We start from the raw sequence: 55,561 nt of genomic DNA, 5'->3' as shown, positions 1-55,561 counted from the left end.
AAAGATAAATACCTCGGCGCTTCACTTTTTGTCCTTCCGGATTATCTTCTTCTTCAACCACTTCAAATGTAATCCCATCAAATGAATGTTCATTATGAGTTAAATCTTGCTCTGGTTTAGGCGCATTTGTCATTATTTTCTATTCCAAACATGTGCATTGATTTAAGTTAACTGTTACTCACCTACCAACCAGCGAACAGCAGCATGACCACCAGTTTCTTGCATGCGTAGATGCGGGAATAACCACTGTAGTGCTTGGTCTGCTTGTTCAGAGAACTGCCAAGGTGGGTTAATCACTAATAAACCACAACCATTTAGACCTACAGGAGTGTCATCTGGCCATACACAAATTTCACAAACTAACTGACGGCGAATACCCGTTTTAAACATTTTCTTTTCAAAACGTTCAATCATCGCTCGGTCTTTAATTGGATACCAAACTGCAAAAACGCCTGTTGGCCATTTTTTATAAGCTTGCTGTAAAAGTTCAACTAATTGCGGAAAGTCTTTACGTTCTAATTCGTAAGGTGGGTCGATCATAACTAGACCGCGCTTTTCTTTTGGCGGAATTACGCCAAGCAAGCCTTCATATGCATCGCGCTCATGTAAACCTGCACGTTTATCGCGAATATTATGACGTAATTGCTGAAATACATCGCGCTGCATTTCAAATATTGTCGCTTTGTCGATTTCACGCATGCCTTGCAGGGCAAACCAAGGAGAACCAGGATAACTACCCTTTCCTTCCTCAGAACGTAATTGTTCGACCAATTTCAAATATTGCTGGATTGCTTCAGGTGCCTGACGCTTTTCCATGTCAGATAGTTGAACTAGACGATGAATGCCTGTGAGAAACTCTCCAGACTTTTGTGCAGGTGCCAGAGATAAATCATATTTGCCTGCCCCTCCATGCGTATCGATATAACGATAAGGTTTATCTTTAGCATTTAAACGGTTGAGCAGCTGTAGCAAAAGCACATGCTTCATAACATCTGCAAAGTTGCCCGCATGGAAATGGTGACGGTAATTCATGTTGACTTTAATTCCTCAATTCAACAAATAGTTTAACATGAAAAAAATATTCTTTCGTAAGGTTGTGATCATCTAAAATAGAGCTGCTTGATATTTTTACGATCTACCTGAGGTTATATGCACTCTCACTCGCTTCTTGATTCATGGAATTTGGATCAAATTTTAGATGATTTAAATACACATGGCTTTGCCATTATAAATCAGGCCTATCCCGATCAATATCGCGCTCAGGTCGCCAATGAGTGCAGCCATCACATGGATGAATTTAGAGAAGCGGGTATTCAAAACGGTGTAGTTAGTAATATTCGTAGTGACCATATTCTTTGGATTAACGATCAGCTTCCTATTGCTCAGCAACATATTGAAACTTTACGTTTATTTTCACAAAGTTTAAATCAAGCATTCTATTTAGGAATTAAAGAAGTTGAAGCTCATTTTGCCCGTTATAATTTAGGTGAATTCTATGCTTTACACCGAGACAATCCTCAACAAAAAAATGATCGTATGATGTCAACTGTCTATTACTTACATCCAGAATGGCAAGAAGATTGGGGTGGACAATTACGACTACAAGATAAAAATGATAAATGGCATATTGTTAATCCTGAACCCAATCGCCTGGTAATATTTCAAAGTGATTTATTACATGAAGTATTAACCTCAAAACAACAAAGACTCTCTATTACAGCTTGGCTTCGTAGTGGAAATTCCATTTGGGTCTAAAGGTTACTCTTTAAATTTGGTAAATAAACCCGATATAAAAGCTATTGATTAGAAAAGGTGATGGCGTATGTCTATTGAAAGTAAAACAATTGTGAACCGAATTGGTGAAACAGACCAACTTTATTTGACTGAAAATACGCCTGAGCTTGCTTTGGAGCGTGCTGAGTTACGCATGCAACTTGTAGTATTAAGTCGTGTTCGCCAAGAACAACTTCATTTTCTACAAGAAGCTATTGTCTTACTTGAACAAGCTCGTATGGAATATGAAGAAATGCCATTGAGCTTATATCTTAATTTGTCTTTACACTTAGCCAAAGCCTATATGCTTTATTTTGAACTCAATAAAGAAAAACGTTTTGCGTTAATTACTCAACAAATTTTGAAGCCCTTAGCGCATCATGAACATGCTGATATCTATTTCTTCTTGGCATATGCGTCAGCAGCACGACAAGAGTCAGCATTAACACGACATTGGTTAACTAAATATTTATCAACGTCTACGTGTGATCTTGAATTGCTTCATGGCCAACCTGTATTTGACCTTGTACGTCATGAGCCATGGTATAAAGACCAATTAAAAGTAAAGACACATTAAACCCTTAATGTAATAAAGCCTGTTTTACGTATTACTTGTAAAACAGACTTTATTTTTGAAATTATTTTTTCACACTGTCTTCATGCAGTTGTTCATTCAGTTCATCAATAACCACAATCCACTCATCATCTTTTTCCCAATGACTTTTTAAAAAATCACTTTGCCCCTTTGACCAAAAAGAAGCTTCATGTAATTTTTGTTCGGCTGGCAATTGATGTGTCTTAATAAAATTTTCAATACTTGCTTCATCCGAGTCCAAACCCAGTTGATCAAATAAAAGCTCTAATGTAGGTTGCTGCTCAAACATTGTTATTCTCCTATAACTTCTTTTAAATCATCTATTAACTACTCTAACAATAAAACGTTTTTACTTGCATGATAGTGTCTATATTTTCTTGTTGCTTTTTGTGTTTGCTTTTTCAGGATTCAATAAAAAGCACTCTAAAAGAGTGCTTTTTTTAACTCATCAAATTGATGAATTATTTTACCATGTCAGCAATTGCTGCACGTTCTTCTTCAAGCTCGTTTAGAGTGAAGTTGATACGCTCACGGCTGAATTCATCGATTTCTAAACCTTGAACGATTTTGTATTCACCGTTTTCAGTTGTAACAGGGAAACCGAACATAACGCCTTCAGGAATACCATAAGAACCATCAGATGGAATACCCATAGTTACCCATTTGCCGTTTGTACCAAGCGCCCAGTCACGCATATGGTCAATTGCAGCGTTAGCAGCAGAAGCAGCAGAAGATAAGCCACGCGCTTCGATGATCGCAGCACCACGTTTACCAACAGTTGGAAGGAATACGTCTTTGTTCCAAGCTGGATCGTTGATTTTGTCTTTTAAGCTTTCGCCATTTGCAGTTGCAAAACGATAGTCAGCATACATTGTTGGAGAGTGGTTGCCCCAAACTGTTAAGTTTTCGATATCAGCAACTGCAACGCCAGCTTTTTGAGCAACTTGAGTCAACGCACGGTTGTGGTCAAGACGCAACATCGCTGTGAAGTTTTTCGCTGGAAGATCTGGAGCAGATTTCATTGCGATGTAAGCGTTAGTGTTTGCAGGGTTACCTACAACTAATACTTTAACGTTACGGCTAGCAACTTCGTTTAATGCTTGACCTTGACCGATGAAAATTTCACCGTTAACTTTTAACAAGTCAGCACGTTCCATACCAGGACCACGTGGACGAGAACCTACCAATAATGCGTAGTCAGCATCTTTAAATGCAACTTTCGGATCATCAGTCCCGATCATGCCAGCCAATAAAGGGAAAGCACAGTCATCAAGTTCCATCATTACGCCTTTAAGCGCTTGTTGTGCTTTTTCAACTGGAACTTCAAGCAATTGTAAAATAACAGGTTGATCTTTACCTAACATTTCACCGCTTGCGATACGGAATAATAAGCTGTAACCAATTTGACCTGCAGCGCCAGTCACGGCAACACGAACGGGTTGCTTCATGTAATTGTCTCCAATGAGTGTCCTTAATCGGGCTAAATAGGAATTCCATCTAACCAAATCATCATAAACGGCAAAGATTGTACTCTAAAGATTTGGCAGATGCATGTAAAAGCGACTCATTTTCACCAAAAGTCTGATAGAAAATACAAATTAACCTTTATAAATAGATTCAATGTATGGCGAGCATTTTCTTACGAAATGTTTACTACCTTTAGTAACTACCTTTAATCATGATTTCACCAGGGCAATTCGATACCACATGATTTGCACATTGTTTATATTGGCCTTTTACCGTGTAACAAACTTTCACTTCTGTTAAGACCACATCTGAACGCGATAACTGGCAACTAAAACGGATACCATTTTGAGGTAAGCTTGGATTAAGACGAGTAAACTGCTGTCTTAATGCTGATTGCTGCATTTCAACATTTGTTGAACTTGTAAGACTAGCCGGGATTTTTAAACGTTCAGCAAAATTAATAACTGTACGGAAATATTGGCTTGCATTCATAGGAACGCACCCCCCTACACTTTTCCATAGCTGCACACGAGCATTATTATCAGGCATAACCCGAGCTACGACTTTAGCTTGTAATGGAGAGAGGGCTGCTGAACTTTCTGTTGAACAATCAGTTTTTGTGGTTTCCGGCATAAGGCCTGTAATTGTCAGTGAATAGCCTTCAAGACATTTACGTTGTTTTTGTTTAGAGGGATCTAATGCGCATGCAGCTGGTGTCATTTGCACATGCATAACATACCCCTGTAAATTAACAGATTCGGCATGTAACACGGAACTCATCAATCCTACCCCTGCACAGACTAACCACCATGCAAGTTGCAAAATTGAACGAAGTTCCAAATATCTATATTTCATTTAATTAAAACTTGAATATGCCAATTAAAAGAAGATCCATCATCAACCACCTTAAAGTTAAGGCGACGTACGCATTGGAATGACTTTCATACGTTGTGATAACGACTGAGCCCCTTGACCCAATATCACACCGTAATGTGTTGCATTCGTCATAACATGCTTGACGTAGTCTCTAGTTTCTAACAATGGAATTGTCTCAGTATATTGGTCAGCCGAAATTGATTGATAGTCCGGTTGCCAACGTCTAGCCCGATTAGGTCCCGCATTATAACCTGCAGTTGCCAAAACAGGGTTATTGCTTAATTGCCCCTGAATCATCGACAAATAAAATGTTCCATATCGAATATTGGTATTCATTTCATTTAATGCAGCAGGATTATAAGTTTCACCCATTTGTCGTGCAATCAACTTCGCTGTATCAGGCATAATTTGCATAAGACCACCCGCCCCAACATGAGAACGCGCAGAGGTGACAAACCGGCTTTCTTGACGCATTAAACCATAAACCCATGCTGGATCAATTCCTGCATTGTAACTATGACTTACGACATTAGTCTTATGCGGGGTCACATAACGATACGTATCATTATGCTTATTAGTTGTACGATCTGCTGCATAGATTGCACGGTCATACCATCCCATATCATGGGCACGCTTTGCCGCAGCTAAAAGTAAACCATCATCGTGCTGAAGATAAGCTTGACGAACTGCCCAATTCCACTCACGGTTAGTGTAAGTTGGATTTGCATTAATACGTCTCAAAGTAAAAGCACGATTAAAGTGAATATTCTGATCTAAACGTCTTAAATCACTTGCCGTTGGCTGATCATCATAAGGTTGGTGGTTATAACGTTCACCTAAGCGATCTTTTGCTAAAAGGTTATGATAGTCATCACCCGCCTGAGCTAATTTTCTATAAATTTGTTGTGCTGTTGCTTTAGAAGCACTATCGCCACGCTGCTCTGTCGCACGAGCAAGCCAATATTGCCAGCGGTCTTCTTGTTTTTGGGTCACGGTCATACTATCAATCGCACGGATTAAGCTTTCCCACGCGCCAAAACGAATCGCCTGACGTGCATAAATTTCAGCTTCTTCTGGACTTAATGGATAACCATAACTTGCATCAAAATATTGAAGAACTTCACGATTAAAATTATTTTTCATTACCGTGGTGCCACCAATATAGGCTACCGTACGATATAAATATTTTTGTACATTTTGTGGCGTACCTTGGGCAACACGCTGTACATTTGAAAAAGCATTACTCAAGTCATTATTAGCTAAACGCCCTAAAGCAAAAATTAAATAAGCATAATCTGCATCATTTGTCTTAGGCGCACTCCATAAATAGTTAAGTGGGTTGGCCTGAATTTGGTTAAGCTGAGCCAAAGAAAGATTCAAGCCCAAAGTCTGTGCTGTCGCGAGCGCCTGTCCCGACAAACCTGCACGCAATTGTACCCATAGACGCTGTTGTTTATCTTGTGCGCTCATTAAAGGACTAGATAACATCATGCGCCCTAAACCTAAGCAAGATTCTGGTTGTGATTCAGTTGCTAACCAAACATCCTTATATTCAGCAAAAACTAATGCATCACCGCTTTTCGCCCGCACTTGTGCTAAAGCACAATTTTCAGCTTGGTCAGGATTGGTAACATAAGATAAGACAGGTTGTGCAGATGCAAAGTCAGCTTGTTTAACTTTTTCTTCAACATAATCGGCTGCTAATTTTTCAGCCATTGCTGATTGTGGATAACGTTGAGCAAAGCTTACGATAGAGGCAGTAGGTTGAAAGCCAAGGTTGGTATTGAGTTTCCAATACTCTGGATAATATCCCAATACATCATTTTGCATTGCAAGCTGATATTGGTCTAATAACGCAGTATTACCGCTATTTGCAGCATTTAGTGCGTCATTAAACTGCTCTTCAGCAGCATAGGTAAATGAACAACCAAGTAAACACATAACTCCTAACCAGCTACGATGCATATATTTATTTTTCATTACACGACTATGTATTGATGAGCTCTTTCTACTTGGTCTCATATATGTGCTAAACCCTGACTATTCACCTTCAACGCATAGTTTAATTATTCTTCGTGCTTTCTTTTGTTGTGTTATGTAACTCTATGATTCAACATCATTAAAATTCACCTAATTTAGTTCACAAAAACCTTGTTATGTTCTGAAAGTTTACTGTTATCGGTTCAGCTCAAATACTGTTATAATAGATAGTTTGACCCATTTTGGGCCAATTTATTCTTTTTAGATCGATCTGTTAGGAGCCTGCATGACGGTTCAAACCTTCATTCCCAATGGTGCCAAAGCTGCCTCAGAAAACACTGTTACCCAGCCAACGCACACCACTGATGTTTCAATAAAAAAACTTTATATTGAAACTCAAGGGTGTCAGATGAATGAGTATGACAGTCACCGTATGGCAGACCTTTTAGGGGATTCTCACGGCTACGTTTTGACGACCAACCCTAATGAAGCAGACATTCTGCTCATGAATACGTGTTCTATTCGTGAAAAAGCGCAGGAAAAAGTATTTAGTGAATTAGGCCGCTGGCGTAAACTAAAAGACAAAAATCCTGATCTGGTAATTGGTGTCGGCGGATGTGTTGCCTCTCAAGAAGGTGACAATATTCAAAAACGTGCGCCTTATGTAGACATGATTTTTGGTCCACAAACATTACACCGTTTACCGCAAATGCTTGATCAACATAATGCTCAAGTAGAAAAACCTAAAAAAGATAAAATCAAACTGGTTGATATTTCTTTCCCAGATATTGAAAAATTCGACTTTTTACCCGAACCACGTGTAGAAGGCTTTAAAGCATTCGTTTCTATTATGGAAGGCTGCTCTAAATACTGTTCTTTCTGTGTAGTTCCCTACACACGCGGTGAAGAAGTTTCTCGTCCATTAGATGATGTACTTGCAGAAATTGCAGGTCTTGCGGAAAAAGGTGTGCGTGAAATTTCACTTCTGGGCCAGAATGTAAATGGTTACCGCGGTGAAACATTCGAAGGTGGCATCTGTACCTTCCCTGAATTGTTACGACTCGTTGCAGAAATTCCGGGTATTGGACGTTTACGTTATACGACTTCGCACCCACTTGAGTTCTCTGACGAGCTAATTCAGTGTTATGAAGATTTACCTCAAATGGTGTCGCATTTACACTTGCCTGTTCAAAGTGGATCTAATGATGTTTTACAGGCAATGAAACGAAATCATACGATCGATGTTTATATCGACAAGATTGCCAAATTAAGAAAAATACGCCCTGATATGCACTTATCGAGTGACTTTATTATTGGCTTCCCTGGTGAAACTGATGAAAACTTCGCCGAAACACTTCAATTTATCAAAGACTTAGATTTTGATCACTCATATAGCTTTGTTTATTCAAAACGTCCGGGTACACCTGCATCAGACTTGCCTGATACTACGCCTGAGCACGTTAAGAAAGAGCGTTTAGCTCAAGTTCAAAAAGTGATTAAACAATCTAGCATTGAAAAAACTGATGCAATGCTTGGTAAAATTGAACGTGTTCTTATTGAAAAAGTTTCGGACCAAGACCCTAATATTTTACTAGGCACAGCCGATAATACACGTCTAGTCACTTTTGTCGGTGATGCTTCTTGGGTAGGTCGTTTTGCAGAGATCGAGATTACTGAAATTAAAACTTTAAATTTAGTTTACGGTGAGCTCTTGAATCTTGAGCCTGACGTGGCGTAATGTAGAGGTATTCTAAAGTCTACTGAAAGGTTTTCTCTTGACTGCAGCGATTCGACGTACCGTAACATTTCCTGAAATTTCAATGGAACGTTTAAAGAGCATCTTGGGTGCCTATAATGGGCACCTTAAGCAAATTGAACAGCGTTTAGATGTCAAAATTACTCATCGTGGAGATGTTTTTCATATCGATGGTGAGATAGATGCTGTTGGGAGAGCCGAAGCATTATTGCAACGACTCTATGAAGAGTCTGAGGTATCCCAGCAAATCAGTGCCGATCTGTTGCATCTGTTAATTCAATCTTCTCAAACCGAACGTAATTTCGAGTTAGTTGGAGAAGAAATGGATGAACATGATGCACCAATGGATGTCTATTTCCAGACTAGAAAAGGGCGTATTAACCCACGTGGTGCCAATCAAAAACGTTATGTACAGCGTATTTTGCAAAGCGATATTTCTTTTGGTGTTGGCCCTGCTGGTACAGGTAAAACCTATTTAGCAGTTGCTGCCGCAGTAGATATGCTCGAACGTAACGAAATTCAGCGAATTTTACTTGTACGTCCTGCTGTAGAAGCTGGAGAAAAGCTGGGTTTCTTACCGGGTGATTTAACTCAGAAAATCGACCCATACTTACGCCCTCTTTACGATGCTCTTTACGAAATGCTCGGCTTTGAAAAAGTTGCCAAGTTAATCGAGCGTCAAGTGATTGAAGTTGCACCTCTTGCATATATGCGTGGTCGTACACTTAACCATTCATTTGTAATTTTGGATGAAGCTCAAAACACAACGCCTGAACAAATGAAAATGTTCTTGACCCGTTTAGGTTTTGGTTCTCGTGCAGTGATTACAGGTGATATTACCCAAGTAGATTTACCTCGAGGCCAACAATCTGGTTTAGCTCACGCATTACGTGTACTTGAGAATATTAAAGAAATTCATATTACCCGTTTCCACTCCCGTGACGTTGTACGTCATCAACTTGTTCAAAAAATTGTTGAAGCGTATGAAGGTTGGGATGGTGAACAACAGCGTCTTAATGCTGAAGCACGTGCTGAACGTAAAGCACGTCAAGAAGCATTAGTTGCTGAAAACGATACAGCAGCAGACTTGCAACATCAGGATGCTTAAGGATTCATTTTGAAAATCAGTTTAAGTTTACAACAAGACTTTCAATCACCTGAGTTAGAGCTCAAAAGAGCTCAACTCAAAAAAATTATTGAGACAACTTTACGCCACGTTGGTTATAAAGAAGATTGCGAAATTGGGGTGGCTTGCGTTGATCTGGACGAGAGCCAGCAACTCAATTTGCAGTACCGAGAGAAAGACAAACCGACTAATGTCTTATCTTTTCCAAGTGATATTCCAGAAGAAGTTTTACCAATGCTCGACGCATTACCGTTGGGTGATTTAGTAATTTGTATTCCAGTGGTATTACAAGAGGCTTTGGAACAAAAGAAAACTGCACAAAATCATTTTGCACATCTTTTAGTACATGGTGTTCTGCATTTACTTGGCTATGACCATGAAACCAGTGATGAAGATGCAGAAGAAATGGAAGGGATTGAAGTGCAAATTCTAGAAAAGCTGAATATCGATAATCCTTACCAAGAACAAATCTAATCATTCTTAATTAGATAAAAAACTAGTCTGTCTTCAGATGGTTTTTTGTCTAATTAATTATAATTAATGTGGATAAGCTAAAACTTATCCACATTTTTTAATTAGTGGATCTCAAATTCCGCTTCAGCTGGATCAAAACGCCAAGTACGTACAATACGTAACTCCGAAATATCTTTCATGTTGGCATCAAAATGTCCAAATGGTGCACCGCGACGTACTGAAGACTTAGCAGCTTCATCTAGTATTGAATGCCCTGAGCTTTCAAGCAAACGGATTGCACGAATTCCACCTTGAGCATTCAAAATCACCATTAAACGGACCTCACCTCTTAGTTGTTGCTGTTTGGCTTCTTCTGGGTAATAGCGGTTACCGTAAAGCTCCACTTTTTCACGGAACTTATCTAAATAAGCAGCCGAGGCATCTTTCTTCGCTTGAATTCCGTCTACTGTCTTTATTTTTTGCTGGCGGCTGAAATCTTGCCTGCGTTGTAAATATTGTGCTTCAAGGCTGGCAACCATCGCAGCTTTTGCTTGAAATTGACTTTGTAATTGTTCTAATTCTTTCTTCCTTTGACTTGTATCAGCTTGTTTTTGCCAACTCAAAACCGTCATTAAAACTTTTTCTTCAAATTTCAGTTCTCTTTGTTGCTGAACCTTTTGTAAAGTTTCTAACTCTGAGCTTCCAGTTGAAGCATCATTAAGCATGGGATTTGGAGTATCACTAGAAATCCGGTGAGCCTCACGAAATACACCTGAACCCTGCTGGTCTGCTTGAGCCAAAAAATCTGCCTGATTAACTGGCTCATTGCCTGGTCGAATTGAAATTGCAATTTCTTTAGTAGATTGCTCTGACGGGCTAGGCATGGCAAAGTGGATGAGCAACACAAAAACATGCAGTAAGATTGCCAATATTGTTGCAGCTATAAAGACTCGGTCTTGCCACCAACAATGAAAAGGCTCTATGGATCGACTTCTGTTGTTCAGCATAATCTTAAAAGCATATAAATGCCTTTTCCCCACGGTTTAATACCGAATAAAATGTAAACTAATATTCAAATCTGGATAAAAGTGTGATTCACTTCAAAGAGAGGGTTTTATCCATTTTCATTTTGTCAAAATGTATCAATTAAATTTGTTACACTGCAATATCAAAACCCGTTTTTTATCATAATAAAGATTGTGTGGGCTCTTTAGTAAATTATCTTCTGGAAGTTCTTTTATGCAAACGCTATTTTCCTCATTAGTCAGACGCCTTCAAAAAGTCTATAAAAAAGCAGAAGCATTCATTGAGGAAGAAAGAGATTTTACGTTATCGCAAACCTTTCTGAATGCAACTTTGCAACGTTATGTCACCAATAATGTTGAATTTTTAGATGACCTACATGCTGATCTTTATCATGACTGGTTAAGATTATATGCAACTATGCATGTAAAAGGTTTAGAAACAACATTATCAGTTGATTTAAAACTAATTCAGATGGAATTTAATAAAGAACAACAGCTTTTAGTTTTTGAACAAATTAGTAATACACAAATTATTGAAGCAAAATATAAAAACTTTTGGCAAAAAATCGCCGTGAAAGCCGCAGTTTTTTACTACCATAAGATTTTGAAGAAAGACCCTTTAGGGATGATTCTTGAACGTTTTAATGTAGCAGAAGAACGTGATGAACTTATATTTCTTGATCTCAACCGTTGGTTTGGTAAAAAAGCCAGTATTATCGAAACATTAGGTAAAGTGCATGTAAATTATGCACGGGTGCGTGAAGCTGAATTAGTCGTATTTGGAAATGTGAATTTAGCAGCACTACTATACCGTGATCAGGATGATGATTTTGAAGATGAATTAGAAGACTCTGAAATAACACCAATTCAGCAAAAAGAAGCTTAAATGGATATAAATGAAAATTAACTCGCTGCCAAAAAAAACACAAATAGATTACACATTTAGCATAAATCCTGATTTTTTCTCCATGATCAACAGGCATAATATGTTTAAGTTACAGATGCATCAGCACTAACTTTTTAGTCTGTACAAGGATACTTACTTATGGCAACAAAATTTCTGAAATCGTTTGGCATCGCAACAGGTATTTCAACAACTTTGCTTTTTGCAGGCTTCTCAAGTCATGCTCTTGCCATGAGCCCATTTCAGGCAAATTATCAGTTTACTTATAATAATAAAGGTATGGGTACAGCTACACGTGCTTTAAGCCAGCAAGGTAATAATTGGACTTATAATTTCACTGCAAAAGCAGGTGGCATTGCTTCTGCAAGTGAAACAAGTAAATTTAGTTTTGCTAATGGTAAAATTGGGTCTCAAAGTTTTAGCCGTACCAGCAAAATTTTGATCCACAACAACACCATGAGTATTAACTTTAATCCGAATAGTAAAACTATTTCGACTAAGAAAGACGATAAGGCCCGTTCATTTGCTTGGCAAGCAGGTGTTCTTGATGAGTTAAATGCAGAGTTACAACTGCGTGAAGATTTAAAAAATGGCTCACTTAAAACTTCTTACCCACTTGCAGATGCAAAAGAAGTTGAAAATCGTCGATTTGTAAAACAAGGCAACGAGAAAGTTAAAACCTCTTATGGAACATTCGATACCATTAAAGTCGTTTTACAACATAAAAAACCTGAACGTAGCACAATCTTTTGGTTAGCACCGAAATTAGATTATTTACCAGTTAAAGTAAGTCATATTGATGGTAAAACTTCTTATGGATTGTTATTAACAAGTTATTCAGGTAAGACGAATTAAAGCTTGCATTTTTTTGGATGCTTTTTAAAATACGCATTTGCTTTAAAAAGCATCCGTCTAGAGGATTCTCCCGTGCACGCACTAGAACAGAAAATCTTAACAGAAGGTATCGTTCTATCTGATCAAGTCTTGAAAGTCGACGCTTTCTTAAACCACCAAATTGATCCTGTATTAATGCAGCAGATTGGTAAAGAATTTGCCGCTCGCTTTAAAGATGCAGGGATTACCAAGATTATTACCATTGAAGCATCAGGTATTGCACCTGCAATCATGGCAGGTTTGGAACTTGGTGTACCTGTAATTTTCGCTCGAAAATATCAGTCATTAACATTAAAAGATGATCTATATCGCTCTAAGGTATTCAGTTTTACTAAACAAACTGAAAGTACAATTGCGATTTCAAACAAACACCTTCATTCAACTGATAAAGCATTAGTTATTGATGACTTCTTGGCGAATGGTCAAGCAGCATTAGGACTGATTGATTTAATTCACCAAGCAAATGCAGAAGTTGTTGGCGTCGGCATTGTGATTGAAAAATCATTCCAGCCAGGTCGTGATTTATTGCTTGAAAAAGGCTACCGCGTTGAATCATTAGCACGTGTTCACTCTCTTACAGATGGTAAAGTTACTTTTGTAAAAGAATAAAATGTATATCTAAAAAAGAGCGGATATCCGCTCTTTTTTATTTGTTCAAAATTAAACTAAAAGCTTTTTGGCTACCTCTCCTAAACGTTTGCCCTGAGCTTCACATAAAATCTTTTCATCCTGACTTAAGTTCTGGTCATGGCGGGGACCACTTACATGGCTAGCTCCATATGGCGTTCCACCTGTTTTCGTGTTAGATAATGCCGGAATTGCATTTGGTAATCCCATAATCATCATCCCATGATGAAATAACGGCGGTAGCATAGTAAGTAAAGTACTCTCCTGCCCACCATGCATTGAACCAGAAGAAGTAAAAACGCAAGCAGGTTTATTATGCAATGCCCCATTGAGCCAAAGACTCGTCGTTTGATCCCAAAAATATTTCATTTCACTTGCCATATTGCCGAAGCGAGTTGGGGAACCTAACGCTAAACCTGCACAATTTGCTAGATCATCTAACGTACAATAGATATCACCTTCTGCCGGAATACTTGGTTCAGCTATCGTGATGACTGGAGCAATATTTGGCACAGTCCGAATTTTTACTGACATACCTGCAGACTCAACACCATTTGCAATTAAATGTGCCATTTCTTTAGTAGAACCATATTTGCTGTAATAGAGTACAAGAATGTAAGGTTGCATCGGTTTCATAAATTTTGTTAAAAAGAACACTATACGGTATTTTTTATTTTTTTGGCGAAGCCAATCTTATGAAATTCTAGAAGCGATTGATCGTGTAGTACTGAAGGCAAGCTTCATAACTGACTCAAACCTATCAGATAAAAAGAGTAATCTTTTTGATTTCGCTTATACCTGATAAGAGGAATATGACTTCCTTCACAAGATTATTGCTACAATTTTTTCTATAGCACATAGTAAACTTACAAAATGACTTTCATTCTTTAAGTTATTATTTTGCTTTAATCTACTATTTAAGTTCTTAAGCTAATACTTTGCTAAGCTATCAATCGCCCAACATGATGACTAAAAAAATCGGGATAGACGACGTATGTTACAACGTTTTTTAGAGAAACTTCCTTTTTATAAGAAAACCTGGTTTCAGTTCGTTTTATATGTATTTAAGCGTTTTGAAGCTGATCGGTGCCGTGAACAAGCTGGCTCTCTCACCTATACAACACTATTTGCAGTTGTACCGATGCTAACGGTTTTTTTAGTAATTATTTCTTCAATTAAAGCGTTAGAACCTGCGAGACAACAGCTTCAACATTTAATTTATAGTAACTTTTTACCGAAGAGCACAATCGCATTTGATAAAGCATTAAATGCTTTTACAGAAAAGTCGAGTAACTTAACTGTAATTGGTGTGCTATTTTTATTCGTCACGACAGTTTTAATGCTGACCTCAATTGAAACAGTTTTTAATCGTATTTGGCGTGTAAAAGAAACGCGTAGTGGCATTATGGGCTTTATGCGCTACTGGACCATTATTTCACTTGGCCCTATTATTTTAGGCAGTGCATTTGTTATTTCATCAACTGTTGCTTCGATGAACTTATTAAGCAATAACTTCACAGGTTATCAACTTGATGGCGCATTTCTACTCTGGCTAATTTCTTTTGCACTCACTATTTTGGGTTTCTTCATTTTATATTGGACCATTCCCAATCGCACGGTCCCTGTGTATGCAGCAGGAATTTCCGCTTGTTTAAGTGCAGTACTGTTTGAAATACTCAAAAATTTATTTAGCTTTGTGATGTCAAATTTCACTAGCTATGAAATTATTTATGGTGCATTTGCAGCAGTGCCAATTTTCCTTCTATGGATCTTTCTTTCATGGAATATTATTTTGCTAGGCGTAGAAGTGAGTTTTGCTTTAACTGCATTTCATTCGGGTAAAGAACAAAAACGTCATCCTGTTTTAATGCTATTAGATATTCTTGAGCTGTTTTATAAAAAACAAAAACTTGGCGAAAGTGTAAGTGATAAAGAAGCTCTTGAAATTTTAGGCCGTGGAGAAGTTGGCCGTTGGCCAGCCTATGTACTCTTACTTGAAGAGCAAAATCTGGTTAAACGCACTGATAAAGATGAATATGTGCTTGCCCGTAATTTAACCCAAGTTGATTTCTGGAGTTTTTTCACAGCTCTTCCATATCCTTTACCGTTACGCCAAGATGTTCAAAATGTACATGACGACGATGAATGGATGGAAAAAATAGGACCTGCCTTAGTCGAATCTAATGATTACTTGGCTGCAAAACTTTCTATTCCTCTCTCAACAATTTTTGAAGAGAAATAGAAAATAAGATTATTTATTAATATAGAAGTGCTCCACATCGAGACAATAAAAAACCCTATTACTGAAAAATAGGGTTTTTTATTATCCATTTTAGGAATGGATTAGGCTTTCACAAAAGTTTTCCATACAAACTCTTGCGTTGCACCTTTTAATGTCATTTTCAGCTGATCACCTGCATGTAATGGTCCAACACCAGCAGGCGAACCAGTCATAATTACATCACCCGGTTCAAGTGAAAAGACTTGATTAATATCAATTAATAGATCGGCAATGCTAAACATTAACAGTGCAGTATTTCCATCTTGACGCAACTCATCGTTAATATGGAAAGTGAATTTGGTCTCTTGCCAATCTGTAATTTCGCTCACATCGACCCAGTCTGACAAAACACAGGCGCCATCAAAAGCTTTAGCACGCTCCCATGGATGACCTTTACCTTTTAGTTCATTCTGTAAATCACGCATTGTTAGATCGAGACCCAAAGACACTGCACCAATCGCTTTTAATGCTTTTTCAGGATCTGTTTCACCCTTTAAAGGCTGATCAATGCGCAAAACTAACTCGCACTCAAAATGACAACTGCCCCAAGCTGGATTCCATGAAATACCGTCATTTAAACCAATCAAGCTACTCGGTGGTTTAATAAATAATATCGGCCTATCAGGCATAGCATTATTTAATTCTTTGACATGATCGGCGTAACTTCTGCCCACGCAAACGATTTTTGAAGGACGGGTATTCATGAGGCTTCCTTTGTTGTTGCGGCTAATAATTCCAATAATTTATTTCTTAAATGTATTTTCAAATATAGTTTGATCTGAAACCTGTGCGAATGCACGCTTTGGCACAATAATTACAGTTTTATTTTTTAGCTCAAGCATATAGGTCAACTTGCCTTTAGCAAAAGTTTGCACATCTGCATATTGCATCACTTGCTTACGGCCATTGGCGTAAAGCTCAAAATAATCTTGATATAAGTCGATTCCCTGCTCACTCTTTCCAAACTGGTAACGCACAAATTGTCGTTTAAATAACATCGGTAAAAGCCAGTAACGCATGAGACCTTGCATCACTAGAAAAAATACGCCTAACCCGACATAATATCGTCCAACACTAGAGAGGCCTAAATAAAACCCCCAAATAATAATTGCAATACTAATCGCAGGTGTTAAAAAACGGGTAATTTGCTTTTTCCCAAACGTCACTAATGAAAATCCATCTTGTGACTCTTCTAAATTCAAATAGTAACGTAAAGATAAAGCTGTTTTTTGCTCGGTCATTGCACTGCATCAATACTCAATAAATCGAAACTATTAGAGCATATTCATTTCAGCTTTAAAATGAATCAAAAGCTATTTTTTATTTTGTTTAAAAGTGGAGCTTATTATTAGATTGGAAGATCAGCTACGTTGCATATATAGAACGTAGATTCATATTTTTTGAGCTTATTTCAGTTTTTAAAATTTCTACAATGGGAACATCAACTTCTTAGTGGAATGTCTCATGTCTTTTCTTGCAAAATTATTTGGCTTAAATCAAAAAGCAACAGTCTCAAAAGATGTGGTTATTCAAGCCACTCAAGAAAATCATCTTTCAAATGAAACTAACTTTTTAGAATTAATTAAAAAACGTCGTTCTATCTATTCGATTGGAAAAAATTTAAAGCATACACCTTCGGAAATTGAAGAATTGATTCAAGAAGCGGTCAAACATAGCCCCTCAGCGTTCAACTCTCAATCTTCTCGCGTTGTGATTTTATTTAATCAGTCTCATGAAAACTTCTGGAATATTGTTTTAGATGTATTAAAAACGATTGTCCCTGCTGAAGCATTAGCTGGAACTGAACAAAAAATTCAAAGTTTTGCAGCAGGTGCAGGTACAGTTTTATTTTTTGAAGATCAGGATGTGATTAAAGGTCTACAAGAACAATTTGAGTTATATGCTGATAATTTCCCAGTGTGGTCTGAACATTCAACAGCAATTGCCCAATTTACAGTATGGAGCGTACTCGCTGAACAGGGTCTTGGAGCCTCTTTACAGCACTACAATCCAATTATCGATGAGAAAATTAACACTACTTTTAACATCCCTACTCAGTGGAAATTAAGAGCTCAGTTAGTATTTGGTTCAATTGAAGGCCAGGCAGGTGAAAAAGCTTTTATTGAAGACGAAAGCCGTTTTAAAACATTTGGCTAAATTTTTTAAACTTCAAATCATTTAAGAGCTGGTTGCCATGAGCACTAGCTTTTAAATCGAAATAGTAAAAAACAAGCATAAAAAAACCGCTACATATAGCGGTTAATTCTTCAAGTGGTGCGCTCAGAGAGATTCGAACTCCCGACCCCTTAGTTCGTAGCCAAGTGCTCTATCCAGCTGAGCTATGAGCGCGTACTTGATGTTGCGCATTATACGCATTTTTCAAAGCTTAGGAAGCCTTTTTTCATCTTTCTGTCATCAAACGTCTAGTTCTTAGCCATCAATCTAGTTTACATCAAATAGTTGCTAAAATTATTAGTATTTTTCTCACTTAAGATGTATTTGAAATATTTTTTTTCAAATAAGTTTTATTGGATTTTTGAGGCTTTTGGCCATATACCTAGAAGATAAAGGCTACTGTTTTAGTCAACATTATAGAAATAATATATTTCTGGTTAAGCTTTAACATTATAAGCATAAGTAAAATTTATCGAGGATAATGCTTCAAATGAGTGAAAAAATGATTAAAAAATAATTAATGAAAAAAATATTATATAAAAAATATTATTATTTTTACGTCTAAATTAAATAAATTATTATTGCTTTAAATATTATTTAATATCAAAAAATGTGACTAAAAATACACATTGACAGCTTTTGAGATCTCACCAATACTAAATCGCAATTATTGAGAGATATATCTCAATAATTAACTCGCGCAATAAATAATACTTACTTAAAAATACATAATTATATAGGAAATAGACTGAAATGTTCTTACTAAAAAATCTCGTTTCTTCGATATCAAAAGTTACTCAAGATTTGGGCAATATTATATCGGTGAATACTAATGTAACGGGCGGCTCTACTGTTGATGGTCACATATCAACTTCTGGCTTACTTTCAGATACTCTATCTACAGCAACAAATACACTTACGACAACCACAACTGGTCTTGTTTCTGATGCAGTGGGCACGGTTACAAGTAGTATTGGTTCCACAAGCCCTGTTGACACGGTAACTAATATTATTGGTGGTGTGACTGGCGGAATTAGTGGTGGCAATCCTCTTGAAACCGTAACTAATATTATTGGCGGAGTAACTGGCGGTATTGATCTTGGAACTTCTCCAATTGCTCCAGTTATTGACGTTGTTCAAGGTGGCATCGACATTCTTCAGGGTGTTGAAAGCCTAAAAACTGAAATCATCAATACAGGTATCGACACTGTTGCTGATACTATCATTGGTGTCCTTCCTCAAACTGAACACCCTGTTTCTGAAATTGCTGATCTTGGTACTCTAACTTTCGAAACTTCTCGTGACACGGTAAATGGCACGCTTGAAGTCATTTCTGATCTAGTGGGTGGAGACATTCAAGGCGCAACTGAGTCTGCTACTGGTGTCGTTGAAACATTAATCACTAATGGTACAACTGCGACAGGTATTGTTACTGACGTTGTCGGAAGCATTACAGATGTCGTTGGTGGTGTAACTGGTGGCGTTGATGGCAACCCGCTTGAAGTAATTACTGACATCATCGGTGGCGTAACTGGTGGCGTTGACGGTAACCCGCTTGAAGTAATTACTGATATTATCGGCGGCGTAACTGGCGGTATCGGTGATGGCACATCTCCAATTTCACCTGTGATTGATGTCGTTCAAGGCGGTATTGATATTCTACAAGGTGTAGAGAGTTTAAAAACTGAAATTATCAATACAGGTATCGACACTGTTGCTGACACAATCATTGGTATCCTTCCTCAAACTGAACATCCTGTTTCAGACCTCGCAGATCTTGGCACACTAACTTTCGAAACTTCTCGCGACACAGTAAATGGTGCACTTGAGGTAGTTTCCGATTTAGTGGGTGGTGATATTCAAGGCGCTACTGAATCTGCTACAGGCATTCTGGGCACACTTATCACTAATGGTACAACCGCAACTGGAATTGTGAATAATATTATCGGTGGCGTAACTGGTGGTGTTGATGGAAGTCCACTTGATGTGATTACCGATATTATCGGTGGTGTAACTGGCGGCGTTGACGGCAACCCGCTTGAAGTGATTACCGATATTATCGGTGGTGTAACTGGTGGTGTTGACGGTAACCCGCTTGAAGTAATTACTGACATTATTGGAGGTGTAACTGGTGGCATTGACGGTAACCCGCTTGAAGTAATTACTGACATTATTGGCAGTGTAACTGGTGGTGTTGATGGTAATCCACTTGAAGTAATTACTGACATTATCGGCGGTGTAACTGGCGGTATCGGTGGTGGAACTTCCCCAATCTCTCCAGTGATTGATGTTGTTCAAGGCGGTATTGATATTCTTCAAGGTGTAGAAAGCCTAAAAACAGAAATTATCAACACTGGCATTGATACAGTTGCAGATACAATTATCGGCATCCTTCCACAAGCAGAACATCCAGTTTCTGAAATTGCCGACCTCGGCACATTAACCTTTGAAACTTCTCGCGACACAGTAAATGGTGCACTTGAAGTAGTTTCTGACTTAGTTGGTGGTGATATTCAAGGCGCTACTGAATCTGCTACTGGTATTCTCGATACGCTGATTACAAATGGTACAACTGCTACTGGTTTAGTCACAGAAATCATTGGTGGCGTGACAGGAACTATTGGTGGGGTAACTGGTGGGGATAGTTCACTTGGTCTACTAACTGATTTACTTGGTGGCTTAACGGGTAGCGTTGGTGGCGATAGCTCTCTTGGTGTAGTGACCGACCTTCTAGGCGGCTTAACTGGTGGTGTGACTGGCGGTACAGACAACCCTATCGGTATCGTTACAGATATCGTTGGTAGCTTAACGGGTGGTGTTACTACTGGTGAAGGCGGCTTAGATGTTATCTCTAATTTATTGGGCGGATTAACTGGTGGCAGCTTACTCGGTGGTGTAACGTCGACAGTATCAAGCGTAACTAATACAACGCATACTATCGTACCTACATCATTACTTACCGATAACTTCTTAGAAAACTCTTTCAATACTGTTTAATATAAGTCATTAAAATAAAGCCACTTATTACAAGTGGCTTTATTTATTAATATATCTTTAAATATTAATTCACTTCTTCCCATCTATAATATTTTTTATGTGCCAGCTCTAACATTGCATAATCATTAGGTGTATCACCATAAGCATAAATTGTAGAATACTGAGTTAAATCATATTTATTTTTTATTCTATTTACTTTTTCTAAATATCCACAATCACCATTAATAAAATCACCTGTCAAAATACCATCACGTATTTCAAGTTGATTACATATAACCTCTAAATCTAAAGATTGGCACCAGCTTTCTAAATAAACACCTAATGATGCAGATACAACCACAACCTGATCACCTTGTTGTTTATGCCAAAGAATACGCTCCAAAGCATTTTGACGCACACAGGTAGGAAGGACATTTTTAGCAAACTCTTGCCCCATATATTTTAGGGAATCCGCATCATAGCCCACGTATCCCACTTGGCAGAGTTTAGTTCGAATGGTTTTATCGGCTACCCATCCAAGCTTATAACCCGCTATATAAGGTGCAAGTCGAATACCACCTAGTATTTGAGTTTTTTTATTTAAAGAAAATTTAAGGAATAGACTGAATGTATCGTTATGAGTGATCGTGCCGTCAAAGTCAAATAAAGCTAAGTTCATTTATGATTATCTCTAATATAATTAAAAAGTTATAAATTTAGATTTTTTAAAGTACTAAAAAACAGGCACAAAAAAACCGCTATAAAAGCGGTTAATTCTTCAAGTTGGTGCGCTCAGAGAGATTCGAACTCCCGACCCCTTAGTTCGTAGCCAAGTGCTCTATCCAGCTGAGCTATGAGCGCGTAACTTGTGTGCCTTTCAGCGATTCGTTCTATTTTACTTGGTGCGCTCAGAGAGATTCGAACTCCCGACCCCTTAGTTCGTAGCCAAGTGCTCTATCCAGCTGAGCTATGAGCGCATTAAGTAAATGGCGGTGAGAGAGGGATTCGAACCCTCGATACCAGTAATAGGTATGCTTCCTTAGCAGGGAAGTGATTTCAGCCACTCATCCACCTCACCGGAACGAGCCGCCATAATACAAACTAAAACCCTATTGTTCAAGTCATCATAGTGAAATTTTCTTGTTTTTTAGTTCAATGAATTATTTTTTAAGCAATTTTCTCATTATTTTCGTCTTTTTCGATCAAACGCTTGTTAAGATAGATATTATTTCTTCATCAAAACACTGTAGTGCATAACACATTATTGCAAACCTAAACGTGCAGTTCGGGTCTGCATGACTTATGCTAAACTTATCTGCCAAGCGTGAAACCAAACGACATGACAAAAAACTGGGCTGACCCCGAAGCGAAAGCTGAAGCTGAACGTTATGACAATCCTATTCCAAGCCGTACTCTTATTTTAGATACATTGGAACAATTGCAGACACCGCAATCTCATGCAGAACTTGTCGATCATTTTAATATTCATGACCAAAAAAGTATTGAAGCACTCAGTCATCGCTTAAGTGCTATGGTTCGTGACGGTCAAATCATGAAAGACGGTTTTAAATTTCAGTTGGTGGCAGATCAACCGACCTATGAAGCAACTGTTTATATTAATAGTAAAGGTTTAGGTACGGCACATATTGATGGTCAAACTGATCTTTTACTTCCTGAACGCGAATTACGTTTAGTATTTAATGGTGACCGAGTTAGAGTGCGCCAGACTTCGGTTGACCGTAAAGGTAAAGCTTGGGGTTTTATCACAGAAGTTTTACAGCATCGCGTTAAACAATTAATTGGTAAATTGTCAGTTCACGATGGCGAATATTTTATTCAACCCAATAATCCAAATCAGCACCAGCCTATTCCTTTAGAAAAAGAACTGGTAACGCATGCTGAAGCAAATGTTGGCGATATGCTACGTGTCGCAATAGATAGTTATCCGACTCGTGAAAAATTTGCGACGGCGCATATTATTCAATCTATGGCCGACAAAGCTGATACAGAAATTATTATTCCGCAGACTATTCTTGAGTTTGGCTTACCTTACGAATTTCCAGATGAAGTTATAAAAGAAGCTGAAAGTTTTAAAGAACCATCTGCTCAAGATCGTGAAGGCCGCATTGATTTACGAGATTTAGCATTAGTTACGATCGATGGTGAAGATGCTCGAGATTTTGATGATGCGGTTTATGCAGAAAAACGTCCAGGTGGCGGTTATCGTGTAGTTGTCGCAATTGCTGATGTTAGCCATTATGTCCGCTTAGACTCAGCCCTCAATGAAGAAGCTGAGGAACGTGGTACTTCGGTATACTTCCCGCACTTTGTATTACCGATGCTACCAGAGGCATTGTCAAATGGCTTATGCTCTCTAAACCCTCATGTAGACCGTTTATGTATGGTCTGTGATTTAAAACTCTCTCGTACAGGCCGCGTAACTGGTTACGATTTTTATCCATCAGTAATGCATTCAAAAGCGCGTTTGACCTATACACAGGTGGCACAATATTTTGACGGCGCAACAGATGCGATTCCAAAAGATCGTGATGTTCATAAATCTTTAAATACGCTTTTCCAGCTTTATCAGATTTTGAAAAATTTACGTGCTGATCGTCATGCAATGGAATTTGAAACCATTGAAACTTACATGACTTTTGATGAGCTAGGCGGGATTAAAGAAATTTTGCCACGTACACGTAATGAAGCACATAAACTTATTGAAGAGTGCATGTTACTTGCTAACGTTGCTGCGGCTGAATATGCATTAGAACATGATGTTCCAATGTTGTATCGCGTGCATGAAGCTCCAGAGTTCTCACGCATTCAGAAAGTAAAAGACTTTGTTAAATTACTGGGTCTACCCTTCCCTGACCAACCAACTCAAGCAGACTATCAAAGAGTAATTGAAGCAACTAAAGATCGTATTGATGCTCCTAGTATTCATGCCGTCTTATTACGCTCAATGATGCAAGCTTATTATGGCGCAAAAAATGCAGGGCACTATGGTTTGGCTTATGAAGCTTATACGCATTTCACTTCGCCAATTCGTCGTTACCCAGACCTATTATTACACCGTGCCATTAAAGCTCACTTGAAACAAAAGCCTTATCCACTCTCTGGTGCTGCACTAGATGATGCAGGTGAACATTTCTCTCAAACAGAACGCCGTGCTGATGAAGCATCTCGTAGCGTAACGACTTGGTTGAAGTGCCACTACATGCAACAGCATTTAGGAGATGAGTTTATAGGTATTGTGAGTGCGGTAACCGAATTTGGTTTATTCGTGACACTGAAAGATTTATATGTCGATGGCATGATTCATATTAGCCAACTTGGCGATGACTTCTTTATTTATGACCAAGCGAGTCAAAATCTAGTAGGTCAAAATCGTGGTCAAGTCTTTGGATTAGGTGATGAAGTTAAAATTCAGGTTGCTGGTGTTAATCTGGAAGAACGTAAAATTGACTTCCAGCTCATTAAGCAAATTACCCATGCGGGTCGAGTAGTTCGTAGCCGTGCGCCGCGTACGACTAAAACAACTGCTCAGGCTAACGAAGAGGTCTTTAGCAAACCAACCGTCAGCAGTGATGGTGAAAGACCTGTTCATAAAAAGAAAGAAAAAAGTAAGCCAAGTTCTTACACCAAAAAATCTGGTAAAAAAACCTCAGCAAAAGCCGAGACTAAATCAGAAAAGGTGAAGAAAAAATCTAAGCCTAAAAAGAAAAAGTCGAATGCAAAATCAAAGGCTGAATAGTGAGTAAATAATTATCACGCTTCAGAAATAAGTCTCCAATAGGAGGCTTATTTCTTTTTAAAAGGGTTATTTTACACATTAAGCTTGATTTCCGACTTGAGAGGACCTACATCTAATACCATGTTTAAAAAATAATGTGGCTATTAGCAATGACTTTACAGCAAGCGACTTTACCAACTCCGCGTTTTGACCAAATTGAATTAGAAAATTTAAAACAAGACATCCAGCAAGCAATTCAAGCAGGTCAGGAATTTTTAAATACTCTTACAGCTGCACCTACAGATGCAGCTCAGCAACTTGCTGTACTTGAGCAAGTCGATACACTTGAAAATAATCTGAGTGAATCATGGGGCGTTTTATCGCATTTAAACGCGGTAATGAGCAATGCAGAAACGAGAGAAGTCTATCAATCTTTATTACCAGCATTAAGTGAATATTACACTCAGCTTGGTCAACACACGGCGCTTTATCAAACCTATCAACACATCCATGATGGTCAAGGCTATACATCGCTTAGCCCAGCCCAACAAAGTGCTATCCGTCTAGCTTTACGTGACTTTAAACTTTCAGGTGTAGCTTTAGAGGGTGAAGAGAAAAAACGTTATGCAGAGATTTCTGCGCGTCTTTCACAGCTTTCTTCTGATTTTTCAAACCACGTACTTGATGCAACACAAGCTTACTTTAAACCACTTACCGAAGATCAGCTAAAAGGTCTTCCAGAAAGTAATATTGAGTTGTTAAAACAGTACGGCAAACAACGTGAACTTGACCAAGCTGTAGCAACCCTCGATTTCCCAGCATATTTTGCGATCATGACTTATGCAGATGACCGTGCATTGCGAGAAGAGCTTTATAGAGCGTATGTAACTCGTGCATCTGATCAGTCTGAACAAACTGAGTTTGATAACAGCAAAATTATGGAAGAAATTTTGAGTCTTCGTCAGGAAATGGCGAAACTACTTGGTTTCAATAACTATGCTGAATATTCTCTGGCAAGCAAAATGGCGCCAGACGTAAAAACAGTTCATGAGTTTTTGGTTGATCTAGCAGAACATGCGCGTGCTCCTGCGCTTCAAGAAGTTGCAGAACTTCAAGAAATTGCTAAACAAGATGGTGTTGATGAGCTTAAACCTTGGGATACAACTTACTATTCTGAAAAGCTTAAACAGCAACAATTCAACTTATCTCAAGAAGCTTTAAAACCTTATTTCCCTGCCCCTAAAGTTATTCAGGGATTATTCCAGATTGTGCAGCGCCTATACGGCATTAATATTATCGAAAGACAAGCACCTGTCTGGCATCCTGATGCACGTTATTTTGAATTAGAAGACCAAGGCCAAGTGATTGGTGGATTCTTCTTTGATATTTATGCACGTACAGGCAAACGTGGTGGCGCATGGATGAATGGCTTCCGCTCGCGCATGCAAACACTTCATGGTTTACAAAAACCAATTTGCTATATGGTGTGTAATTTCACTCCTCCTGTAGGTGATCAGCCTGCTTTATTGACTCATGACGAAGTCATTACTTTGTTCCATGAGTTCGGACATGGTTTACATCATATGTTGACCGAAGTAGATAATATCTCGGTTGCAGGGACTCATGGTGTTGCTTGGGATGCAGTAGAACTACCAAGTCAGTTTATGGAATTCTGGTCATGGGATAAAGAAAGTCTAGATGTATTAAGTGAACACATCGATAGTAAACAGACTTTGCCACAAGAATTACTAGATGCTTTATTAAATGCTCGATTCTTCCAATCTGGTATGCAAACTTTACGTCAGCTTGAATTTGCATTGTTTGACTTAACCATTCACACCAAAACGCCTGCTCTGAACAGTGAGCAAATTCAGCAAACCCTAAACGATATTCGTAAGCAGTATGCAGTCGTTCCTACTGTCGACTACAACCGTTTCCAGCATAGCTTCAGTCATATTTTTGCTGGCGGTTATGCCGCAGGTTATTACTCTTACAAATGGGCAGAAGTCTTAGCGAGTGATGCATTTGATCGTTTTGAAAATGAAGGCATTTTTAACACTCAAACAGGTAAAGAATTCCGTCAGGCAATTTTAGCTGTGGGTGGAAAAGACACTGCGCTTGAGGCATTTGTAAATTTCCGTGGGCGCGAGCCTAAAATTGACGCGTTGTTACGTCATCAAGGTTGGACGAATGACAACAAAACCGCTTAAACTATGGGCCTAAATTGATCGTGTGGTTAGGGTGATAAAGATGAAAAAACGTTTCATTGCTGGGGCAAAATGTCCAAAATGTGAAGCCATGGATCGGATTGTCATGCTAACCACCGCAGAAGACGAATGGATTGAATGTATCGAATGCGGTTATAGTGAAAATCGTCCCACTCATGTTGATGAGCCTGAAACGCCTGCTGAACCGGATGAAATTGGGGTAATACAGTTCAAGCCACGTCGTCCCGACTAAAGGTCTTAAACATGCCACTACAAAGAAAACAAAACTCAAAATTATTATGGATTTTAATTGGGGGCTTAAGCATTCTCGTAGTGCTTTTTTTTGCAGCGCAATGGTTTTTTAAAAAAACCGAGTCGTCAGCACCACTGGTTGATCCACAACCTGTCTCGACTCCTGCTCCTGCTAAACCGAAATCGGCTGAGCCATTACCAAGTTCTGAACCTTTAGCTGAAAATGCAAGCTCTCAGCAACTTGTTAGTGAAAATGTGCTTAAAGAGCCTGTCCCTGCCCAAGAGTCTTTAGCCAAAGAAGAAGTATCTAAATTTGAAGATATTCATCGGCAGCTAAAAGATCAGGAAGCAACCTTAAAAGCTCAGCATGCAGATGCGGATCAATTAACTAAACTCAAGGAAGAACAAGTTAAATTGCTGGAAGCTCAGCTTAAACAGCAATAGTTTTTTAATGGGCTTTTGAAAAAGCTAAAACTCTCCATCTTTAGCTTTTTTGTTCGGATTTAAAAATAGTACTAATTATCTTTTTCTAAATTTACTCAATCTACGTATTAAAAAAGCCCTCCGTTTAGGAAGGCTTTTTTGTATAACCAATACTTTAATTTAAGTTAATGATACCAACCAAATAACTTAAATACATATGGCACATAAGTCACTAATACCAATGATGAGAACAAGACAATAATTGGTAGCAACCAGCGCTCATAACGGAAGTAGAAGCTTGTATATTTCTCTTTCGCTTCAGCATCAGCAGCATTCACCTCATCATCTCCGACAGATAATCTTGTTAAGAGATGGTTCAAGGCAACTGGTGGTGTTACATAACCAAATTCGAATGCAACCAATACAATCATCCAGAAATGAATTGGATGAATACCATTTTCGTATGCCACAGGCGCAATAGTTGCAGCAACTAAAATTACAGCACCAAATGGATCTGTACACATACCAATAATTGCAAGCAATAGCGCAATACATGCAAGTGAAATGTAAATACTGCCTAAATGGGTCGGCAATAATTCAACCACTTCAGAGCGTTCAATTAAACCACCTACACTTGCAGACAATGCCATCAAGATAATTAGAGCACCAATATGACCTACAGTTTCTGAGGTCGCAAAACGAAGTGCTCCACCAAAACCAAGACGGAATTGAGAACTATGTGGATCATGCGCACGAAGAAATGGTGATTTTTGTTCGTGCTCACGAACAATCGCCTCATGAATATTAATTGCAGGAGCTTCTTTGGTAGCGACCAATTTGTCATATAGGATCATTGCGATGAGGACTAATGGCAAAATTACTGGTGCAGTAAATTCGTTCATTCCTGTATCTAGTGCATATTTATAGATCGCAAGAACAACAGCAGTGATCAAAATATATGGAATTACAGGTACAAAGGCACGCATCATGCCCGGAATCGCAACTTTTGGTGAATTCACACGGAATTTTTCTTCAGCCAAGAGTAGTGAAACACCCAAGAAAATAAATGCAGTTAACCAAAATACATAAATACCATGCCCAAATAGCTCATCCGACGTAACATGACGGCTATCAAGCATTGCAATTAAAACGACTAATAGACATGGACGTACAACTACCCCTAAAGAACCTGACATTGCAGACACAGCCAAAGCATATTGACGGCGAGCACCCGCATTCCAGACTTCTTTATAAATAATTGCACCGGCTGCGATAACGAAAATACCTGATGCACCTGTATAAGCTGTTGGTACAGCAGCAGCAATTAGAATTAACCAAGTTAAGGTTTCTGGTGCCAAGTTCCATGGACGAAGCACATTAAGGAACAAGTCCATAACGCGTGTTTGAGTTAAAAGCATACCTGCCCAAATAAACAAGGCAAGGTTTAAGAAGATACCTGAGAACTCAACCAATAAACCAAGGTAAATCCCTTGCCCCATTGGGTAATCCATAAAGAACGTAAATACGATGCCTGTAATTAGGGCCATGTAAGCGTATAAAGGCACTGATAATAAGGCTAAGCCTATATTCCCGCCTTCACGCTTTGGTGGAGGTGAAACAAATAATTGATACAAACTAATTAAAGTCAGAACAACAAATAGAATCATCCAGATCCAGTAAATCGTTACTGTTTCATAGGTAGGTGTTACCCCAGAATTTATGACTGAACGATACTGACTAATGACAGAGGTACTAAGCAGCGCATTACCAATCAACATAAACAAGGAATACACTTTGTAATCTATTTTTGTTGCCGGATTACGCAAGCCAATATGGTGATATTTCAACGATGCAGTAATCGCAGAAATCAGAACCATAAAGACCAGTAAAATGGCACGGTTTTCTGTACCGAATTTAAAAATACCAAAGAAACCAGTCTCGATAGCACGATAAGTACGTACCCCAGGGTTAGCTTCGATATATTTAATAGTTTTATCATATGCCTGATATTTTTCATCACATTGTTGCTGCGCTGCGAGTAGTGATGCACGGACATCACTTTCCGATGCTGCACCAAAGAAACTCGCGAAATCATCAGACGCATTCGCTTTCATTTGTTCTTTTACTTGAGCCTCGATATTTGGATGTCGATCACAAGTTGGCTTTTCAGGCTCAGCACGCAAAAAAGAATATTGCATACCTGTAGCAGGGTCGCCATAAAGACGTTCCCCGATACGTAATAATTGTCCGTGGATCATTTCCCCGGTACCAATAATTAGCGTCATTAATAGCAGAATGAGGATGACGAATGTTGAGATCCATTCGTTCCAGATATAACCCAGCAGACCTAATCCAGATCTTTTTTCTTGATGTTCTTGCATAAATATTCCAATTTTGTTCTCTCAAGTCCCTAAAATTTAAAGAATTGAGTCATGCAATTTTTCTTGGTCAGGGGTTAAATCCATCCCCCTTCTACCAATCCCTTTATTCAACGATCAAATTTGCATCAAACTTTATTAATAAAGAATGACTAAAATCACTTTTTTAACAGTTTGTATTGTCAATGTTTCTTTTTTAATCTCTGCATAAGCCAATAGCATCCCCCAAAAATTGCTCCACCTATCGCTCCATATAAATGAGCCTCAGTTAAAACAGGACTCCCTATTAACTGGGCAGTTCCTGTTTGTCCGAATGTATTTTCCCATATGAGTTTGGCTACGATTAAACCTAGAACCAACACAGCAAAATTACGCTCTTTACGATATTGCAGATAAACTAAAGCAACCGCTGTATATAGCCCATGTAAGACACCAGACAGGCCTGCATAAGCTTCGATATAAGGTAAATAAAAGTAGAACACCAAACTAATAAAGGGTGGCAATAGTAAAAGTAGACTTAGAAGATGCCATGCTTTTGTATGTGGAAAGATAAAGGGTAAACAAGCGAATGCCATCATATTTAAAAGGAAATGAACCCATCCAACATGTACCCAATGAGCAGTCCACAAACGCCAGAACTCACCAAGTAAACTTTCGCGCCAATAAATAAAGCTATCAGGAAACACCTGTAGACATGCAGATATGGAAATGCACACTGCGACCAAAAGCACTTTACTATTCAGTACATGATCCTTCATGGCACACTCCTTGAAATTAAACTTCTTACGATTATTGTAGAACTTAACAATAGACTCGCAAGAAGTTAGCCTTTCAAATATTTTTACTGCGCTGCCAGTGGAGCAGATGAATCCGCAGGGACTTCAGAAGCAGCTCCGCCATCAAACAATTCATCTAACTCTGCTGCACCTTCATTCTTATCATCCCAGAAATGAGACATACCATCATCTCCGGTACGTACACCAGTATGCTCGGTCCAGTAACGATCAGAGATACCCCGTACAATAAGGCCAGCCATACTATCGATTAACTTAAAGTTCGGATTGACAGGTTTGTCATCAGCTTGAGACGCCGCATAAGATCTTAATGCATCACGGATTTTTGCATCATCACCGCTTGCTTGAGCAGCTACAGCATATAAGGCATGAGATAGGCGAACACCTTTTTTCTCACCAATCTGAATTGACTGTTTTAAAGTTTGGTATGGATCAGGTTTCCCTTCATCAGCACCTGGCAATAAAGTCCAGATAACAGCACGCGTTGCATTAGGTGCGCCCCAGAATTTTTCATTATCAAGACAAACCATGCCACGCTCTACAATAGCAGCAATATCTTTAGGAACATTGACTGCGCCGCCTGAGTTAATATCGTTGGTCACAGCCTGAAGACCACTGATCATGCCAAGTAAATAAACGGTTTGATCAGTATCATTACGCATCGTTGGGCAAGAGTCACCTAAGTGATATTTATATTTAGATTCCCAACGATCAGCAAATAACTTATAGCCTGTATACTGACGTTCAGCTGCAATTGCCGCCCAACGCTTCTGTGCAATACGTGCATCTTGGGCTTCTGTTACCTGCCCTGCTTTTGAAGCACGTAAATAACGCAGTTCTTGTTCTAAAGCTTGATTTTCCGCACATACACCTGATGCTGCATACATTAATACTGCAACACGTGTCGGATCTGCACCCATCCCTTTAGTAGACATGATTGCAGGTGTTAACGCGCTACCAGTATTACATACCATTTCAGCATCTTGCATTGCTAAAATAGGCGGAACGACGTGCTTTTCCGTAAAACCTAGAGCAACATTTGCTCCGGTTTTCACGACGTATGAACAACCTGATAAAACTGAAGCTGCAAGAAAACTCACCGCCAAACCTTGGCTTATTTTTTGGACTTTAGACATCTTCCTGTCCTCTATATAATTTGTTTTTTCCTTTTCAGATGTACATTAGCAGATGCATATCTTGAATAAAAGAGTAATTACTCTAATTGTAGCGCTTATACTTTGACACACTTCACAGCAGATAAAATTGACAGTTTTTCGAGGAAACAGAAATTTTGGGCAAAAAAAAGTAGCATTGCGACGGTTCAGCACATGCTACTTATTAACTGGGATAAGCTTTTAACGGCTTATATTATTTTTGTTCTATATAATCCTTAAGTAAAGTTCCTGCTCTTCCTACTACTACAGCCATAACGACTGCAATTAACAGAAACATCCACATTGAAATCTCCATGAGAGACCTCCTTACTACAATCGCACCCAGTTATAAACTGGACACTTGATGAAATTAATCGACTAACCAATTTTAATAATTGACTGATCGACGACCTTGCATCCTCTGTCTCTTAACTCTGTTAAAATTAACTTTGTTAAGATGTTCCCTGAGTAAAGTTCCTGCTCTTCCTATTACCACTGCCAGAATTATGGCAATGACCAAGAACGACCATGTTGGCATCTCCATTTTGAGACCTCCGACACACTTTACGTTGGTGTTTGTACTTTAACCGATCAAATAGATACCCATAGGCGAAATTGTCAGACAATCATATTTCCTTGGCTTTTTTCTATATTTTAATTAGACAATCCGAGGTTTAATAAAGAAAAAAATTATTAAGTTTTTGTTTTTTATAATTTTTAAATAAATATACAATTGTAAAATTGTCTAACAATTAATAGAGCTTCTCTAAAACTTTTAATATTTTCCACTGCTGAATAGGAAGCTGGTCGAACCAAACAATAGCTATGTTCGTAGGAGTTTCTTCAAGGTAAATAACCACAAATAACTGATAATCAATTATTTTAGTAATTTCCGCACGGTAAATTTCTTTTTTCGAAAAATATGCAACCGACCATAATCTTTGATCTAAATATTCAATTTGAGATATTTGTGCTTGCTTTAGAAAAAAAATAAAACCAATAAATAGAAGAACGACAGCACATAGCCACCATATCGGTGTTAATAACTGATAAAGCAGAATTGCTAAACCCAAACCAACAAAAAGCTGAAATATTACCGAGACACGGCTATATTTCAGCTCAAAATTTAATTCTTTTATCAAAACAGTTTAGCCATGCACATACTGTTTTAGTTTATAAATAAATTCACGTAATTCTGTACGTGGAGGCTCAGAAACTTCCATGAACCAATCTAATAAATCTGGATCTTCTTGCTCAACTAACTCTGCAAATAATGCTTTTTCTGCCGGATCAGCTTTTAAATAATAGTTTTTTACATACGGGTCAAAATAGACGTCAATTTCTTTTAAGCCACGGCGTGCTCGATAAATTACTTTACGTTCTTCCAAGGTCATTTCGTCAGACATTTACGTCCCCATCTGTGTTGATAGTGCGCCTAGTTTACCTGATCACATCCTAAAGATCGCTAAAAATATCAAATTGACCAAATTTATCATCTTGTCCGCATAATTGAGCATTCATCACATTGTGAGGCATGAAATGCTTACGTATGTTTAGGACATAACATCACACCTGAACCAAGGAAGAAATACAAATGCAATCTGGTGCCATCCGTCCTATTCCAAATATGTTACCAAGACAATTATTCAATGAAGAACACGAAGCCTTCCGTGAGACAGTGCGTAAATTCTATGAAAAGGAAGTTGTTCCCAATATAGAGAAATATGAAAAACAGCAACATGTTGACCGAGATCTTTGGAATAAAGCTGGAGAACTAGGTCTTCTTTGCACCACAATGCCAGAGCAGTATGGTGGTTCTGGAGTAGATCGTCTATACAGTATGATTCTTATCGAAGAACAAGCGTATGCAATGGACTCAAGTACTGGTTTTTCTCTACATTCTGATATTGTTGCTAATTACGTCAATAATTTTGGTAATGAAGAGCAAAAACAAAAATGGTTACCCAAAATGGCAACTGGAGAAGTTGTTACTGCTATTGCAATGACGGAACCAGGCACTGGTTCAGATTTACAAGCGGTAAGAACCACCGCCGTACTTGATGGTGATGAATATGTCATTAATGGCTCTAAAATTTTTATTACAAATGGCTACTTATGCGATATGGCCGTAGTCGTTTGTAAGACTGGCAATAGTGATAAAGGTTCGGCGAACTTATCCTTAATTATTGTAGAAGCAGATCGTGCTGGTTTTAGTAAAGGTAAACCTCTAAACAAAATTGGAATGAAAGGACAGGATACCTGCGAATTATTCTTTGACAACGTGCGCGTCCCTAAAGAAAACCTTTTAGGAATGGAAGGTATGGGCTTTATCATGCTTATGAAAGAATTAGCATGGGAACGAATGTTAGTTGCTATTATTTGTCAGGCAGGTGCTGAAGCAGCATTTGCACATACCGTCCAATATACAAAAGATCGAAAAGCATTTGGTAAACCTATTGGCGCATTTCAAAATACGCGTTTTAAACTTGCTGAACTCAGAACAGAAATAGATTTCTGCCGCACTTATCTGGATCGTTGTATGGAATTACAACTTGAAGAAAAGTTGAGTGTAGAAGCTGCCGCAGCTGCTAAATATAAAATTTCTGATATGTTCTCGAAAATTGTAGATGAATGTCTTCAATTGCATGGTGGTTATGGTTATATGCTTGAATATCCAATTGCACGTGCATACATTGATCATCGAGCAAATCGAATTTATGCGGGTACAAATGAAATCATGAAAGAATTAATTTCAAGAACACTTTAATACCTTCATAAAAAAAGGGGCATTACGCCCCTTTTCTTATTTCATACGAATTAAGATACTAATTTTGGTTTACGCTCATTTGCTTCAGAACGCTTATGAAAATGAAGAATGCCATCTTCAAATTTTGCATTTTTCAAAGACTTTCTATCTTCTAAATAGTTATTAGTCACCTGCCATGGAGCACGCTTACCTTGTTTAGGAAGTTCATGTGCTGCACGGTTAATATAACCTGAAGATAATTTACCCATTACAGTATCTTCTTCCATCACAGTCTTATCACCCGATGGAATCACTTCATCATAACTATTTTTGTCCATATAGTTTAATAAGCGACAAATATATTCGGCAGCGATATCTACTTTGAGTGTCCATGAGGCATTCACATAGCCAATAATCATAGCCATATTCGGCACATCACTTAGCATTATACCGTTATAAAGCATATGTTCAGATGAGTTGATTGGCTTCCCATCAAGAGTCGCCTGAACTCCACCCATAATCTGAACTTGTAGTCCTGTTGCAGAAACAACGATATCAGCATCAAGATGCTTGCCAGATTTAAGTAAAATACCTTTTTCAGTAAATTTCTCGATCTGATCAGTTTCTACACTTGCTTTGCCTTCACGTAAAATTTTAAATAAGTCCCCATCTGGCACTACACATAAACGCTGATCCCAAGGGTTGTATGAAGGCGTAAAATGCTTCATATCAACCTTACCTTTAAGCTGCACTTCAATTGCTTTTAAAAGTAAGCGACGTACAGTTTTAGGATGTTTCTGAGACAACGCATAAATAGCGCGCTGCATACCAATGTTGCGAGCACGGGTAAATTTATAAGCTGCCTCTTCAGACATAAATTTACGCGTTTTTTCATAGATGAAATCGATAGAAGGAACGCTAGCAATATACGTTGGTGAACGTTGCAACATGGTCACATGACCAGCCCCACCTTTAGCCATTGCTGGTACTAAAGTAATCGCTGTTGCACCACTGCCGATAATAACCACCTTCTTACCTGTGTAATCTAAGTTTTCAGGCCAATGCTGTGGGTGAATGAGTTGCCCTTTAAATGCTTCTTGATTTGGAAAAGAAGGCGCATAACCCTGATCATAATTATAGTAACCTGTACACCCTACAACAAAGTTGGCAATCCAAGTCTGCTGTTTTTTATTGCTATCTTCTACTACAACCTGCCATTTTTTTGAGGCAGAATCATAATTAGCAGAAAGTACACGATGACCAAAATGAATTTTTTCTTTTAATTTATATTCATCAATTACTTCTCCTAAATACCCTTTAATAGAAGCCCCATCAGCTAATACATTCGCTTTACGCCAAGGTTTAAAATTAAAACCAAAGGTAGACATATCTGAATCTGAACGGATACCAGGATAACGGAAAAGATCCCATGTTCCGCCAAAAGACTCACGACGTTCTAAAATCTCGAATTGTCGTTGTGGTGAATTTTTTGACAAATGGGCAGCGATTCCGATTCCTGAAATACCTGCACCAATGATTAAAATATCAACTTGCTTTTCCATTTTATTTTTATACCCATTGTTGAGAATATAAGTTTATTAAAACACAATTTTGACAATACACAATGTCAAGTTTGACCGTTTATCTACTTTTTTATGTCACTTGAGGACATTTTTTATAATTTTTTTGTGACTAGAAATAAAAAAGACCGGTATAAAACCGGTCTTTTTTGAATAAAATCAATTATTCAGCTGAAGTGTTTACTTCACGATCTACAAGCTCAACGTAAGCCATCGGTGCTGCATCACCAGCACGGAAGCCCGCTTTAAGAACACGTAGATAACCGCCGTTACGTTCTTTGTAACGAGGGCCGAGTACGGTAAATAATTTACCAACAGTTGCAGCATTACGAGTACGAGCAAATGCTAAACGACGATTTGCTACAGTATCGTTTTTTGCTAGAGTGATTAAAGGCTCAGCAACACGACGTAATTCTTTAGCTTTAGGCACAGTTGTTTTGATCAACTCGTGTTCAAATAAAGAATTAGCCAAGTTTTGGAACATCGCTTTACGATGGCTGCTTGTACGGCCTAATTTCACACCACTATTACGATGACGCATGGTGATAGTCCTACTTAATTAACGGCTACGATAGGCAAAACGGTCGTCCATACGAAGACTAGCTGGTGGCCAGTTTTCAAGACGCATACCGAGTTGTAAGCCTTTCGACGCCAAAACATCTTTGATCTCTGTTAACGATTTTTTACCAAGATTAGGAGTTTTTAACAACTCAACTTCAGTACGTTGAACAAGATCACCAATGTAGTAAATATTTTCTGCTTTCAAACAGTTAGCAGAACGAACAGTAAGCTCTAGATCATCTACTGGGCGAAGCAAGATTGGGTCAACTTCTTCACGAGGCTCTTGAGCAACTGGAGTTTGGTCTTTCTGAAGATCAACAAAAATTGCAATTTGTTGTTGCAAGATTGTTGCCGCTTTACGGATAGCTTCTTCAGGATCAACCGTTCCATTTGTTTCAAGGTCGATTACCAGTTTATCTAAATCGGTACGTTGTTCTACACGCGCATTTTCAACGGTGTAAGAGACACGTTTAATTGGGCTATAAGAAGCATCTAATTGCAAACGGCCAACCGGACGTGTTTCACCTTCAGGGAAACGAGAATCAGATGTTTCATAACCACGACCTTGAGCAACTTTCAAGCGCATTTTTAATGAGCCTGAAGCACTTAAAGTACCGATTAAATGTTCTGGGTTAACCACTTCAACATTATGAGGTAAACGAAGGTCAGCAGCAGTAATATCGCCAGGACCTTGTTTTTCTAATGTTAAATATGCTTCATTTTGATCGAACAGCTTAATAGACAATCCTTTTAGGTTCAGCAAGAGCTCGACGATGTCCTGCTGCAAGCCTTCTAAAGTACTGTACTCGTGCTCGACACCTTCTATCTCTACTTCAACCACAGCAGCGCCAGGTAAAGAAGACAATAGAATGCGACGTAAAGCATTACCTAGAGTATGGCCAAAACCACGCTCTAAAGGTTCTAGAATCACTTTTGCCGAGGTCCCGCTTACCGCTTCGACCTTGATCGCTTGCGGAGTTAGAAACTCGTTTGCAGTACGCGTCATTATTGCTACCTCAAGGATTATTTAGAATACAATTCTACAATCAAGCTTTCGTTGATTTCAGCAGGTAAATCAGAACGATCTGGTGCAGCTTTAAACGTACCTTCAAGCTTAGTATGATCAACTTCGATCCAAGCTGGAATACCACGTTGTGCAGCTAACTCAATCGCGTTTTTAATACGCAATTGTTGTTTAGCACCTTCGTGAACCGCAATTACATCACCAGCTTTAACTTGAATAGATGCGATGTTTACACGACGACCATTCAAAGTAATGCTACGGTGACTTACTAACTGACGAGCTTCTGCACGTGTAGAACCAAAACCCATGCGATAAACAACGTTATCAAGACGGCTTTCAAGCAATTTCAACAAGTTCTCACCTGTTGCGCCTTTAACACGAGCTGCTTCTTTATAGTAGTTACTAAATTGACGTTCTAACACACCGTAAATACGACGGACTTTTTGTTTTTCACGTAATTGTAGTGAATACTCAGATTGCTTACCACCGCGTGCCTGACCATGTTGACCAGGTGCTTTGTTAGCTTTTTTAGTTTTGACGTCAAACGGTTTAACGCCAGATTTAAGTTGCAGGTCTGTCCCTTCGCGGCGAGAGAGTTTGCATTTTGGACCAATATAACGAGCCATGAATGTTTCTCCTTACACGCGACGTTTTTTAGGTGGACGGCAACCGTTGTGAGGAATTGGAGTCACATCGGTAATGCTGTTAATCTTATAACCCACTGCGCCTAATGCACGAACCGCAGACTCACGACCTGGACCAGGACCTTTTACAAGGACGTCCAGATTTTTCAAACCGTAATCTAAAGCTGCTTTACCAGCAACTTCAGCAGCTACCTGAGCAGCAAACGGAGTTGATTTACGTGAACCACGGAAGCCTTGTCCACCTGAGGTGGCCCAAGCCAATGCATTACCTTGACGATCAGTAATCGTAACAATGGTGTTATTAAAAGACGCGTGAATGTGTGCAACACCTTCAGAGACGGTACGAGTGACCTTCTTGCGTGTGCGAGTATCTTTAGCCATCTTTTAGCTTCCAGAAATCTTACTTTTTAATCGGTTTGCGCGGACCTTTACGGGTACGTGCGTTAGTTTTGGTGCGTTGACCACGGACAGGCAAGCTGCGACGATGGCGAAGGCCGCGGTAGCAACCCAAATCCATTAAACGTTTAATGTTCATGGAAATTTCGCGACGTAAGTCACCTTCGGTAGGAACCTTAGCAACTTCTGCACGAATCGCATCAAGCTGAGCATCGTCCAACTCACGGATCTTAGTAGTTTCAGTAATACCAACTGCAGCTAAGATATTCTTAGCAGTGTGGCGACCGATACCAAAGATGTAAGTGAGGGAGATAACAGCATGCTTGTTATCCGGAATGTTTACACCGGCAATACGAGCCATTCACTTTCTCCAAAAAGGCAGTAGAGATAATCAACCGCCCCACAAAAATCTTGAGGGGCGGATATTAACCCAATTCGCCTACTGAAATCAACAGGTCTTGATTAGATTAACCTTGACGCTGCTTATGACGAGGTTCTGCGCTACAAATTACGCGAATAACCCCATTACGACGGATAACTTTACAGCTACCACAAATTTTCTTTACAGAAGCTTGTACTTTCATGATGAAACCTCTAAGTGCGCTTATCCCTTAGGATGAGCAGTCGTTTTTCTCATTAATGTTTGATTGTCATATTGATGAGATGTTAAATGCGCTTGTAGCTGAGCCATAAAGTCCATAACCACGACTACTACGATCAATAATGAGGTACCACCTAAATAGAATGGAATCCCAAAAGAACTTTGTAGAATCATTGGCATTAAACAAATGACCGTAATATAAATCGCACCAATAAACGTCAAACGATTAAGAATATGATCTAAGTAACGAGCAGTTTGCTCACCTGGGCGAATACCAGGCACATAAGCTCCGCTGCGTTTTAGATTTTCTGATACTTCCTTAGGGCTAAATACTAAAGCCGTATAAAAGTAACAGAAAAAGATAATTAACGCACCAAAGAGCACCAAATACAAAGGCTGTCCAGGCGACAATACTAAAGCTAAGTCTTGTAAGCTACTTTTAATAAAACCAGCATTTGGATCTGCACTTCCTACCCATTGTCCAAGACTAGCTGGGAACAATAGCAAAGAACTTGCAAAAATCGCAGGAATAACACCAGCCATATTAATTTTTAATGGCAAATGTGTCTGCTGTGCTGTAAATATACGACGCCCTTGTTGCTTTTGCGCATAGTTTACTGGAATGCGACGTTGTGCTTTTTCAATAAACACAATAGCTGCCAATACACCTAAAGACAAAAGACCAAAGATTACAAGACCAATTAAGCTTGTCTGACCATTATCTACAGAGGAAACTGATTGCATAATTAATTTAGGCAAACCAGCGACAATACCTGCAAAAATAATCATTGAGATACCGTTACCAATACCTCTTTCAGTGATTTGCTCACCTAGCCACATTAAGAACATAGTTCCAGCGACAAGTGAAGTTACTGCTGGGATATAAAACGCAAGACCAACTGACAGAGTAATACCCTGACCAATCAAACCTGCACACATACCAACTGCTTGAACCACTGCAAGCAACAATGTGCCCTGACGTGTATACTGATTAATTTTCCGCTTACCTTGCTCACCTTCCTTTTTCAAGGCTTCAAGTGATGGGATCACAGTAGACATTAACTGCACAATAATTGACGCAGAAATGTAAGGCATAATCCCTAAAGCAAGAATAGACATTCGCTCTAAAGCACCGCCAGAAAACATATTGAATAGCCCAAGAATAGTTCCTTGGTTCGCATGAAATAAATTTTCTAACGCAGCATTATTAATGCCTGGTACTGGAATATGCGCTCCTAGTCGAAAGACCAGCAATGCACCGATTAGAAAACTCATCCGGCGAATAATTTCACGGTATTTCACATGAAATGGCTGACCTTTCATCATGTTGACATGACCTGAAGAACTAGGAGACATAGACACTCGAGATTACTCCTCGACTTTACCGCCAGCTGCTTCAATTGCAGCTTTAGCGCCTTTAGTCAATGCAACACCTTGAACAGTGAATGCACGAGTGATTTCACCAGAAAGTACGATACGAGCACGAATTTGGTCACGACGAACAACATTCGCAGCTTTCAAAGTTTCTAGGCTAACGATGTCGCCTTCAACTTTGCTTAACTCAGATAAACGTACTTCAGCAGTTTTTAAAGCGATTTGGCTAGTGAAACCGAATTTAGGTAAACGACGATAAATCGCAGTTTGACCGCCTTCAAAGCCTGGACGAACGCCACCACTTTTACGTGATTTTTGACCTTTGACACCACGGCCACCAGTCTTACCAACGCCAGAACCGATACCACGGCCTAAACGACGGTGTTCACGTTTTGCACCTTCTGCAGGCGCAAGTTCATTTAAACGCAGAGTCATGGCTTATTCCTCTACACTAACCATATAGTAGACTTTGTTGATCATACCGCGGTTAGAAGGCGTATCTTGCACTTCTACAGTATGACCAATACGACGCAGACCTAAACCTTGTAAGCAAAGCTTGTGATTTTTCAAGCGATGTGAAGAAGATTTAGTCTGGGTAACTTTAATCGTTTTCATGATTGATTACCCTTGAATTTCTTCTACTGATTTACCACGTTTCGCAGCGACTTTCTCAGGAGAAGTCATATCACGCAAACCTTTGAAAGTTGCGTTTACTACGTTTGCAGCATTAGTAGAACCATAACATTTAGCAAGTACGTTATGTACACCTGCAGCTTCTAGAACGGCACGCATTGCGCCACCAGCGATTACGCCAGTACCTTCAGAAGCAGGTTGCATATATACACGGCTTGCACCATGACGAGCATTCACAGGGTGTTGTAAAGTAGTACCTGCAAGGTCTACAGTAATCATGTTGCGACGTGCAGCTTCAAGTGCTTTAGAAATAGCAGCTGGAACTTCACGAGCTTTACCACGACCAAAACCAACACGACCATTACCATCACCCACAACAGTTAATGCTGTGAAAGAGAAGATACGACCACCCTTAACAACTTTGGCTACACGATCAACGGCAACCAGCTTTTCAACAAGACCTTCGTTTTGTTCAACTTTAGCCATGATTAGAACTCCAAGCCGTTTTCACGAGCAGCATCAGCCAAGGCTTTGATACGACCATGATATTTAAAACCAGAACGGTCAAATGCAACTTTAGTTACACCAGCTGCTTTCGCACGCTCTGCGATTAAAGCGCCTACTTTAGTAGCCGCGTCTACATTACCTGTAGTACCGCTACGTAAAGATGCATCCAAAGTTGAAGCTTGTGCTAAAACTTTGCCACCATCTGCTGAAATAACTTGAGCATAGATGTGACGCGGAGTGCGGTTTACACACAAACGAGTCGCACCCAATGCACGAATGTGCAAGCGTGTGCTTTTCGCACGACGCAAACGGGATTGTTTCTTTTCGTTCATAAGAACCTCGCGCCTTATTTCTTCTTAGCTTCTTTACGAAGAATGACTTCATCCGAATAACGAACACCTTTACCTTTATATGGTTCAGGAGAACGATATGCACGGATTTCTGCCGCTACTTGACCTAACAACTGCTTGTTTGCTGATTTCAAAATGATTTCAGTAGCAGTTGGAGTTTCCGCTGTTACACCTTCAGGTAAAGCGTAGTCAATTGGGTGTGAAAAACCAAGGTTAAGGTTTACAACGGTACCTTTAACCGCAGCTTTATAACCAACACCAACTAGCTGCAACTTACGTTCGAAGCCTTCACTAACCCCTTTTACAAGGTTATTTAATACAGCGCGAGCAGTACCAGCTTGCATCCAAGCATCTTTCGATTCTTTAACTGGAGCAAGTTGAAGTTTACCTTCTTCCTGTTTTAGCTCGACCAGCGCATGCAGGTTGAAAGACAATGTACCTTTGCTGCCTTTCACTTCGACCTGCCGGCCGTTCTGAGTAACTGCTACACCATTAGGTACAGTTACTGGGGCTTTAGCCACACGAGACATGAGGAATCACCTATTAAGAAACAAAAGCAATAACTTCACCACCAACGCCTGCAGCACGTGCAGCGCGATCAGTCATGATGCCTTTGCTTGTAGAAACAATTGCAATACCTAAACCTTGCTTAACGCTTGGAAGTTTATCTTTACCACGGTATTGGCGAAGACCTGGACGGCTTACGCGTTTAACCATTTCGATAACTGGTTTGCCTTCGAAATATTTTAAAGTAATTGTCAAAGTAGATTTTGTCTCTTCTTGAGCAACTTCTACATTTGAAATATAACCTTCTTGTTGAAGTACGTTTGCAATAGCAACTTTCAACTTAGAAGAAGGCATAGAAACAGTTTGCTTCTTAGCCATTTGTGCGTTACGAACACGTGTTAGCATGTCGGCAACGGTATCTTGCATACTCATTTAGTCGCTCCTTACCAGCTTGCCTTAACAACGCCTGGTACATCACCCTGCATTACTGTGTCACGTAATTTGTTACGGCTTAAACCGAACTTACGGAAGTAACCATGAGGACGACCAGTTAAACCACAACGGTTACGAAGACGTACCGGAGATGCATTACGTGGCAATGCTTGTAACTTTAACATCGCTTCGAAACGCTCTTCTTCACTTGCATTTACGTTTGCAATTGTAGCTTTTAATTCAGCACGTTTTGCAGCGTATTTAGCAACTGTTTTTTCGCGTTTCAATTCGCGATTAATCATACCTTTCTTAGCCATATCGACCTCTTATTTGAACGGGAAGCCGAATGCACGCATAAGCGCACGGCCTTCGTCATCGGTGCGAGCAGTCGTAGTAATAGTAATATCCATACCACGAATACGATCAATCTTATCGAAATCGATTTCAGGGAAAACGATTTGCTCTTTCAAACCCATTGAGTAGTTACCACGACCATCAAATGATTTCGAAGAGAAACCACGGAAGTCACGGATACGAGGGATTGCGATTGAGATCAAACGGTCCAAGAATTCGTACATTTGGTCGCCACGTAAAGTAACTTTACAACCAATCGGCCAACCATCACGGATTTTGAAACCAGCGATAGATTTACGAGCAAGTGTAATTACTGGTTTTTGACCAGCAATTAATTGCATGTCGACTACAGCGCCATCTAATAATTTCTTATCAGTTGCAGCTGCGCCTACACCCATGTTTAGGGTAATTTTTGTGATGCGTGGAATTTCCATCACGTTCTTAATGCTAAGTTCTTCTTGTAACTTCGCTTTAAGTTCTTCGTTGTAACGTGCTTTAAGTCTGGCCATTGCCTTTTCAACCTATTACTTCGCTACCGCCACTGATTCACCATTTGATTTATAAACGCGAGTTTTCACGCCATCAATCACTTGGTAACCAACACGGTCAGCCTTCTGGGTTGTAGCATTTAAAATTGCCACGTTTGAAATATGAAGCGAAGCTTCTTGAGTAACGATACCGCCTTCAGCGCCAGTTACACGATTCGGCTTTTGATGCTTCTTCACTAAGTTAAGGCCTTCAACCTTAACGCGGTCTTCAGAAACAGACAATACAGTACCCTGTTTGCCTTTTTCTTTACCTGCGATCACGATAACTTGATCGCCTTTTTTAATCTTAGCCATGATTGCCTCTTATAGAACTTCAGGAGCCAATGAAATGATTTTCATGAACTGTTCAGTACGAAGTTCACGAGTCACTGGTCCGAAGATACGAGTAGCAATCGGAGCTTTGTTGTTGTTCAGGATAACTGCAGCATTATCATCAAAACGGATCACAGAACCATCTGGACGACGAATGCCGAATTTAGTACGAACTACAACCGCATTCATCACGTCACCTTTTTTAACACGTGCGCGTGGGATTGCTTCTTTTACAGTAACTTTAATAATGTCGCCAACAGAAGCATAACGACGATGTGAACCACCAAGTACTTTAATACATTGTACGCGGCGAGCACCACTGTTGTCTGCTACGTCGAGCATAGTTTCGGTTTGAATCATTGCCCTACTCCAAAACCGAGCATCACCGGTCACAATTTCGAAAGGCTCAAAGAGTACTCGAAATTGACCGATGATGCAACAAGAACGTCGAATTACTCAGCAGCTGCTTCAACTACTTCCACTAAAGTCCAAGCTTTAGTTTTAGAAATTGGGCGGCTTTCTTTAATGGTCACAACATCGCCAAGTTTAGCAACATTGTTCTCATCATGAGCGTGTAACTTAGTTGAACGGCGAATTGATTTGCCATACAACGGGTGTTGAACGCGGCGTTCGATAAGAACAACAATAGACTTGTCCATTTTGTCGCTTACTACTTTGCCGGTTAACGTGCGGACTGTTTTTTCACTCATTGTCCGTTCCCCTGTTTTTCGGTAAGGAGTGTCTTAATACGAGCAATTGTCTTACGAGCAACTTGCACTTCATGCGATTTACCCAACTGACCAGTTGCTTTCGCCATACGAAGACGGAATTGATTAAGCTGTTGCTCATCAAGCAAAGCTTTCAACTCTTCTACCGATTTTTCACGTAGATCTTTAGTTTTCATTACATTACCGTCCGAGTCACGATAGTGGTTTTAAACGGAAGTTTAGCAGCAGCTAAAGCAAATGCTTCACGCGCTAATTCTTCGTTCACACCTTCAATTTCGTACAGGATCTTACCTGGTTGGATCTGGCAAACCCAGTACTCCACGCTACCCTTACCTTTACCCATACGCACTTCAAGAGGCTTTTGAGTAATTGGTTTATCCGGGAATACGCGAATAAAGATTTTACCACCACGCTTAATACGGCGGCTAATAGTACGACGTGCAGCTTCAATCTGACGAGCAGTCATACGACCACGTTCAGTTGCTTTAATTGCAATCGAACCAAATGATACTGTACTACCACGATGCGCTAGACCAGTATTACGGCCTTTGTGCACCTTACGGAATTTGGTACGTTTAGGTTGCAACATGGATTATTCTCCCTTGTCAGCAGCACGGTCACCGCGACGACCACGACGCTCTTGACCTTCACCACGACCACGACCACGTTTAGCTGGACGATCTTCAGCAGGAGCAGGGTTCATGACTTGTTTCATGCCACCTAAAATCTCGCCACGGAAAATCCAAACTTTAACACCAATCGTACCGTAAGTTGTTTCTGCACGCATAGTTGCATAGTCAATGTCTGCACGTAGCGTATGTAAAGGTACACGACCTTCACGATACCATTCTGTACGAGCAATCTCTGCACCACCTAAACGGCCAGACACTTCAACTTTGATACCTTTAGCACCAGCACGCATAGTGTTTTGAACCGCACGCTTCATAGCACGACGGAACATTACACGCTTTTCTAATTGAGAAGCGATAGCTTCAGCAACTAAACGCGCATCTAAGTCTGGGCGATCAATTTCGTTGATACTTACTTGCGCAGGAACACCCATAATGCTGGTAAGTTCGCGCTGTAATTTCTCAATATCTTCGCCTTTTTTACCGATTACGATACCAGGACGAGCTGTGCTAATAGTTACTTTAGCAGCGCCTGATGGACGCTCGATAAGAATATTGCTTACCATCGCATTCTTAAGTTTTTTAGTTAAAAACTCACGAACTTGAAGATCTTTAAGCAAGTATTCAGCGTATTGTTTCGGATTCGCATACCAGTTAGCGTTATGACGTTTCACAACACCTAGGCGGATACCGATTGGATGAACCTTCTGACCCATATCAAACCCCTACCTTAACGGTGATGTGACAAGTACGCTTAGTAATACGATCTGCACGGCCTTTAGCACGTGGCATAATACGTTTAAGGCTCATGCCTTCGTCAACGTAAATCGTAGATACTTTAAGATCGTCAACATCTAAACTGTTATTGTGTTCAGCGTTTGCAATCGCAGATTCCAATGCTTTTTTCACTAAAACAGCAGCTTTTTTGTTGCTGAAGTTTAAGATATTTAAAGCATGCGCAACAGATTTGCCGCGAATAAGATCTGCAACCAAACGTGCTTTCTGTGCCGAGATAGCGGCACCGCGTAATTTAGCAGTTACTTCCATCATGACACCTATTAACGTTTAGATTTCTTGTCAACACCGTGACCACGATAGGTACGAGTTGGCGCGAATTCACCGAGTTTATGACCAACCATATGCTCAGTAACAATTACTGGAACGTGGTTACGACCATTATGAACAGAAATTGTTAAACCAACAAAATCTGGAAGGATCATCGAACGACGAGACCAAGTTTTAATCGGCTTGCGAGAGTTACTAGCAACAGCCGCTTCAACCTTAGCGAACAAGTGCGCATCGACGAATGGGCCTTTTTTCAGAGAACGAGGCATTAGTCAGATTCCTTTACTTGACGCGACGGTCGCGAATAATCATCTTAGTCGTACGCTTATTGGTACGTGTCTTGTACCCTTTAGCTTTTTGACCCCATGGGCTTACAGGTTGAATACCTTTGTTACGCCCTTCACCACCACCATGCGGGTGATCAATTGGGTTCATCGCCATACCACGTACGGTAGGACGAACACCACGCCAGCGTGAAGCACCAGCTTTACCCAATGAACGAAGGTTGTTTTCTTGGTTAGAAACTTCACCAATTACAGCGCGGCATTCAACATGTACTTTACGCATTTCGCCTGAACGAAGACGAATAATTGCGTAAGAACCATCACGACCCAATAACTGAACAGAAGCACCAGCAGAACGCGCTAATTGCGCACCCTTACCAATTTTAAGTTCAACGTTATGAAGTGTAGAACCGATCGGCATATTACGAAGTGGCAAGCAGTTACCTGGACGAATTGGAGCATCGTTACCAGATTGTACTTTATCGCCAGCACGTAAGCCTTTAGGTGCAATGATATAACGACGCTCACCGTCAGCATATTTCAACAAAGCAATATGTGCTGTACGGTTTGGATCGTATTCAATACGCTCTACAACAGCTGGGATGCTGTCTTTGTTACGTTTAAAGTCAACGATACGGTAGTGTTGTTTATGACCACCACCAACGTGACGAGTAGTAATGTGACCGTTGTTATTACGACCACCAGTACGTTTTTTAGCTTCAACCAACGGTGCGTAAGGCGCGCCTTTGTGAAGATGGTCATGAACCACTTTCTCTACAAAGCGACGTCCTGGAGACGTTGGCTTACATTTTTGAATCGGCATAATTTTCGTCCTTATTCCGCTGCGCTTTCAGCGGTATCGCCCAAGTCAGCCATTTCAACATCTTGGCCGGCTTTCAGGGTGACGTATGCTTTTTTAACATCAGAACGGCGTCCTAATGTACGACCAAAGCGCTTAGTCTTACCTTTAGTAATAGTTGTGTTAACTTTAACAACTTCTACACCAAAAAGTTTTTCAACTGCTTTTTTGATTTCAAGCTTAGTAGCATTGATGTCTACTTTAAATACTTGAACACCAACAGTATCACCTAAAACTTGTGCCTTTTCTGAGAAGACTGGTCCTTTAAGGACTTGATAGATACGTTCGTTGTTCATCCGAGTTCTACCTCAATTTTCTTAGCAGCAGCTACAGACATCACAACTTTATCAAACGCGATCAAGCTTACAGGATCGATTGCAGTTGCATCTACCACATCTACATGCGGAAGGTTGCGTGCTGCAAGATATAAGTTCTCATCTACAGCGTCAGTAACGATTAATGCACGAGCAGCATTTAAGTCGTTAAGTTTTGCAAGCAACTCTTTAGTTTTTGGAGCTGCAACAGCAAACTCTTCAACCAATACAAGACGATCTTGGCGAACAAGTTCAGCTAAGATACATTGCATTGCACCGCGGTACATTTTACGGTTTACTTTTTGAGACCAATCTTGTGGACGAGCAGCAAAAGTTTTACCACCGCCAACCCAGATAGGGCTACGAATAGAACCCGCACGAGCACGGCCAGTACCTTTTTGACGGAATGGCTTTTTACCACCGCCAGAAACGTCTGCACGTGATTTCTGAGCACGAGTACCTTGACGACCACCTGCTAAGTAAGCAGTAACAACTTGGTGTACAAGAGCTTCGTTAAATTCACGTCCGAAAGCAACTTCAGACAATTCAACAGCAGAGCCGGAAACAGTTTTCAAATTCACGGTATTTCCCCTCAGGCCTTGATGGTAGGACGTACAATCACGTCGCCGCCAGTTGCACCAGGAATTGCACCTTTAACAACTAAAACAGAACGTTCAGCGTCAATAGATACGATTTCAAGACCTTGTACTGTTACGCGTTCATCACCTAAGTGACCAGCCATTTTCTTGCCTTTGAACACGCGTCCAGGAGTTTGGTTTTGACCTGTAGAACCTAATACACGGTGAGAAACTGAGTTACCGTGTGTAGCGTCTTGGGTACGGAAGTTCCAACGTTTAACACCACCTTGGAAACCTTTACCTTTTGATTGACCAGTTACGTCAACTACTTGACCAACTGTGAACAAATCAACGCCAATAGTGCCGCCAACTTCACGACCTTCAAGCTCAGCTTCAGTAACACGGAACTCTTTAACTAAACGACCAGCAGCAACACCAGCTTTCGCAAAGTGACCTTTTTGAGCGTTAGTTACGCGAGATTCGCGACGTTCACCAGTAGTTACTTGAACAGCTTGATAACCATCAGTTTCAAGTGTTTTGATTTGCGTAATGCGGTTTGGATCGACTTCGATGACTGTAACAGGTACAGAAACACCTGCATCTGTAAAGATGCGAGTCATACCACATTTGCGACCGACTAAACCAATAGCCATGTGCATAAACCTCTAAAAAAGCGGCCTAATTAACTTAGAAGTTAATCAACCGAAAGCCTTAACCCAAAGCGATCTGAACATCAACACCAGCCGCAAGATCTAATTTCATCAATGCATCAACAGTTTTATCTGTAGGTTGAACGATGTCGATCAAACGTTTATAAGTGCGGATTTCGTACTGATCACGCGCATCTTTGTTAACGTGCGGTGAAGTAAGAACGTTGAAGCGTTCGATGCGAGTAGGCATCGGAATTGGACCACAAACTTGTGCGCCAGTACGCTTAGCGGTTTCTACGATCTCTTGAGCTGATTGATCAATCAGACGATGATCAAAAGACTTCAAACGGATACGAATTCTCTGGTTAGACATACCAGTAAACTCCAAGCCAAACATATAAAGAATCACCTTTGACGCATCTCACCCATTGGTAAGTGTCAAAGGCAGTGAAAATCACTAAGGTCATGATCGATGCCACGACTGTAATGCACATTTACTACTTTCTTCGCAGTAAATGCCCCTCCTTTTGAGGGTCGCCCATTATAACGATTGTTTAAGTCTTATGCAATTCTCTTTTTCTATTTTTTGCTCAAAACCTGCTTTAACTGAGCATTGGCAACTCATCTATGCATTTATGACAAATTCAATTGCTTTATTTAAGAGTTGATTGCCTTGTTCAAATTTTTGCGCTTCCGAATAGTGTAGTTCTCTCGGAGATTGAACATATTCTCCATTAAAAATAGATAGCTCTTCTTCATTTTCAAGCAAGAGTTCTAATGTCGCCGGTGTCATTTCCGGATGAAATTGAAAACCCAATACATTCTTTCCAATCTGGTACATCTGATTACGACATGCCGCGCTCTCAGCTAAGTGTATAGCCCCTTTAGGTATTTCAAAAGTTTCACTATGCCACTGCATTACCTTTATTTTTTCAGGCAATGGAAAGCTGTCTTGGGGTAAATTTGCAACTCTCTGAACTGTCGACCACCCAAGTTCCTGATAGCGATTACGGCTGACGGCTGCTCCTAATGCATTAGCGATTAGCTGCCCGCCCAAGCAGAGTCCTATAGCAGGCTTTCCTGCTGCTAAATATCGGCGCAACCATCTTTTCTCTATCTTAAGCCATGGATAATTCGCTTCATCATTTACACTCATGGTGCCACCCATGACTAGTAACAAATCAACCTCGTCTATTTGGGGCAAAGCTTCTATTTCAAGTGACCGATCGACCGGAAGTGCAAAAAATTCCGTAGAACTAATAGTCGCATGATGAGCTTTTAAAAATGAATAACAACTCCCAAAACCTTCACCTGCGATATGTTGAAAATAATGAACTCTTAAATGCGACTTCATGCGCTTAAACCTATTGTTGTTAGAATGTTGTAGTGGTCTTTGCAAAAATAAAGCCAAGTTTTTGTTTTATGGGCCTACTGTAACGAAACGTCTTACAAAACTTTATAAATCTAGCGAAGAGTTTAAATTTCTCTTAATCTAACTTTATCATTTAAAACACAACGCACTATGAAAAAGCATAACGATTTTCAGACTCGCCTCATTCATGCCCCAAGAAAGGCTCCGCAATTCATTGAAACAGTGCAACCTCCCTTATTTCGCGCATCAACTATTATTTTTAAATCAACTTCGCACCTTTTTGATCGTCATTGGACTGACCCTTATGACTATAGTTATGGAACACATGGCACCCCTACTACCTTCACTTTAGGCGACAATATTGCGCAAATTGAAGGTGGGTTGCATTGTTTGCTTGCACCTAGCGGTTTATCAGCAATTAATATTGTGAACTCAGCATTTTTAAGCACCAATGACGAAGTATGGGTTCCAGATAATATTTACGGACCAAATCTAGAACATTTAACTTATCTACAAAGTCAATATGGCATTATCGTTAAAGTATATAACCCCATTGACGCTGCAAGCTTTCAACCCACCGAAAGAAGTAAACTGCTATGGCTAGAGGCTGCTGGCTCCGTTACTTTAGAATTCCCCGATCTTAAAAGTCTAGTCAAAAAAGCTAAAGACCATAGTGTATTAACAGCCCTAGATAACACTTGGGGAGCTGGACTTGCATTTAATGCTTTTAATTTTTCTGATGAACATCTGTCAGTCGACTTAACTATTCATGCACTCACTAAATATCCGAGCGGTGGTGGTGACATCTTAATGGGCAGCATTGTAACTCGTGATGAAAAACTGCATCACCGCCTATTTCGTACGCATGCCATTTTAGGTATTGCAGTTTCGGGAGACGATGCAGCTCAGATCCAACGTAGCCTAGCTCATATGTCTTTACGCTATGAAAAACAGTCAGCCAATGCTCACACTCTCCTTAAATGGCTAAAGAACCAGCCTCAATTTACACAAGTTCTACACCCAAGTGATGAATCCTCGCCAGGCCATCAATACTGGCAAGAAATATGCACAACTGGTCAAAGTGCTGGCTTAGTCAGTGTCATTTTTAAAACTGAATATGACATTAAAGCAGTACGTCGTTTCTGCGATGCATTAGCTTTATTTAAACTCGGTTTTAGCTGGGGAGGTCCAGTTAGCCTAATTATGCTTTATGATTTAAAAATGATGCGAAAACTTCAAAATACACATTTACAACAAGGATTATTGGTTCGCTTCTGTATAGGACTAGAAGATCCACAAGATTTAATACAAGATATCGAAAATGCACTGAAACAACTGTAAAAACGACAAGACCATAGTGACTCGAACCACAGGATAAAAATATATGGGTACACCGATTGTTATTGCTAAAAATATTAATGACACATCTAAAGAAATTGTTTTACTTTCCCAGTTTGCTAACCGCCATGGACTTATTGCAGGCGCCACGGGTACAGGTAAAACAGTTACGTTAAAAGTTCTAGCGGAGAGTTTCTCTCGAATTGGTGTACCAGTATTTCTTGCCGATGCTAAAGGTGATGTTTCGAGTCTTGCAAAAGCTGGTGAAGCTTCTGATAAATTTAATGAACGCTTAAAACTTTTACAAATCGATAGTGTCCCTTTTGCAGCCAATCCAGTTGTTTTTTGGGATTTATTTGGTCAGCAAGGTCACCCTATCCGAACCACTATTTCTGAAATTGGGCCAATTTTGTTGGCCCGCATGCTCAATTTAAACGACACCCAAGAGGGTGTGCTATCTGCTGTATTCCGCATTGCAGATGACCAAGGTCTACTATTAGTCGACTTTAAAGACTTAAAAGCCATGATTACGTTTGTTAGCGAACATACAGCCGAATTTAAAGCTGAATATGGCAATTTATCTCCAGCAAGCCTAGGCGCTATTCAGCGCAATTTACTAGCCCTTGCCGATCAAGGTGGAGAGCAATTTTTCGGCGAACCTGCTTTAAATATTTTAGATTTTATTCAAACCGATGCAAATGGGCATGGCTACATTAATATTCTTGCGGCTGACAAGCTCATGAATACGCCTAAGTTATACGCCACTTTCCTCTTATGGATGCTTTCAGAGTTATTTGAACAACTACCAGAAGTCGGTGATATGGATAAGCCTAAACTCGTGTTTTTCTTTGATGAAGCTCACTTGTTATTTGATAATGCCAGCCAAGCTCTACAAGACAAGATTGAACAAGTGGTACGTTTAATCCGCTCCAAAGGGGTGGGTATCTACTTTATTACTCAAAACCCACTCGATTTACCTGAAAGTGTTCTGGGTCAACTTGGTAATCGCGTTCAACATGCCCTACGTGCATTTACCCCTAAAGATCAAAAGGCGGTAAAAACTGCAGCAGATACTTTCCGAGCTAATCCAAACTTTAAAGTTGATGAAGCAATTACGGAACTTGGTGTTGGTGAGGCCCTCATTAGTTGCCTAGATGAGCAAGGTACTCCACAAATTGTAGAACGCGGTTGGGTCATGCCTCCGTACTCTGCATTTACACCAATCACTCCCGAAGAGCGCCAGACACTCATCTCGCAAAGTATTATTGCTGGTGTATATGAACAAGCTGTAGATCGTGATAGTGCCTATGAAATGCTACAAAATAAAGTTGCTGAACGCGAACAACAGCAGCAAGACGCCGAACTTGCAAAACAACAAGCAAAAGAACAAGAAACTTTAGCCAAACAACAAGCTAAAGAGCAAGAAAGGTTGGCACGTGAACAATTAAAAGAAGAAGAACGAGCAGCACGTGAGAGAGCCAAGCTCACCCAAGACATTGTTGGAACTTTTGCAAAAAGTGCAGCGCGCAGTTTAGGAGGAAGTACAGGCCAAAAACTCGTACGAGGCCTACTTGGTTCTTTATTTGGAAAATAAAAAAATTTTAATAAAACTGTGTTAATACTAGGGGATTTTATATCCCCTAATTTTTTTATGGTTTTTTAGGAAAAAGTTATTGCCATTAATTTTTTAAAGATGTATTTTAAATACATCTTATATAGCCAGATAAATAAGGTCTAGCCATGACTCCACAACAAATTGAACTTGTTAAATCTACCGTACCTGTTTTACGTGAACACGGCGTTACGCTGACTACATACTTTTATAAGCGCATGCTTAATAACAATCCCGAATTAAAAAATGTTTTCAATTTAGATGACCAAACCAGCTTACGTCAGCCACGTGCTCTTGCAGCTGCTGTGCTTGCTTATGCAGAAAATATTGAGAACCCTACCGTGCTCGCTAAAGCAGTAGAACGCATTACCACTAAACACGTGAGCTTAGATATTCAGCCTGATCAATATGCAATTGTTGGTGACAATTTACTTCATTCAATTAGTGAAGTACTTAATGTGCCATTCGAATCAGAGCTTATTGAAGCGTGGAAACAAGCATACTTACAGTTGGCTGATATCTTGATTGGAGTTGAAAAACAAAAGTATGAACAACTTGAGAGCTTAAAAGGTGGATGGGCTGGTTGGCGCTCATTTGAGATTACTCAAATTGATCCTCTTGAATCTGGCAAACGTTTCACTTTAAAAGCAACTGACCATGAGGACGTATTAACTGGTCCAGCCAATGCTTTTATTTCAGTTAAAGTACAAGTTCCAGAGCAACAGCTTGAACAACCGAAAGCTTTTAAATTTACAGAAGCACAAGAAAATAACTCATATCACTTCGATGTTCAGCCTGAAGAAAACCATACTGAGTTTTCGGTAGCTAATATTTTACTTGAGCATTACAGAGTGGGTGATCAAGTGCAGGTTTCAGCTCCTTTAACGCTGTAATGTAAAAACCTCTTGCCTGAAAGTTTTCTTATTTAAACTTTCAGGCTAAGATGATCATCCTTTTTATTCCCTTCCATTTTTGGTGATCATGCAGCTCAATAAATTTACCGATTATGCATTACGAATATTAATGTATGTTGCACGCCCAAGTGATGTACCCTACACGATTGCAGAAATCGCGAAAGATTTGCATGTTTCACAAAACCATCTGGTTAAAGTTGTTCACTTTATGGGCAAACAAGAATGGATTATTACCATTCGTGGAAAAGGAGGTGGAATACGCTTAAACCCAGATGCTCTTAATTCGAATTTAGGTTCAATTGTTCGAATATTACAGGGTGATAATCAAATCGTTGAGTGCAATACTCCACCTTGTGTATTACGCAGTCACTGTGGTTTAAAAGGTATTTTAGATCAAGCTCTAGAGAGTTTTTATCAAAGCCTAGATCAATACACACTCGGAGAAGTTTTGCAGCAATCAAAATTGGCTCCTGCTCACTCCCCTATTGCCTTTTTAGAAATCTAAGCTCTACTGATTTTCATAAGTTGATTTATTGAAAATTAGCAAGAATACCCAAGCTCCTTTATACTAGGCGCGAGCCCTCTCATTTAAAAAGTTATTTTTTATGCGTCGTAGTGAAAAATCGAAAGACACCAAAGCCAGACTCGCACCAAAACAAAAGATCAGCTATGAAAAGAAACCAGACCCAGCGATCACAGCCTATGCTGTACAATCACTAAACTGGTTGCGCCAAGCTGAATTTTTAATGAGTGCTCCTAAATTGGCACTTTGTGTTGAAGATAGTGGCTACGAGATT

General features: G+C 39.6%; 66 protein-coding genes, 4 tRNA genes and 3 pseudogenes (2 of these 73 running past the window's edge). 22 read left to right on the top strand and 51 right to left on the bottom strand.

Annotation, left to right across the window (positions count from 1 at the left end; all coding sequences use genetic code 11):
• Window positions 1–133, bottom strand: partial view of a CDP-diacylglycerol--serine O-phosphatidyltransferase gene (gene pssA / locus SOI76_RS02500; protein WP_002119541.1) — the 5' end (the start) only. Its footprint begins 701 nt before the window's first position; the window shows 133 of its 834 coding nt (coding positions 1–133); its start codon is at window positions 131–133; its stop codon lies off the left edge, out of view.
• A gap of 41 nt (window positions 134–174) precedes the next feature.
• Window positions 175–1,032, bottom strand: coding sequence for a 23S rRNA (adenine(2030)-N(6))-methyltransferase RlmJ (locus SOI76_RS02495; protein ID WP_016143005.1), 858 nt, complete (start codon window positions 1,030–1,032; stop codon window positions 175–177).
• 117 nt (window positions 1,033–1,149) lie between these two features.
• Between SOI76_RS02495 and SOI76_RS02490 the strand changes: the two genes are divergently transcribed.
• Window positions 1,150–1,755: a 2OG-Fe(II) oxygenase gene (locus SOI76_RS02490; protein ID WP_104079828.1), complete on the top strand. Its 606-nt coding sequence runs from the start codon at window positions 1,150–1,152 to the stop codon at window positions 1,753–1,755.
• Between the two features lie 67 nt (window positions 1,756–1,822).
• Complete coding sequence (locus SOI76_RS02485) at window positions 1,823–2,350, top strand: hypothetical protein (RefSeq protein ID WP_032054606.1); 528 nt, start codon at window positions 1,823–1,825, stop codon at window positions 2,348–2,350.
• Between the two features lie 61 nt (window positions 2,351–2,411).
• On the opposite strand, the gene SOI76_RS02480 is transcribed toward SOI76_RS02485, so the two are convergent.
• The 4 genes from SOI76_RS02480 to slt all read right to left on the bottom strand — a co-directional run bounded on the left by SOI76_RS02480 (window position 2,412) and on the right by slt (window position 6,691).
• Window positions 2,412–2,657, bottom strand: coding sequence for a DUF2789 family protein (locus SOI76_RS02480; protein ID WP_002119522.1), 246 nt, complete (start codon window positions 2,655–2,657; stop codon window positions 2,412–2,414).
• A gap of 172 nt (window positions 2,658–2,829) precedes the next feature.
• A complete protein-coding gene (gene mdh / locus SOI76_RS02475; RefSeq protein ID WP_002119517.1) occupies window positions 2,830–3,816 on the bottom strand; it encodes a malate dehydrogenase in 987 nt (328 codons plus the stop codon).
• Window positions 3,817–4,027: 211 nt separating this feature from the next.
• Window positions 4,028–4,690, bottom strand: a complete 663-nt coding sequence (locus tag SOI76_RS02470; RefSeq protein ID WP_104079827.1) for a ribonuclease I — start codon at window positions 4,688–4,690, stop codon at window positions 4,028–4,030.
• A gap of 57 nt (window positions 4,691–4,747) precedes the next feature.
• Window positions 4,748–6,691: a lytic transglycosylase domain-containing protein gene (gene slt / locus SOI76_RS02465; RefSeq protein ID WP_104079826.1), complete on the bottom strand. Its 1,944-nt coding sequence runs from the start codon at window positions 6,689–6,691 to the stop codon at window positions 4,748–4,750.
• Window positions 6,692–6,977: 286 nt separating this feature from the next.
• Here slt and miaB point away from each other — a divergent pair, with 286 nt between their 5' ends.
• The 3 genes from miaB to ybeY are packed head-to-tail and all read left to right on the top strand — an operon-like array spanning window position 6,978 to window position 10,047.
• A complete protein-coding gene (gene miaB / locus SOI76_RS02460; RefSeq protein WP_002119558.1) occupies window positions 6,978–8,429 on the top strand; it encodes a tRNA (N6-isopentenyl adenosine(37)-C2)-methylthiotransferase MiaB in 1,452 nt (483 codons plus the stop codon).
• A 37-nt stretch (window positions 8,430–8,466) separates the two neighbouring features.
• Window positions 8,467–9,555: a PhoH family protein gene (gene phoL / locus SOI76_RS02455; RefSeq protein ID WP_002119513.1), complete on the top strand. Its 1,089-nt coding sequence runs from the start codon at window positions 8,467–8,469 to the stop codon at window positions 9,553–9,555.
• 9 nt (window positions 9,556–9,564) lie between these two features.
• Window positions 9,565–10,047 (top strand): rRNA maturation RNase YbeY, encoded by a 483-nt coding sequence (ybeY, locus tag SOI76_RS02450; RefSeq protein WP_104079825.1) that lies wholly within the window; start codon window positions 9,565–9,567, stop codon window positions 10,045–10,047.
• A gap of 101 nt (window positions 10,048–10,148) precedes the next feature.
• Here ybeY and SOI76_RS02445 read toward each other — a convergent pair whose 3' ends face one another.
• On the bottom strand, window positions 10,149–11,033 hold the full coding sequence (locus tag SOI76_RS02445; RefSeq protein WP_104079824.1) for an energy transducer TonB: 885 nt from the start codon (window positions 11,031–11,033) through the stop codon (window positions 10,149–10,151).
• A 232-nt stretch (window positions 11,034–11,265) separates the two neighbouring features.
• Between SOI76_RS02445 and SOI76_RS02440 the strand changes: the two genes are divergently transcribed.
• The 3 genes from SOI76_RS02440 (at window position 11,266) to xpt (ending at window position 13,458) form a co-directional block, all read left to right on the top strand.
• Window positions 11,266–11,937, top strand: a complete 672-nt coding sequence (locus SOI76_RS02440) for a hypothetical protein (protein ID WP_104079823.1) — start codon at window positions 11,266–11,268, stop codon at window positions 11,935–11,937.
• A gap of 159 nt (window positions 11,938–12,096) precedes the next feature.
• Window positions 12,097–12,810 carry a DUF3108 domain-containing protein gene (locus tag SOI76_RS02435; protein ID WP_104079822.1) on the top strand — a complete coding sequence of 238 codons (714 nt, stop codon included), beginning with the start codon at window positions 12,097–12,099 and terminating at the stop codon, window positions 12,808–12,810.
• A gap of 72 nt (window positions 12,811–12,882) precedes the next feature.
• Window positions 12,883–13,458, top strand: coding sequence for a xanthine phosphoribosyltransferase (xpt, locus tag SOI76_RS02430; protein WP_002119547.1), 576 nt, complete (start codon window positions 12,883–12,885; stop codon window positions 13,456–13,458).
• A 51-nt stretch (window positions 13,459–13,509) separates the two neighbouring features.
• On the opposite strand, the gene wrbA is transcribed toward xpt, so the two are convergent.
• Window positions 13,510–14,112, bottom strand: coding sequence for an NAD(P)H:quinone oxidoreductase (gene wrbA / locus SOI76_RS02425; RefSeq protein WP_205668423.1), 603 nt, complete (start codon window positions 14,110–14,112; stop codon window positions 13,510–13,512).
• Window positions 14,113–14,470: 358 nt separating this feature from the next.
• Here wrbA and SOI76_RS02420 point away from each other — a divergent pair, with 358 nt between their 5' ends.
• Window positions 14,471–15,718, top strand: coding sequence for a YihY family inner membrane protein (locus SOI76_RS02420; RefSeq protein ID WP_104079820.1), 1,248 nt, complete (start codon window positions 14,471–14,473; stop codon window positions 15,716–15,718).
• Between the two features lie 101 nt (window positions 15,719–15,819).
• Here the strand turns inward: SOI76_RS02420 and ycgM are convergent, their stop codons facing one another.
• Both ycgM and SOI76_RS02410 read right to left on the bottom strand, forming a co-directional pair.
• Window positions 15,820–16,461 carry a fumarylacetoacetate hydrolase family protein gene (gene ycgM, locus SOI76_RS02415; protein WP_104079819.1) on the bottom strand — a complete coding sequence of 214 codons (642 nt, stop codon included), beginning with the start codon at window positions 16,459–16,461 and terminating at the stop codon, window positions 15,820–15,822.
• A gap of 39 nt (window positions 16,462–16,500) precedes the next feature.
• Window positions 16,501–16,998 carry a YcxB family protein gene (locus SOI76_RS02410; RefSeq protein ID WP_104079818.1) on the bottom strand — a complete coding sequence of 166 codons (498 nt, stop codon included), beginning with the start codon at window positions 16,996–16,998 and terminating at the stop codon, window positions 16,501–16,503.
• 223 nt (window positions 16,999–17,221) lie between these two features.
• Here SOI76_RS02410 and SOI76_RS02405 point away from each other — a divergent pair, with 223 nt between their 5' ends.
• A complete protein-coding gene (locus SOI76_RS02405) occupies window positions 17,222–17,914 on the top strand; it encodes a nitroreductase family protein (RefSeq protein ID WP_104079817.1) in 693 nt (230 codons plus the stop codon).
• Between the two features lie 115 nt (window positions 17,915–18,029).
• Here the strand turns inward: SOI76_RS02405 and SOI76_RS02400 are convergent.
• Both SOI76_RS02400 and SOI76_RS18675 read right to left on the bottom strand, forming a co-directional pair.
• Window positions 18,030–18,106: transfer RNA gene (locus SOI76_RS02400), tRNA-Arg, on the bottom strand.
• A 142-nt stretch (window positions 18,107–18,248) separates the two neighbouring features.
• Window positions 18,249–18,347: pseudogene (locus tag SOI76_RS18675) on the bottom strand (hypothetical protein); the annotation flags it as partial.
• A gap of 338 nt (window positions 18,348–18,685) precedes the next feature.
• Between SOI76_RS18675 and SOI76_RS02395 the strand changes: the two are divergent.
• On the top strand, window positions 18,686–20,929 hold the full coding sequence (locus tag SOI76_RS02395) for a beta strand repeat-containing protein (RefSeq protein WP_205668422.1): 2,244 nt from the start codon (window positions 18,686–18,688) through the stop codon (window positions 20,927–20,929).
• Between the two features lie 64 nt (window positions 20,930–20,993).
• Here SOI76_RS02395 and SOI76_RS02390 read toward each other — a convergent pair whose 3' ends face one another.
• The 4 genes from SOI76_RS02390 to SOI76_RS02375 all read right to left on the bottom strand — a co-directional run bounded on the left by SOI76_RS02390 (window position 20,994) and on the right by SOI76_RS02375 (window position 21,986).
• On the bottom strand, window positions 20,994–21,587 hold the full coding sequence (locus SOI76_RS02390) for an HAD-IB family hydrolase (RefSeq protein ID WP_104079816.1): 594 nt from the start codon (window positions 21,585–21,587) through the stop codon (window positions 20,994–20,996).
• A gap of 105 nt (window positions 21,588–21,692) precedes the next feature.
• Window positions 21,693–21,769: transfer RNA gene (locus SOI76_RS02385), tRNA-Arg, on the bottom strand.
• 39 nt (window positions 21,770–21,808) lie between these two features.
• A tRNA-Arg gene (locus SOI76_RS02380) sits at window positions 21,809–21,885 on the bottom strand.
• A gap of 10 nt (window positions 21,886–21,895) precedes the next feature.
• Window positions 21,896–21,986: transfer RNA gene (locus tag SOI76_RS02375), tRNA-Ser, on the bottom strand.
• A 261-nt stretch (window positions 21,987–22,247) separates the two neighbouring features.
• Here SOI76_RS02375 and rnr point away from each other — a divergent pair.
• The 4 genes from rnr to SOI76_RS02355 all read left to right on the top strand — a co-directional run bounded on the left by rnr (window position 22,248) and on the right by SOI76_RS02355 (window position 27,547).
• Window positions 22,248–24,665, top strand: a complete 2,418-nt coding sequence (rnr, locus tag SOI76_RS02370; protein WP_205668421.1) for a ribonuclease R — start codon at window positions 22,248–22,250, stop codon at window positions 24,663–24,665.
• Window positions 24,666–24,799: 134 nt separating this feature from the next.
• Entirely contained in the window at window positions 24,800–26,854 is a 2,055-nt protein-coding gene (gene prlC, locus SOI76_RS02365; RefSeq protein ID WP_104079814.1) for a M3 family metallopeptidase, read from the top strand.
• 40 nt (window positions 26,855–26,894) lie between these two features.
• Complete coding sequence (locus SOI76_RS02360) at window positions 26,895–27,104, top strand: YheV family putative zinc ribbon protein (RefSeq protein ID WP_032004797.1); 210 nt, start codon at window positions 26,895–26,897, stop codon at window positions 27,102–27,104.
• An 11-nt stretch (window positions 27,105–27,115) separates the two neighbouring features.
• Window positions 27,116–27,547 (top strand): hypothetical protein, encoded by a 432-nt coding sequence (locus tag SOI76_RS02355; protein ID WP_104079813.1) that lies wholly within the window; start codon window positions 27,116–27,118, stop codon window positions 27,545–27,547.
• A 164-nt stretch (window positions 27,548–27,711) separates the two neighbouring features.
• Here the strand turns inward: SOI76_RS02355 and SOI76_RS02350 are convergent, their stop codons facing one another.
• The 5 genes from SOI76_RS02350 to SOI76_RS02330 form a co-directional block, all read right to left on the bottom strand.
• Complete coding sequence (locus SOI76_RS02350; protein ID WP_104079812.1) at window positions 27,712–29,907, bottom strand: TRAP transporter large permease subunit; 2,196 nt, start codon at window positions 29,905–29,907, stop codon at window positions 27,712–27,714.
• Window positions 29,908–30,086: 179 nt separating this feature from the next.
• Window positions 30,087–30,662 (bottom strand): rhombosortase, encoded by a 576-nt coding sequence (rrtA, locus tag SOI76_RS02345; protein WP_104079811.1) that lies wholly within the window; start codon window positions 30,660–30,662, stop codon window positions 30,087–30,089.
• Window positions 30,663–30,745: 83 nt separating this feature from the next.
• Complete coding sequence (locus tag SOI76_RS02340; protein WP_104079810.1) at window positions 30,746–31,834, bottom strand: hypothetical protein; 1,089 nt, start codon at window positions 31,832–31,834, stop codon at window positions 30,746–30,748.
• Between the two features lie 770 nt (window positions 31,835–32,604).
• The gene (locus SOI76_RS02335; RefSeq protein ID WP_104079809.1) at window positions 32,605–32,994 is read right to left on the bottom strand and encodes a hypothetical protein; all 390 of its coding nucleotides are present in this window, start codon (window positions 32,992–32,994) and stop codon (window positions 32,605–32,607) included.
• Between the two features lie 6 nt (window positions 32,995–33,000).
• On the bottom strand, window positions 33,001–33,258 hold the full coding sequence (locus tag SOI76_RS02330) for a succinate dehydrogenase assembly factor 2 (protein WP_016142980.1): 258 nt from the start codon (window positions 33,256–33,258) through the stop codon (window positions 33,001–33,003).
• Between the two features lie 188 nt (window positions 33,259–33,446).
• On the opposite strand from SOI76_RS02330, the gene SOI76_RS02325 reads away from it, so the two are divergent.
• The gene (locus SOI76_RS02325; protein WP_016143559.1) at window positions 33,447–34,619 is read left to right on the top strand and encodes an acyl-CoA dehydrogenase family protein; all 1,173 of its coding nucleotides are present in this window, start codon (window positions 33,447–33,449) and stop codon (window positions 34,617–34,619) included.
• 50 nt (window positions 34,620–34,669) lie between these two features.
• On the opposite strand, the gene hapE is transcribed toward SOI76_RS02325, so the two are convergent.
• The 30 genes and pseudogenes from hapE to yfeJ form a co-directional block, all read right to left on the bottom strand.
• Complete coding sequence (hapE, locus tag SOI76_RS02320) at window positions 34,670–36,160, bottom strand: flavin-containing monooxygenase (RefSeq protein WP_104079808.1); 1,491 nt, start codon at window positions 36,158–36,160, stop codon at window positions 34,670–34,672.
• Window positions 36,161–36,341: 181 nt separating this feature from the next.
• Window positions 36,342–36,719, bottom strand: coding sequence for a 50S ribosomal protein L17 (rplQ, locus tag SOI76_RS02315; RefSeq protein ID WP_002049717.1), 378 nt, complete (start codon window positions 36,717–36,719; stop codon window positions 36,342–36,344).
• Between the two features lie 18 nt (window positions 36,720–36,737).
• Complete coding sequence (gene rpoA, locus SOI76_RS02310; protein ID WP_002116730.1) at window positions 36,738–37,745, bottom strand: DNA-directed RNA polymerase subunit alpha; 1,008 nt, start codon at window positions 37,743–37,745, stop codon at window positions 36,738–36,740.
• 17 nt (window positions 37,746–37,762) lie between these two features.
• Entirely contained in the window at window positions 37,763–38,389 is a 627-nt protein-coding gene (gene rpsD / locus SOI76_RS02305; RefSeq protein WP_104079807.1) for a 30S ribosomal protein S4, read from the bottom strand.
• Window positions 38,390–38,401: 12 nt separating this feature from the next.
• Window positions 38,402–38,788 (bottom strand): 30S ribosomal protein S11, encoded by a 387-nt coding sequence (rpsK, locus tag SOI76_RS02300; RefSeq protein ID WP_001040166.1) that lies wholly within the window; start codon window positions 38,786–38,788, stop codon window positions 38,402–38,404.
• A 19-nt stretch (window positions 38,789–38,807) separates the two neighbouring features.
• The gene (gene rpsM, locus SOI76_RS02295; protein ID WP_000090815.1) at window positions 38,808–39,164 is read right to left on the bottom strand and encodes a 30S ribosomal protein S13; all 357 of its coding nucleotides are present in this window, start codon (window positions 39,162–39,164) and stop codon (window positions 38,808–38,810) included.
• Between the two features lie 106 nt (window positions 39,165–39,270).
• Window positions 39,271–39,387, bottom strand: coding sequence for a 50S ribosomal protein L36 (gene rpmJ, locus SOI76_RS02290; RefSeq protein ID WP_000867907.1), 117 nt, complete (start codon window positions 39,385–39,387; stop codon window positions 39,271–39,273).
• Window positions 39,388–39,407: 20 nt separating this feature from the next.
• Window positions 39,408–40,727: a preprotein translocase subunit SecY gene (gene secY / locus SOI76_RS02285; RefSeq protein ID WP_014207743.1), complete on the bottom strand. Its 1,320-nt coding sequence runs from the start codon at window positions 40,725–40,727 to the stop codon at window positions 39,408–39,410.
• A gap of 45 nt (window positions 40,728–40,772) precedes the next feature.
• Window positions 40,773–41,213, bottom strand: coding sequence for a 50S ribosomal protein L15 (gene rplO, locus SOI76_RS02280; protein WP_002116985.1), 441 nt, complete (start codon window positions 41,211–41,213; stop codon window positions 40,773–40,775).
• 3 nt (window positions 41,214–41,216) lie between these two features.
• On the bottom strand, window positions 41,217–41,393 hold the full coding sequence (rpmD, locus tag SOI76_RS02275; protein WP_000849088.1) for a 50S ribosomal protein L30: 177 nt from the start codon (window positions 41,391–41,393) through the stop codon (window positions 41,217–41,219).
• A 6-nt stretch (window positions 41,394–41,399) separates the two neighbouring features.
• Window positions 41,400–41,897 carry a 30S ribosomal protein S5 gene (rpsE, locus tag SOI76_RS02270; protein WP_001141025.1) on the bottom strand — a complete coding sequence of 166 codons (498 nt, stop codon included), beginning with the start codon at window positions 41,895–41,897 and terminating at the stop codon, window positions 41,400–41,402.
• Window positions 41,898–41,899: 2 nt separating this feature from the next.
• The gene (rplR, locus tag SOI76_RS02265) at window positions 41,900–42,250 is read right to left on the bottom strand and encodes a 50S ribosomal protein L18 (RefSeq protein ID WP_002049741.1); all 351 of its coding nucleotides are present in this window, start codon (window positions 42,248–42,250) and stop codon (window positions 41,900–41,902) included.
• Window positions 42,251–42,264: 14 nt separating this feature from the next.
• The gene (gene rplF, locus SOI76_RS02260) at window positions 42,265–42,798 is read right to left on the bottom strand and encodes a 50S ribosomal protein L6 (RefSeq protein ID WP_002116801.1); all 534 of its coding nucleotides are present in this window, start codon (window positions 42,796–42,798) and stop codon (window positions 42,265–42,267) included.
• A 13-nt stretch (window positions 42,799–42,811) separates the two neighbouring features.
• Window positions 42,812–43,207 carry a 30S ribosomal protein S8 gene (gene rpsH, locus SOI76_RS02255; protein ID WP_002049732.1) on the bottom strand — a complete coding sequence of 132 codons (396 nt, stop codon included), beginning with the start codon at window positions 43,205–43,207 and terminating at the stop codon, window positions 42,812–42,814.
• Between the two features lie 11 nt (window positions 43,208–43,218).
• Window positions 43,219–43,524, bottom strand: a complete 306-nt coding sequence (gene rpsN / locus SOI76_RS02250; protein WP_002049689.1) for a 30S ribosomal protein S14 — start codon at window positions 43,522–43,524, stop codon at window positions 43,219–43,221.
• 9 nt (window positions 43,525–43,533) lie between these two features.
• Window positions 43,534–44,070 (bottom strand): 50S ribosomal protein L5, encoded by a 537-nt coding sequence (rplE, locus tag SOI76_RS02245; RefSeq protein WP_002116961.1) that lies wholly within the window; start codon window positions 44,068–44,070, stop codon window positions 43,534–43,536.
• A 15-nt stretch (window positions 44,071–44,085) separates the two neighbouring features.
• The gene (gene rplX / locus SOI76_RS02240; RefSeq protein WP_002116820.1) at window positions 44,086–44,403 is read right to left on the bottom strand and encodes a 50S ribosomal protein L24; all 318 of its coding nucleotides are present in this window, start codon (window positions 44,401–44,403) and stop codon (window positions 44,086–44,088) included.
• 9 nt (window positions 44,404–44,412) lie between these two features.
• Window positions 44,413–44,781, bottom strand: a complete 369-nt coding sequence (rplN, locus tag SOI76_RS02235; RefSeq protein WP_001982634.1) for a 50S ribosomal protein L14 — start codon at window positions 44,779–44,781, stop codon at window positions 44,413–44,415.
• Between the two features lie 92 nt (window positions 44,782–44,873).
• A complete protein-coding gene (gene rpsQ / locus SOI76_RS02230) occupies window positions 44,874–45,131 on the bottom strand; it encodes a 30S ribosomal protein S17 (RefSeq protein WP_002116661.1) in 258 nt (85 codons plus the stop codon).
• Window positions 45,128–45,325 carry a 50S ribosomal protein L29 gene (gene rpmC, locus SOI76_RS02225; RefSeq protein ID WP_000849928.1) on the bottom strand — a complete coding sequence of 66 codons (198 nt, stop codon included), beginning with the start codon at window positions 45,323–45,325 and terminating at the stop codon, window positions 45,128–45,130. Before rpmC ends, rpsQ begins: the two co-directional genes overlap by 4 nt.
• Entirely contained in the window at window positions 45,325–45,738 is a 414-nt protein-coding gene (gene rplP / locus SOI76_RS02220) for a 50S ribosomal protein L16 (protein ID WP_002049688.1), read from the bottom strand. The genes rpmC and rplP overlap by 1 nt, the downstream gene beginning before the upstream one ends.
• Window positions 45,678–46,494: pseudogene (gene rpsC / locus SOI76_RS02215) on the bottom strand (30S ribosomal protein S3). The gene rplP and the pseudogene rpsC overlap by 61 nt, the downstream one beginning before the upstream one ends.
• 1 nt (window position 46,495) lies before the next feature.
• The gene (rplV, locus tag SOI76_RS02210; protein ID WP_001982638.1) at window positions 46,496–46,825 is read right to left on the bottom strand and encodes a 50S ribosomal protein L22; all 330 of its coding nucleotides are present in this window, start codon (window positions 46,823–46,825) and stop codon (window positions 46,496–46,498) included.
• Between the two features lie 11 nt (window positions 46,826–46,836).
• Window positions 46,837–47,112, bottom strand: coding sequence for a 30S ribosomal protein S19 (rpsS, locus tag SOI76_RS02205; RefSeq protein ID WP_001138119.1), 276 nt, complete (start codon window positions 47,110–47,112; stop codon window positions 46,837–46,839).
• Between the two features lie 13 nt (window positions 47,113–47,125).
• Complete coding sequence (gene rplB / locus SOI76_RS02200; RefSeq protein ID WP_002049686.1) at window positions 47,126–47,950, bottom strand: 50S ribosomal protein L2; 825 nt, start codon at window positions 47,948–47,950, stop codon at window positions 47,126–47,128.
• A gap of 11 nt (window positions 47,951–47,961) precedes the next feature.
• Window positions 47,962–48,282 (bottom strand): 50S ribosomal protein L23, encoded by a 321-nt coding sequence (gene rplW, locus SOI76_RS02195; RefSeq protein ID WP_002049693.1) that lies wholly within the window; start codon window positions 48,280–48,282, stop codon window positions 47,962–47,964.
• Entirely contained in the window at window positions 48,279–48,881 is a 603-nt protein-coding gene (gene rplD, locus SOI76_RS02190) for a 50S ribosomal protein L4 (protein ID WP_002049755.1), read from the bottom strand. Before rplD ends, rplW begins: the two co-directional genes overlap by 4 nt.
• An 11-nt stretch (window positions 48,882–48,892) precedes the next feature.
• A complete protein-coding gene (gene rplC, locus SOI76_RS02185) occupies window positions 48,893–49,531 on the bottom strand; it encodes a 50S ribosomal protein L3 (RefSeq protein ID WP_002117051.1) in 639 nt (212 codons plus the stop codon).
• A 58-nt stretch (window positions 49,532–49,589) separates the two neighbouring features.
• Window positions 49,590–49,901, bottom strand: a complete 312-nt coding sequence (gene rpsJ, locus SOI76_RS02180; RefSeq protein ID WP_000070912.1) for a 30S ribosomal protein S10 — start codon at window positions 49,899–49,901, stop codon at window positions 49,590–49,592.
• 252 nt (window positions 49,902–50,153) lie between these two features.
• Entirely contained in the window at window positions 50,154–50,882 is a 729-nt protein-coding gene (gene yfeJ / locus SOI76_RS02175; protein ID WP_017403245.1) for a type 1 glutamine amidotransferase, read from the bottom strand.
• 168 nt (window positions 50,883–51,050) lie between these two features.
• On the opposite strand from yfeJ, the gene metC reads away from it, so the two are divergent.
• From metC to yihA, 6 genes and pseudogenes are all read left to right on the top strand, one after another.
• Window positions 51,051–52,241, top strand: coding sequence for a PLP-dependent transferase (gene metC, locus SOI76_RS02170; protein WP_104079806.1), 1,191 nt, complete (start codon window positions 51,051–51,053; stop codon window positions 52,239–52,241).
• A 43-nt stretch (window positions 52,242–52,284) separates the two neighbouring features.
• Window positions 52,285–53,832, top strand: a complete 1,548-nt coding sequence (yjgR, locus tag SOI76_RS02165; RefSeq protein WP_104079805.1) for a helicase HerA-like domain-containing protein — start codon at window positions 52,285–52,287, stop codon at window positions 53,830–53,832.
• 18 nt (window positions 53,833–53,850) lie between these two features.
• Window positions 53,851–53,976: pseudogene (locus SOI76_RS02160) on the top strand (hypothetical protein).
• Window positions 53,977–53,978: 2 nt separating this feature from the next.
• On the top strand, window positions 53,979–54,743 hold the full coding sequence (locus tag SOI76_RS02155) for a globin domain-containing protein (RefSeq protein ID WP_032054633.1): 765 nt from the start codon (window positions 53,979–53,981) through the stop codon (window positions 54,741–54,743).
• Between the two features lie 88 nt (window positions 54,744–54,831).
• Complete coding sequence (locus SOI76_RS02150; protein ID WP_104079804.1) at window positions 54,832–55,269, top strand: RrF2 family transcriptional regulator; 438 nt, start codon at window positions 54,832–54,834, stop codon at window positions 55,267–55,269.
• A 100-nt stretch (window positions 55,270–55,369) separates the two neighbouring features.
• Window positions 55,370–55,561: the 5' end (the start) of a ribosome biogenesis GTP-binding protein YihA/YsxC gene (gene yihA / locus SOI76_RS02145; protein WP_104079803.1), read on the top strand. Its footprint extends 585 nt past the window's final position; the window shows 192 of its 777 coding nt (coding positions 1–192); it begins with the start codon at window positions 55,370–55,372; its stop codon lies beyond the right edge, outside the window.

The organism is Acinetobacter pittii, assembly GCF_034064985.1.
Lineage (GTDB): Bacteria > Pseudomonadota > Gammaproteobacteria > Pseudomonadales > Moraxellaceae > Acinetobacter > Acinetobacter pittii_H.
Note: the sequence above shows the minus strand (reverse complement) of the source record. Positions and strands in the feature narration are given on the sequence as shown.

What these genes read in the sequence shown, in the direction of transcription:
- SOI76_RS02495 (WP_016143005.1), bottom strand. Translation starts at nt 1,032, where the DNA reads ATGAATTACCGTCACCATTTCCATGCGGGCAACTTTGCAGATGTTATG.
- SOI76_RS02490 (WP_104079828.1), top strand. Translation starts at nt 1,150, where the DNA reads ATGCACTCTCACTCGCTTCTTGATTCATGGAATTTGGATCAAATTTTA.
- SOI76_RS02485 (WP_032054606.1), top strand. Translation starts at nt 1,823, where the DNA reads ATGTCTATTGAAAGTAAAACAATTGTGAACCGAATTGGTGAAACAGAC.
- SOI76_RS02480 (WP_002119522.1), bottom strand. Translation starts at nt 2,657, where the DNA reads ATGTTTGAGCAGCAACCTACATTAGAGCTTTTATTTGATCAACTGGGT.
- mdh (WP_002119517.1), bottom strand. Translation starts at nt 3,816, where the DNA reads ATGAAGCAACCCGTTCGTGTTGCCGTGACTGGCGCTGCAGGTCAAATT.
- SOI76_RS02470 (WP_104079827.1), bottom strand. Translation starts at nt 4,690, where the DNA reads ATGAAATATAGATATTTGGAACTTCGTTCAATTTTGCAACTTGCATGG.
- slt (WP_104079826.1), bottom strand. Translation starts at nt 6,691, where the DNA reads ATGAAAAATAAATATATGCATCGTAGCTGGTTAGGAGTTATGTGTTTA.
- miaB (WP_002119558.1), top strand. Translation starts at nt 6,978, where the DNA reads ATGACGGTTCAAACCTTCATTCCCAATGGTGCCAAAGCTGCCTCAGAA.
- SOI76_RS02445 (WP_104079824.1), bottom strand. Translation starts at nt 11,033, where the DNA reads ATGCTGAACAACAGAAGTCGATCCATAGAGCCTTTTCATTGTTGGTGG.
- SOI76_RS02440 (WP_104079823.1), top strand. Translation starts at nt 11,266, where the DNA reads ATGCAAACGCTATTTTCCTCATTAGTCAGACGCCTTCAAAAAGTCTAT.
- SOI76_RS02435 (WP_104079822.1), top strand. Translation starts at nt 12,097, where the DNA reads ATGGCAACAAAATTTCTGAAATCGTTTGGCATCGCAACAGGTATTTCA.
- wrbA (WP_205668423.1), bottom strand. Translation starts at nt 14,112, where the DNA reads ATGAAACCGATGCAACCTTACATTCTTGTACTCTATTACAGCAAATAT.
- SOI76_RS02420 (WP_104079820.1), top strand. Translation starts at nt 14,471, where the DNA reads ATGTTACAACGTTTTTTAGAGAAACTTCCTTTTTATAAGAAAACCTGG.
- ycgM (WP_104079819.1), bottom strand. Translation starts at nt 16,461, where the DNA reads ATGAATACCCGTCCTTCAAAAATCGTTTGCGTGGGCAGAAGTTACGCC.
- SOI76_RS02410 (WP_104079818.1), bottom strand. Translation starts at nt 16,998, where the DNA reads ATGACCGAGCAAAAAACAGCTTTATCTTTACGTTACTATTTGAATTTA.
- SOI76_RS02405 (WP_104079817.1), top strand. Translation starts at nt 17,222, where the DNA reads ATGTCTTTTCTTGCAAAATTATTTGGCTTAAATCAAAAAGCAACAGTC.
- SOI76_RS02395 (WP_205668422.1), top strand. Translation starts at nt 18,686, where the DNA reads ATGTTCTTACTAAAAAATCTCGTTTCTTCGATATCAAAAGTTACTCAA.
- SOI76_RS02390 (WP_104079816.1), bottom strand. Translation starts at nt 21,587, where the DNA reads ATGAACTTAGCTTTATTTGACTTTGACGGCACGATCACTCATAACGAT.
- rnr (WP_205668421.1), top strand. Translation starts at nt 22,248, where the DNA reads ATGACAAAAAACTGGGCTGACCCCGAAGCGAAAGCTGAAGCTGAACGT.
- prlC (WP_104079814.1), top strand. Translation starts at nt 24,800, where the DNA reads ATGTGGCTATTAGCAATGACTTTACAGCAAGCGACTTTACCAACTCCG.
- SOI76_RS02360 (WP_032004797.1), top strand. Translation starts at nt 26,895, where the DNA reads ATGAAAAAACGTTTCATTGCTGGGGCAAAATGTCCAAAATGTGAAGCC.
- SOI76_RS02355 (WP_104079813.1), top strand. Translation starts at nt 27,116, where the DNA reads ATGCCACTACAAAGAAAACAAAACTCAAAATTATTATGGATTTTAATT.
- SOI76_RS02350 (WP_104079812.1), bottom strand. Translation starts at nt 29,907, where the DNA reads ATGCAAGAACATCAAGAAAAAAGATCTGGATTAGGTCTGCTGGGTTAT.
- rrtA (WP_104079811.1), bottom strand. Translation starts at nt 30,662, where the DNA reads ATGAAGGATCATGTACTGAATAGTAAAGTGCTTTTGGTCGCAGTGTGC.
- SOI76_RS02340 (WP_104079810.1), bottom strand. Translation starts at nt 31,834, where the DNA reads ATGTCTAAAGTCCAAAAAATAAGCCAAGGTTTGGCGGTGAGTTTTCTT.
- SOI76_RS02330 (WP_016142980.1), bottom strand. Translation starts at nt 33,258, where the DNA reads ATGTCTGACGAAATGACCTTGGAAGAACGTAAAGTAATTTATCGAGCA.
- SOI76_RS02325 (WP_016143559.1), top strand. Translation starts at nt 33,447, where the DNA reads ATGCAATCTGGTGCCATCCGTCCTATTCCAAATATGTTACCAAGACAA.
- hapE (WP_104079808.1), bottom strand. Translation starts at nt 36,160, where the DNA reads ATGGAAAAGCAAGTTGATATTTTAATCATTGGTGCAGGTATTTCAGGA.
- rplQ (WP_002049717.1), bottom strand. Translation starts at nt 36,719, where the DNA reads ATGCGTCATCGTAATAGTGGTGTGAAATTAGGCCGTACAAGCAGCCAT.
- rpoA (WP_002116730.1), bottom strand. Translation starts at nt 37,745, where the DNA reads ATGACGCGTACTGCAAACGAGTTTCTAACTCCGCAAGCGATCAAGGTC.
- rpsD (WP_104079807.1), bottom strand. Translation starts at nt 38,389, where the DNA reads ATGGCTCGTTATATTGGTCCAAAATGCAAACTCTCTCGCCGCGAAGGG.
- rpsK (WP_001040166.1), bottom strand. Translation starts at nt 38,788, where the DNA reads ATGGCTAAAGATACTCGCACACGCAAGAAGGTCACTCGTACCGTCTCT.
- rpsM (WP_000090815.1), bottom strand. Translation starts at nt 39,164, where the DNA reads ATGGCTCGTATTGCCGGTGTAAACATTCCGGATAACAAGCATGCTGTT.
- rpmJ (WP_000867907.1), bottom strand. Translation starts at nt 39,387, where the DNA reads ATGAAAGTACAAGCTTCTGTAAAGAAAATTTGTGGTAGCTGTAAAGTT.
- secY (WP_014207743.1), bottom strand. Translation starts at nt 40,727, where the DNA reads ATGAAAGGTCAGCCATTTCATGTGAAATACCGTGAAATTATTCGCCGG.
- rplO (WP_002116985.1), bottom strand. Translation starts at nt 41,213, where the DNA reads ATGACTCTGCGTTTAAATGAACTTGCGCCTGCAGAAGGTGCAAAACGT.
- rpmD (WP_000849088.1), bottom strand. Translation starts at nt 41,393, where the DNA reads ATGAAAACGATTAAAGTTACCCAGACTAAATCTTCTTCACATCGCTTG.
- rpsE (WP_001141025.1), bottom strand. Translation starts at nt 41,897, where the DNA reads ATGGCTAAAGTTGAACAAAACGAAGGTCTTGTTGAAAAGCTGGTTGCC.
- rplR (WP_002049741.1), bottom strand. Translation starts at nt 42,250, where the DNA reads ATGAACGAAAAGAAACAATCCCGTTTGCGTCGTGCGAAAAGCACACGC.
- rplF (WP_002116801.1), bottom strand. Translation starts at nt 42,798, where the DNA reads ATGTCTCGTGTGGCTAAAGCCCCAGTAACTGTACCTAATGGTGTAGCA.
- rpsH (WP_002049732.1), bottom strand. Translation starts at nt 43,207, where the DNA reads ATGAGTATGCAAGATACCGTTGCCGACATGCTAACACGTGTTCGTAAC.
- rpsN (WP_002049689.1), bottom strand. Translation starts at nt 43,524, where the DNA reads ATGGCTAAGAAAGGTATGATTAATCGCGAATTGAAACGCGAAAAAACA.
- rplE (WP_002116961.1), bottom strand. Translation starts at nt 44,070, where the DNA reads ATGGCCAGACTTAAAGCACGTTACAACGAAGAACTTAAAGCGAAGTTA.
- rplX (WP_002116820.1), bottom strand. Translation starts at nt 44,403, where the DNA reads ATGGCTAAGATTAAAAAAGGCGATCAAGTTATCGTGATCGCAGGTAAA.
- rplN (WP_001982634.1), bottom strand. Translation starts at nt 44,781, where the DNA reads ATGATTCAAACCGAAACTATGCTCGACGTAGCAGACAACAGTGGTGCT.
- rpsQ (WP_002116661.1), bottom strand. Translation starts at nt 45,131, where the DNA reads ATGAGTGAAAAAACAGTCCGCACGTTAACCGGCAAAGTAGTAAGCGAC.
- rpmC (WP_000849928.1), bottom strand. Translation starts at nt 45,325, where the DNA reads ATGAAAACTAAAGATCTACGTGAAAAATCGGTAGAAGAGTTGAAAGCT.
- rplP (WP_002049688.1), bottom strand. Translation starts at nt 45,738, where the DNA reads ATGTTGCAACCTAAACGTACCAAATTCCGTAAGGTGCACAAAGGCCGT.
- rplV (WP_001982638.1), bottom strand. Translation starts at nt 46,825, where the DNA reads ATGGAAGTAACTGCTAAATTACGCGGTGCCGCTATCTCGGCACAGAAA.
- rpsS (WP_001138119.1), bottom strand. Translation starts at nt 47,112, where the DNA reads ATGCCTCGTTCTCTGAAAAAAGGCCCATTCGTCGATGCGCACTTGTTC.
- rplB (WP_002049686.1), bottom strand. Translation starts at nt 47,950, where the DNA reads ATGCCGATTCAAAAATGTAAGCCAACGTCTCCAGGACGTCGCTTTGTA.
- rplW (WP_002049693.1), bottom strand. Translation starts at nt 48,282, where the DNA reads ATGAACAACGAACGTATCTATCAAGTCCTTAAAGGACCAGTCTTCTCA.
- rplC (WP_002117051.1), bottom strand. Translation starts at nt 49,531, where the DNA reads ATGGCTATTGGTTTAGTCGGTCGCAAATGTGGTATGACTCGCATCTTT.
- rpsJ (WP_000070912.1), bottom strand. Translation starts at nt 49,901, where the DNA reads ATGTCTAACCAGAGAATTCGTATCCGTTTGAAGTCTTTTGATCATCGT.
- yfeJ (WP_017403245.1), bottom strand. Translation starts at nt 50,882, where the DNA reads ATGAAGTCGCATTTAAGAGTTCATTATTTTCAACATATCGCAGGTGAA.
- metC (WP_104079806.1), top strand. Translation starts at nt 51,051, where the DNA reads ATGAAAAAGCATAACGATTTTCAGACTCGCCTCATTCATGCCCCAAGA.
- yjgR (WP_104079805.1), top strand. Translation starts at nt 52,285, where the DNA reads ATGGGTACACCGATTGTTATTGCTAAAAATATTAATGACACATCTAAA.
- SOI76_RS02155 (WP_032054633.1), top strand. Translation starts at nt 53,979, where the DNA reads ATGACTCCACAACAAATTGAACTTGTTAAATCTACCGTACCTGTTTTA.
- SOI76_RS02150 (WP_104079804.1), top strand. Translation starts at nt 54,832, where the DNA reads ATGCAGCTCAATAAATTTACCGATTATGCATTACGAATATTAATGTAT.